Consider the following 55,543-nt stretch of genomic DNA (forward strand, 5'->3'; position numbering starts at 1 on the left):
TCTCGGGCTTTCCTCCGGGCTTTCGTTCTGTTCTTGCGTTTCCGACTCTATCAGACTCTTTCGTGTCCGATTCCCGGTCGAAGCGGGATTCGCTTTCCAGGTATTCGCTTTCGCGTTTTCCCTTCCGGCGATTCCGACTCTATCAGCGATTCCCTGTTCCCCTGACCGCTCTCCATCGCGTCAAAAGGCGCACGGAAATAAAGCCGAGTTCAAGATCGATACTGAAGAGGGGGTTCCCGTCCATGAGACGTTCGTGAGAAATTCACACGGTGCGTCCCGGCAGGAGTCACGACAGTACAGGTCCGCCGGTGCCCAGGCAAATCGATTCAGGCGTATGGTCTAGTCCACCGGTCTAGTCCACTAGTCTCCGTGCCGAAGGGCCAGCCCGGATCGGGACCAACATCGGGCGAACCCGAACATGTCGTGACTTATCCTTCTGCAAGAGTACGCCGTTCGCGACACGTAGTGACGGCGACACGAAGAAGCCCCACCCCTGGGAGGCCCCATGACCAGCGTGACGTCCCCACTTGCCGGGACCGCCATCGGACTCGCGGCAGTGCCCGATCCGGTGTTCTCCGGCGCCATGGTGGGACCGGGCACCGCCATCGACCCCGTGCGTGAGCCCTCGGAGGCGGTGTCCCCCGTAGACGGTGTGGTCGTCTCCCTGCACCCGCACGCGTACGTCGTCGTGGACGGTGAGGGCCACGGCGTCCTCACCCACCTCGGCATCGACACCGTCCAGCTCAACGGCGAGGGCTTCGAGCTCCTCGTCAACAAGGGCGACACGGTGACCCGCGGTCAGGCCGTCATCCGCTGGAACCCCGCCGCGGTCGAGGCCGCGGGCAAGTCCCCCGTGTGCCCCGTCGTCGCCCTCGAGGCGACCCCGGACGCGCTTTCGGACGTCGTCGACTCCGGCGACGTGAAGGCCAGCGACGTCCTCTTCAGCTGGCAGTGACGCACCCGCCTGAGGAGGCGGGTCGGACATCCACCGCGGCGGCCGAGCCCGCCGCCCTACCGGAGACGGGTGAAATGGAGACAACGCTGCGAGGCGTCGGCGTGAGCCACGGTGTGGCGATCGGCGAGGTTCGGCACATGGGTACGGCGGTTCTCGAACCGCCGGCCAAGCAGATCACCGCGGACGAGGCGGAGCGCGAACAGGGGCGCGCCCGTCAGGCCGTGGAGGCTGTATCGGCCGACCTGATCGCGCGCGGCCAGCTGGCCGGTGGCGAGGCCCAGCACGTGCTGGAGGCCCAGGCGATGATCGCGACGGACCCCGAGCTGATGGCGGACGTCGACCGGCGGATCGCCGTCGGCAGCACCGCCGAGCGCGGGATCTACGACGCGTTCGCCTCCTACCGCGACCTGCTCGCCGGAGCCGGCGAGTACATGGCCGGGCGGGTGGCCGACCTGGACGACGTACGGAACCGGATCGTCGCGCGCCTGCTGGGCGTGCCCATGCCGGGTGTCCCGGACAGTGACGAGCCGTACGTACTGATCGCGCGGGACCTGGCCCCCGCCGACACCGCGCTGCTCGACCCGGCCCTGGTGCTCGGGTTCGTGACCGAGGAGGGCGGGCCGACCAGCCACAGCGCCATCCTCGCGCGGGCGCTGGGCGTACCGGCGATCGTGGCGCTCCCGGGGGCCGGTGAACTCGCCGAGGGCACCCTCATCGCGGTCGACGGGAGCACGGGCGACGTGTTCGTGGACCCGACGCCGGAGAAGCGGGCCGAGCTGGAGGCCGCGGCCGCCGAGCGCAAGGCCGCCCTCTCCGCGTCGTCCGGTCCGGGCGCGACCTCGGACGGGCACAGGGTGCCGCTGCTGGCGAACGTCGGCGGTCCGGCGGACGTGCCGGCCGCGGTCGAGGCCGGGGCCGAGGGCGTGGGCCTGTTCCGCACCGAGTTCCTGTTCCTGGACGACAGCAAGAAGGCTCCGTCCGAGGAGAAGCAGATCGAGTCGTACCGAAAGGTGCTCGAGGCGTTTCCCGAGGGGCGCGTGGTGGTGCGGGTGCTGGATGCCGGCGCCGACAAGCCGCTGGACTTCCTCACGCCGGCGGACGAGCCGAACCCGGCCCTGGGCGTGCGCGGCCTGCGCTCGCTCCTGGACCACCCGGAGGTGCTGCGCACGCAGCTGACCGCGCTGGCCAAGGCGTCCCGGGGCCTGCCCGTCCACCTTGAGGTCATGGCCCCGATGGTGGCGGACCGGACCGACGCCAAGGCGTTCGCGGACGCGTGCCGCGAGGCAGGGCTGCAGGCGAAGTTCGGCGCGATGGTGGAGATCCCGTCCGCCGCGCTCCGGGCGCGCTCGATCCTGCGGGAGGTGGAGTTCCTGTCGCTGGGCACGAACGACCTCGCGCAGTACGCGTTCGCAGCCGACCGTCAGGTCGGCGCCGTCTCGCGGCTCCAGGACCCGTGGCAGCCGGCGCTGCTCGACCTGATCGCCATGTCGGCCGACGCCGCGAAGGCCGAGGGCAAGAGCTGCGGCGTCTGCGGCGAGGCGGCCGCCGACCCGCTGCTGGCCTGTGTGCTGACGGGCCTGGGTGTCACCTCCCTGTCGATGGGCGCCGCCTCGATCCCGTACGTACGGGCGACGCTCGCGAAGCACACGCTGGCGCAGTGCGAGAGGGCCGCCGCCGCGGCGCGGGCGTGCGACACCGCCGAGGAGGCCCGCATGGCCGCCCAGGCGGTGCTCTCCGGCGAGTAGCCGCCGGGAGGAGTGGGACGCGAGGGGCCTTCGCCGGTGGCGGGGGCCCCTCGGTCCGTTTCCGACCGCTCCCCCGGGCCCGGGGCCGGGCTCAGTGGTGCGGGGAGGGGAGGTCCACCTCGTAGCCGGGGCAGTACTCGACCCCTGGTTCTGGGGCGACGGGATCGCCGGTGTCGGCGTCGGTGCAGTAGGCGTTGAACACGGCCGCCGCAGAGAGGGCGGTCAGCCGGCCCCGGTCGAGGCGCCAGCCGTGGACCCGGTCGCCGCGGCCCTCGCGCGAGCTGCGCAGGACCAGTCCCCCGGGGCCGCCGAGGGCGAGTCCGGCCGCCAGGACCGTCATGAAGTCGAGGCCCTCGCGGCCCTCCATGCGGGGCGGGGCGTCCGCTTCGCCGGTCGTGTCGGCGTGCAGGACGGCGACGAGCTGTTCCGTCGCGGTGGGGACGCTGCAGACGAAGTGGTGGTGGCCGGGGCCGGCGCCGGCCAGGAGGCGTTTGAGGGCCTCGGCCGCGCGGTCGAAGGAGGCGTTGCCGATGTCCTCACCGCAGTCCGCGCAGCTGCCCACCCCGGCGAGGAGGGTGGTGGCGTACTCCCAGGTGGCCTGGCGGACGGCCTCGTCCACGAGGAGCGGGACCAGTTCGTCGATGGGCTGGCCGCGGTAGGGGAGGCCGGCGCCGCTGCCCGCGAGTTCCGCGGTGAAGCGGGTGCGGGCGTCGGCCGTGTCGGGGTCGAGGCCGTGCTCCTCGCAGTGCTCGGCGTACTCCTGGGGGTCGAAGAGGGCGACGGTCGTGTGGATGCCCTGGGCCGCGAGGGAGCGGAGCAGGTCGTCGACGTGGCGCAGGTAGTCGTGGTGGTCGTCGAAGGTGAAGCTGCGGTAGCCGCGCATGGCCGCGAAGTCCCCGGGGTCGGCGAGGAGGCCGACGGTGCTGGGGGCTTCGCGGCGCAGGGTGCGGCGCTTGCTGGTGCTGCGGGTCGTGCGGGCGGTGGCGGTCCGTCGGGTGCGGTGGCTCCCGGCGTCGTCCTTCGGTGGCATGGCTCCCCCTGAGTGGCACGGTCGATTGCTCACTCAGCGTAATCATGACCACTGACAGTGACGTCAGCCCTGGGTGCGGGTGCGGGCCAGCTCCTCGTAGAAGGGGAGGAGGTCGAGGTTGTCGACCGAGCCCGGGTTGACCGCCTTCGCCATGGGGGCGCCCTGGAGGAGCCGCTTGACCGGGACCTCGATGCGCTTGCCGGTCAGCGTGTGGGGGATGCCCGGAACCTCGATGATCTCGTCGGGCACGTGGCGCGGGGAGAGCTCCTCGCGGATCGTCGCCTTGATCCGGGCGCGCAGGTCGTCGTCGAGGAGGGCGCCGGGGGCCAGGTGGACGAAGAGCGGCATCCAGTAGCCGCCGTTCGGCTCCTCCAGACCGATGACGAGGGACTCCTTGATCTCGGGGAGGCGTTCGACGGCCTCGTAGATGTCGGCGGAGCCCATCCGCACGCCCTGGCGGTTGAGGGTGGAGTCGGAGCGGCCGTGGATCACCACCGAGCCGTGGTCGGTGAGGGTGATCCAGTCTCCGTGGCGCCAGGTGCCGGGGAACATCTCGAAGTAGCTGTCGCGGTAGCGGCTGCCGTCGGGGTCGTTCCAGAAGCGGATCGGCATGGACGGCATGGGGTTGGTGACGACGAGCTCGCCGACCTCGCCGATGACGGGCTTGCCGGAGGGGTCCCAGGCCTGGAGGTCCGTGCCGAGGCAGGCGGCCTGCAGCTCGCCGATGTGGACGGGGAGGGTGGGGACGGCGCCGGCGAAGCAGCTGCACACGTCGGTGCCGCCGCTGACGGAGGCGATCCAGAGGTCCTCGGCCACCTCGTCGTGGAGCCAGCGGAACCCGTCGGGCGGGAGCGGGGAGCCGGTGGTGGCGACGCACTTCACGGCGGAGAGGTCGAAGTCGCGGGAGGGGTGGACCTCCGCCTTGCGGCAGGCCATGACGTACGCGGCGGAGGTGCCGTACAGCGTCGCCCCGGTCCGCTCGGCGATGCGCCACTGGGCGCCGGTGTCGGGGTAGCCGGGGCTGCCGTCGTACAGGACGACGGTCGTGCCGGTGAGGAGGCCGGAGACGAGGAAGTTCCACATCATCCAGCCGGTGGAGGTGTACCAGAAGAACCGGTCCTCCGGGCCGAGGTCGCAGTGCAGGCCGAGCTGCTTGAGGTGTTCGAGGAGGATGCCGCCCTGGGACTGGACGATGGCCTTGGGGAGGCCGGTCGTACCGGAGGAGTACAGGACCCACAGGGGGTGGTCGAAGGGGACCGGTTCGAAGACGGGCGCGGTGTCGGCCGCGGTCAGGTCGGACCAGGCGAGGGCCCCTTCCGGGGCTTCGGTGCCCAGGACCGGGATGTGGACGACGGCGCGCAGGGAGGGGAGCTCGGCCCGGAGCTCTGCGACGGTCTCGCGGCGGTCGTGCTGCTTGCCGCCGTAGCGGTAGCCGTCCACGGCGAACAGGACGACGGGTTCGACCTGCTGGAAGCGGTCCAGGACGCTGCGTGCGCCGAAGTCGGGGGCGCAGGAGGTCCAGACGCCTCCGACGGCGGCGGTCGCGAGGAGGGCGACCACGGACTCGGCGATGTTCGGGAGGTAGCCGCTGACCCGGTCGCCGGGGCGTACGCCGAGGGCGCGCAGTTCGGCGGCGAGCGAGCCCACCTGCCGGCGGAGGTCGGTCCAGGTGACGGGGGCGGGCTCGTGGGTCTCGTCCACGCACAGCAGGGCGGCCTCCCCGGCGCGGGCCGGGTCCTCGGCGGCGCGCAGGGCGTGCTCGGCGTAGTTGAGGGTGGCGCCCGTGAACCAGCGTGCGCCGGGCATGGAGCGGTCGGCGAGGACGGACTCGTACGGTGTGGTGAAGCGGACGTCGAACCACTCGGCGACGGCCTGCCAGAAGGTGTCCAGCTCGTCGACGGACCAGCTGTGCAGAGCGGGGTAGCCGCCGTCCGCGGGGGCTCCGAACCGGTCGGCGGCCCAGGCCTGGAAGGCGGTGATCCGGGCCGCGGCGATCCGGTCGGGCCCCGGGGCCCAGAGGGGTTCCGGCTGCGTGGCTGAGGTCATGGGTCGGCTCCCGGTCAAGTCTGCGGCTCGCGCTTCGTGTGCGTACGGTGCCACCGCGCGGGGGGTGTGCGCGCGGCGGCTCACTGGGACGATGCCATGTGATCGACATCCGCACCAGAGGTGTCCCGTACGGTCGGCCGCGGGCGGCCGGGGGTGCCGCTGCCGGGTGAACGGCAGTTGAACGCGGTCTCCCGGGCCGGGGCCCGGTGGCAGGGTGATCCGCATGAACGGTCGCGATCTGGTGCGTGCGGTGAAGGACCTCGGTACGGAGCGCGGACGGCGCGCATGGCGCTCGGCCTGGCGCCACCGGCGTGCGGACGCGGTGGGGCTCCCGCGCCGGGGCGCGGAGCGGGCGCGCGTGCCGGGGCTGCTGACGGGTACGGAGCCGCGACCGGGCGGCGGTGTACTGCGCTTCGCGCGCTCGGAGCTGCTGGTGCGGGTGACCTCGGGCGGCGCCGTGTTCTGGGGCTGGGACGGGGCGGGGCCGACGCCGTCGTACGCGGTGGTCGGCGACGGCCCGGAGGCCGATCCGCGGGCCGTGCTGGAGCCGGACACCGAGGGCGGTTGGCGGGTGGTGTCGGAGCGGGTGACGGTCGCGGTGTCCCGGCACGGGTCGGTGGAGGTGCGCACGCCCGGCGGGACGGTACTGCGGCGGGACCTGCCACCGCGCTGGTGGGAGCCGGTGGACCCGGCGCGGGGCGGGGCCCGGTGGGCGCAGCGCAGCGCGGTGGGGGCGGACGCGCGGTTCTTCGGGCTGGGCGGGCGGGCGGCGGGGCCCCGGTTGCGGGACGGGACGTACCGGCTGTGGAACACGGATCCCCAGGGGAGCTTCGGGCCGGGCACCGATCCGCTGCACCTGTCCATGCCGGTGCAGCTGGTGGTCGCCGACGCGGGGACGCACCTGGTGTTCCACGACAACTCCTGGGACGGCCGGGTGGTGCTGCGCGAGGGCGAGGAGGGTGCGGGCTCGGCAGCGGATCGCCCGGGGTCGAGCGAGCTTCGCGTGGAGGGCGGGCCGCTGCGGTGCTGGGTCTTCGTGGGGACTCCGGCGCGGGTGCTGCAGGGCTGGTCGGGGCTGACGGGTCCCGCGGCGGTGCCGCCGGAGTGGGCGCTCGGCCACCAGCACGCGCGCTCGGGCTTCGGGAGCGCGCAGGAGGTGCGGCGGGTGGTGGACGGGCACGCGGAGCGCGGCATGGCGCTGTCGGCCGTGCACCTGGACATCGACCACTACGACGGGCACCGCGTCTTCACGGTGGACGAGGGGCGCTTCCCCGATCTGCCGGGGCTCGCACGGGAGTTGCGCACGCGGGGCGTGCGCCTGGTCTCGATCATCGGCCCCGCGGTGCGGGCGGGCGGCGCGGTGCACGCGTCGGGGCTCTCGGTGGGGACGGGCGGCGCCTTCGTGCGGGACGCGCGGGGCGCGGAGGTCCGCGGGGAGGTGTGGCCGGGCGCGTGCGCGTACCCGGACTTCACCGATCCTGCGGTGCGGGAGTGGTGGGGCGGGCTGTACGAGGAGCGGCTGGGCCGGGGCTTCGCCGGTTTCTGGCACGCCATGAACGAGCCGGTGTCCTTCGCCCCGTTCGGCGACAACACGCTCCCCCGCTCCGCGCGGCACGCGATGGACGGCGCGGGCGGTGACCACCGGTCCGGGCACAACGTGTACGGGCTCGGGATGGCGCGGGCCGGCTGGGAGGGCCTGGTCCGGCTGCGACCGGACGAGCGGCCGTTCCTCGTCTCCCGGTCCGGCTGGGCGGGGATGCAGAGGTACGGGGGGTCGTGGTCCGGCGACGCGGAGAGCAGCTGGGAGGGGCTGCGGGCCTCCTTGGCGCTGGTTCTGGGGCTCGGACTGTGCGGGGTGCCGTACTCGGGCCCGGACGTCGGCGGGTTCGGCGGCTCCCCCTCCCCCGAGTTGTACGTGCGGTGGCTGCAACTGGGCGCGTACCTGCCGCTGTTCCGCACGCACTCAGCCATGCGGGCGGGGCGTCGGGAGCCGTGGGCGTTCGGTGCGGAGGTGCAGGAGCAGGCCCGTGCGGTGATGGCGGAACGGGAGCGGCTGCGGCCGTACTTCGTGACGCTGGCCCACCTGGCCCGCCGGACCGGGGCCCCCTACGTGCGGCCGCTGTGGTGGGGGGCGCCGGAGGAGCGGTCGCTGCGGGACTGCGAGGACGCCTTCCTGCTGGGCGACGCCCTGCTGGTCGCCCCGGTGCTGGAGTGCGGGGCGGACCGGCGGGCGGTGCGGCTGCCGCGCGGCCGGTGGTACGACACCGCGTCGGGGGCTGAGTACGAGGGCCCGGGCCAGGTGCTGCTGGACGCCCCGCAGGGCCGGATCCCGGTGCTGGCCCGCGCGGGTGCGGTGCTCCCGGTCCGCGACCCGTCCGGTGGCGGCGGCGTGACCCTGGAGGCGTGGGCGCCGGCGCGGGGGCGGACGGGCGGCGGGCTGGTGGTGCGGGACCCGGGGCCGGGCTTCGCGGCGGGCGTGATCGAGCGGTACACCGTGCGGTGGGCGGGGGCCGCTGTGGTGGTGGAGGACGAGGCGGGCGAACGGGTGCCGGGCGTGACGGTGCGCGGGCTGTAGGCGGCGCGGCTGTCGGCGGACGGCCTGTTGGGGGCGGGCTGTTGGGGGCGGGCTGTTGCAGGCGCGGACTGTCGGAGGCATCCGTCGGGGCGAGCCCGCGTGAGCTGGAGGACGGGCGCCGGGGCCGGGGCCGGTGGAGGACGGACCCCGCGTCCGGTGAAGGACGGGGCCCGGGCCGGGCGGGGCAGCCGCGGCCAGCCGTCGTGGTCGCCGCCCGGACGTGGGCCGGCCGTCGCGGCCCGGGCATGGGCCGGCCGTCGCGTGGTCACGTATGCGGCCGCCCGGCACGGATCGGCGACCCGCGGGGTACGCCGACCCGCGGCGGTTCAGGGGGCCCGGGGCCGGATGGGGTCCGGCCGGCCCTGAGCGGGTGGAGGTTCAGGCGGACCGGGGTTCGGTGGGTTCAGGGAGCCCGGGGCAGATGGGTTCAGGCGGACCCGAGCCAGATGGGGCTCAGGCAGACCCGGGCGGGCCCGGAGGGGCTCGGGCAGACCCGGGCCCGGAAGGGCTCAGGCGGACCCGGGCAGATGGGTTCAGGCGAGCCCGGGCCCGAGGGGGCTCAGACAGACCCGGGCCCGAGGGGGCTCAGGCCGGCCCGGGCCAGGAGGGGCTCAGGCAGACCCGGGCCCGCAGGGGCTCAGGCAGACCCGGGCCCGCAGGGGCTCGGGCAGACCCAGGCCCGGTGGAGGTGCAGGCGGCCCCAGGCCCGGAGGGTTCAGAGAACCCGGGGCAGATGGGTTCAGGCCGACCCGCGCCCCGCGGGGCCCAGGCAGACCCAGGCCCGGAGGGGCTCAGGCGGACCCGGGCAGGTGGGCTCAGGCAGACCCCGCCCCGGAGGGGCCCGGGCCTGGAGGGACTCAGGCGGACCCGGGCAGATGGGCTCAGGCGGACCCGGGCAGGTGGGCTCAGGCGGGTCCGGGCGCGGTGGGGTTCAGGCGTAGCGGCCCGCGAACCACGAGGCCGCGGCACGGGTGTGCAGGGGGAAGGCCAGGTCCGACGGCCCCCGCAGGACGTGCCAGCCCGTGGTCTCGTCCGTGGCGACCGATGCGGGCAGGGACGCCACCGGACGGGGCGGGAGCAGGCCGAAGAGGAGCAGGTGGCCGGCCGGTGAGCTGAGGGCGTCGGCCAGGGCCACCTCCCGGGCGGGAGCCTCGATGCCGGTCTCCTCGCGGAGTTCGCGGACGACCGCGTCCCGCCAGTCCTCGCCGAAGTCGATGAAGCCGCCGGGGAGGGCGATGCCGCCGAGGGCCGGTTCGATGGTGCGGGTGATGACCACGAGGCCGGTGCCGTCCTCGTCCTCGACGGGGAGGAGCACCACGGCCACCGGGAGCGGGTTGCGGTAGGCGGTGGCGCCGCACGACGGGCAGGTGCGGGGCCAGCCGTCCGTGTCGAACGGTGTTCCGCAGGTGGAGCAGTGCGCGTCCCTCAGCTGTGCCGGCATCCCGCGATGGTATGCCAAGCGGTATGAGGGCGACGGCTGTTGCGATCGGTGCGGGACTCCTGGCGGTACTGGGTGCGCTGGGTGCGCTGGGTGCGCCGACGCTTGCGCCGGGTGCGCCGATGCCCGGGCCGGAACCCTCGGGACCTCCGGGAGCGCCGGCCGGCAGAGCGGCGCCCCCGGGGTTCGCGGCCCTGGCGCACGTGGATCCCACGGTCCGGCAGGACGTGCGGTACGCGACCGCACGCAACTTCACCGGCCGCCGGGTCGACGGGTACCGGGAACCGGTGTGCCTGCTCGCGCGCCCCGCCGCGGAGGCGTTGCGGCGCGCGCAGCGCGAGCTGCTGCCGCGCGGCCTCTCCCTGAAGGTCTACGACTGCTACCGGCCGCAGCGTGCCGTGGACCGGTTCGTCCGGTGGGCCGGGGACCCCGCCGACCAGGGGACCAAGGCCGAGTACTACCCGGACGTCGACAAGGACCGGCTGATTCCCGACGGATACATCGCCGAGCGGTCGGGCCACTCCCGCGGGAGCACCGTGGACGTCACGCTCGTCTCCACCGCGTCGGGTCGGGAGCTGGACATGGGCACCGCGTTCGACCACTTCGGGCCGTCGTCCCACACGGACGCTCCGGCCATCCCGCCCGCCGCCCGCGCGAACCGGCGGCTGCTGCTGGGCGTCCTGGGGGCGCGGGGCTTCGTCAACCTGCCGGAGGAGTGGTGGCACTTCACGCACCGGCCCGAGGCGTTCCCCGGCACGCATTTCGACTTCCCCGTCTCTGTCGCCGCCGTCCTGCCGTGACTACCGTGCCCCCATGACGTTCCGTTCGTACGAGGAGTTCTGGCCCTACTACGTCGCCATGCACGCGCGGGCCGCCACCCGCTGGGTACATCTCACCGGCACGCTCACCGGGCTCGCCCTCACCCTCTACGGGGCGGCCCGGGGGCGGAAGCGGTACCTGGCGGCCCTTCCCGTGATCGGGTACGGGGCCGCGTGGCCGGCGCACTTCCTGATCGAGAAGAACAACCCCGCGACCTTCGGGCACCCCGGATGGTCGCTCCGCGGGGACGCGCAGATGATCCGGATGATGCTCGCCGGGCGCGACGCGGAGCTGGCGGAGATCGCGCAGAAGTGGCTCGCCGAGAACCGGTGACCCGGAGGGCCTCCCGTGCCAGACTCCTGACGATGCGTCAGAAACACTGACACGGGAGGAATCTTGGCACGCACGCGCACCCCCGTCGTGAGCGGTTGGTTCACCGAGGACGCCCCGGGCCCCGAGCCCGGCGCCCCGGCCGGGGCCGGACCCGCGAGCGCCTTCCGGCTGCTCGGAACCCGGTGCTCCGCCTGCACCGCGGTGTTCTTCCCCCGCGAGGACGCTTTCTGCCGCAACCCGCGCTGCCCCGGCGACGGCGTCCTCGCCGAGGTGCCGTTGTCGCCGCGCGGCCGGGTCTGGTCGTACACCGACGGGCGCTACCGGCCGCCGGCGCCGTACGTGTCCGACCCCGCCGTGCCCTGGGAGCCGTACACCCTGATCGCGGTGGAGCTGGAGGCCGAGGGGATCGTCGTGCTCGGGCAGGCGGCGCCCGGGGTCGGGGTCGGCGATCTGGCGGTCGGCATGGAGGTCGAGGTGGTCGGCGGGGTGCTCGGCGAGGACGATGACACCACGTGGACGACCTGGCGGTTCAGGCCGCTGGGAGGAGCGTCGTGAGCGCCGCCGACATCGCCGTGCTGGGAGCCGGCATGCACCCCTGGGGCAAGTGGGGCCGCAGCTTCGTCGAGTACGGGCGGGCCGCCGCCCGGTCCGCGCTCGCCGACGCCGGCCTGGACTGGACGGACGTGCAGTCCGTCGTCGGAGCCGACACCGTCCGCTCCGGGTACCCGGGGTACGTGGCCGGCGCCACCTTCGCCCGCGCGCTGGGCTGGCAGGGCGCCCGGGTGACCAGCGTCTACGCCGCCTGTGCCTCGGGGGCGCAGGCCATCGGGGCGGCCCGGGCGCAGATCCTGGCCGGGCTGGCGGACGTGGTGCTCGTGGTGGGTGCCGACGCGGCGCCCAAGGGGTTCTTCGCACCGGCCGGGGGGGAACGGCCCGACGACCCCGACTGGCTGCGGTTCCGCGTGCTGGGCGCCACCAATCCGGCCTACTTCGCGCTGTACGCGCGCCGCCGCATGGCCGTCCACGGGGACACCCTGGAGGACTTCGCCCGGGTCAAGGTGAAGAACGCGGCGGCCGGGCTGCTGAACCCGAACGCCCGCTACCGCAGGGCCGTGACCACGGAGGAGGTGGCCGCCTCGGCGGTGGTCGCCGATCCGCTGCGGCTGCTCGACATCTGCGCCACGTCTGACGGCGGCGCCGCGCTCGTGCTGTCCAGCACGGACTTCGCGCGCTCGCGCGGTGTCACCGACCCGGTGCGCATCCGGGCCGTGTCGACGGTGACGCCCACCTATCCGCGTACGGTGCTGGACCTCCCGGACATCGCCACCGACTCGACGGCCGGGGTGGGGGTCGAGCCGGTGTCGGGCTCCTTCCGGGCCTCCCTCGCGCGGGCGGCGTACGAGGAGGCGGGGCTCGGCCCGGAGGACCTCTCGCTCGCCGAGGTGTACGACCTCTCCACCGCCCTGGAGCTGGAGTGGTACGAGGACATCGGGCTCTGCGGGGAGGGCGGGGGCGCCACGCTCCTGCGGAAGGGGGCGACGGCGCTGGGCGGGCGCGTCCCGGTCAACGCGAGCGGCGGGCTGGCCTCCTTCGGGGAGGCGGTGCCGGCCCAGGCCATCGCCCAGGTGTGTGAGCTGACGTGGCAGTTGCGCGGGACGGCCGGTGCGCGGCAGGTTCCGGGGGCGCGGGCCGGGATCACCGCGAACCAGGGTCTGTTCGGGCACGGTTCGGCGGTGATCGCGGTGCGCTGAGCGGCTTCCGGCGGGCCGTGGATCGGGCCTCGCAGGGGGGCCGACCAGCGGTTTCCCGCGAGTGTTGTGCGCGTACTTGACGGCCCCCCACGGCGGGTTCACACTCGCTCCACGGTCCCGCGCCGCGTTCCGGGCGCCGAATCCCCCACGAGAGCTGCGGCCCGTACCCCAGTCGGCGGGGGTACGGGCCGCGTCCGTGTCAGGCGCCGGCCGAGATGCTCCGGCGGCGGGCGCGGGCCAGCGACATCGCGTGTTCCACGACCCCCACGAGAACGTCCTTCACGGATTCCCGGTCGCGGGCGTCGCAGAGCAGAACCGGCACGCCCGGGTCGAGGTCGAGCGCCTCCCGCACGGTGACCACGGGGTGGTGGTCCGCCTCGTCGAAGCAGTTGACGGCGACGACGAACGGGATCTCGCGGCGCTCGAAGTAGTCGACGGCCGCGAAGCAGTCGGCGAGGCGGCGGGTGTCCGCGAGGACCACCGCGCCCAGCGACCCCTGGGCCAGTTCGTCCCACAGGAACCAGAACCGGTCCTGGCCCGGGGTGCCGAACAGGTACAGCACCAGGTCCTCGCGCAGCGTGATGCGCCCGAAGTCCATCGCCACGGTGGTCGTGCTCTTGCTCTCCACTCCCCGGGTGTCGTCGATGCCGATGCCCGGTTCCGAGAGTTGTTCCTCGGTCCGCAGCGGTCTGATCTCGCTTACCGCACTGACCAGGGTGGTTTTGCCCACCCCGAAGCCGCCCGCGACCAGGATCTTCAGGGTCAGCGGCTCGACCGGTGACACGGCGTGCATGGCACCGGTGCGGCTAGAGCGCCCGAAGGCCATCGATCACCTCACGCAGAATGGATTCGTCGGGTAGTTCGGCCGGAGGTACCGGCCTGGTCACGTGGACCAGTTCATCGTCGACGAGGTCGCCGATCAGGACCCGCACGACCCCGATCGCGAGGTCGAGGTCGGCCGCCAGTTCGGCGACCGACTGCGGGCGGTTCCGGCACAGCCCCAGGATGCGGGCGTGTTCCGGGGCCAGGGTCATGTCCCAGACCGGGTCGTCGGCCGCGGATTCGGCGACGACGAGCGCGATCAGGTCGAGGCGGTGCTGGCCCGCGTGGCTGGTCCGGCCGCGGGTCATCGCGTACGGGCGTACGACGGGACCCGCGTCGTCGTCGAACCAGTGCGGGTGGTCCGGGGCGGCGGGCCCCTCCGCGGAGGGGGTGCGGGCAGGGTGTCGGTCCTGGCCTGGATCGCTCATGCCGTACGTCTCACCCTCCGGCTGGCAGCCCGGTGCGCGGGGCGGTCGCCAGGTGGTCGCCCACTCGCTTGACCATGAGCGTCATCTCGTACGCGACCTGCCCGACGTCGGATTCGGCGTCGGCGAGGACGGCCAGGCAGCTGCCGTCGCCGGCCGCCATCACGAAGAGGAACGCCTCGTCCAGCTCGACGACGGTCTGGCGGACCCTGCCGGACTCGAAGTGCCGGCCGACGCCCTTGGCGAGGCTGTGGAATCCAGAGGCCACCGCCGCCAGGTGCTCGCTGTCCTCGCGGGTCAGGTCCCGGGAGGTGCCGGTCGGCAGGCCGTCGCCGGACAGGACGACCGCCTTGCGGATGGAGCCGACCTTGTCCACGAGCTCGTCGAGGAGCCAGTTGAGCGGGCCGGAGCCGCGGCTCCTGCTGTCGTTTCCGGTCTGCGGTGCGGTCATCGACCGTCCCCTTCGTTCTCGTTCGCGGGACCGGTGGCGGCGGAGGTGCCTGCCCCGGTCGCGGACTGCGTCCGTGCCTGCTGGTTGCGGCCCGCGGTCCAGCCGCGCTGGAGCGCGGACATGCGCGTGCGTACGTCCTCCGCGTCCCGGTCGTCCGCGGCGCCGTCGGCGGTGTCCGGGGCGGGGGCGGCGGCGCGGGAGTCCTTCAGCTGGGGGGCCAGGTTGGCCTGGCGTACCCGGCGGGGCAGCAGGCCGCTGCCGCCCGGCGGGGGTACGGGGGCGCCGGCGGCGGGGGCGGGCGGCGGGACCGCGGACACCGGGCGCGGCTCGACGCGGCGGCCGTGGTCCGCTACCAGCGTCGGGGCGGGCCGGCGGCGGGGCAGCGGCACCGTCCCCTGGCCGCCGCGGGGGCCGTCGGGGCGGGTGGCCTCCGGTCGGGCGCCGTCGGGCCGGGCGCTGTCGAGGCGGACCGGGCCCGTGGGGGCGAGCGGTCCGCGCTCCCCGTTGCGGGGGGCGCCGACCCGCTCGGCCGGACGGTCGGGGTGGCGGTCGGCGTGCCGCGGCTCGGGGTGCCGCGGCTCGGGGTGCCGGTCAGCGGACGGACGGTCGGCCGTGCGCAGGCCGAGCAGGCCGCTGCGCGGGAGTCCCTTCGGCGGGGTCTCGTCGTCCAGGGTGGCCATGGCGGGGCGGCCGCCGACGCCGGTGATCCCGGTGGTGGTGCCGTCCACGACGGCGGGGTCGTCGAGGCCGTCGAGGCCGAGCACGCCCAGCGGCGCCTCCAGCTCGACGGGCCCGCGCAGGTCCGCCGCGGGCAGGGCGCGCCCGGACGGGGCCCGCCCGACGGCGGGGGCGTTGCGCTCGGACGGGATCACGCCGGGCCTGCCCGGCTTGCCCGGCTTCCCGGCCATGCCGGCGCCGACGCCGGCGTTCAGCCGGATGCCGGTGCCGTTGGTGTCGGGGGCCTCGGTCAGCAGGGCGTCGGGGAGGAACACCACGGCGGTGGTGCCCCCGTACGGGCTGTGCTGGAGGACGACCTTGACGGCGTGGCGCTGCGCGAGGCGGCTGACGACGAACAGGCCGAGGCGGTCGGTGTCGGACAGCTCGAACTCGGGGGTCTCGGCGAGCCGGAGGTTCGCGTCGAGGAGCGCGTCCGGGTTCATTCCGAGGCCGCGGTCGTGGATCTCCAGGGTGAAGCCGTTGGCCACGCGCTCGCCGTGCACCTGGACCGCGGTGTGCGGCGGGGAGAACACCGTGGCGTTCTCCAGGAGTTCCGCGACGAGGTGGGTCACGTCCGCGACGGCGGGCCCGGCGATGCCCAGGCGCGGGAGCCGGCGCACCTCGATGCGCTCGTAGTCCTCCACCTCGGCGACGGCGGCCCGTACGACGTCCATCAGCTGGACGGGCTTGCGCCACTGGCGGGAGGGCGCGGCGCCGGAGAGGATCACCAGGCCCTCGGCGTGGCGGCGCATGCGGGTGGTCATGTGGTCGAGGCGGAAGAGGTCGGCGAGCTCCTCGGCGTCCTCGGTGCGGCGCTCCATGGTGTCGAGGAGGGTCAGCTGGCGGTGCAGGAGCACCTGGTTGCGGCGGGCGAGGTTCACGAACACCTCGGAGACGCCGCGGCGCAGCTCCGCCTGCTTGACGGCGGCCTCGACGGCGGCGCGCTGGAGGGTGTTGAGGGCCTGGCCGACCTGGCCGACCTCGTCCCTCTCGTACTCCAGCCGGGGTGCCTCGGTCTCCACGTCCACGTGCTCGCCGGCGGCGAGGCGGCGCATGACACCGGGCAGGCGGACGCCGGAGGCCTCGTGGGCCTCCTTGCGGAGCCGGGACAGGTCGCGGATCAGCTCGCGGCCGATGCGCACGGACAGGACCAGGGACACGATCAGCGCGATGAAGCCGAGGATGCCGGCGACGGCGGCCTGGACCAGGACGTCCATGGCGACGGGCTCGACGCGCTTCTGGTAGCGGTCCCCGGCCTCGGTGCCCATGACGGCGAGGTCGTCGAGGACCTTGGTGGCCGCGGCGTCCCACTGGGCGGCGGTGCTGCTGCGGGGGTTCTTGACCGCGCCGGCGCTGAGGAAGCGCTCCTCCGCGTCGCGCAGGACCTTGGTGTCGGTGCCGGCCCAGTAGCGCTCGAAGCGCTCGCGGTCTGCGGGCGGGAGGATCGCGAGGTTGAAGTCGTAGAGCAGGGTGCGGTTCGCGGCGAGGTCGGAGACGCGGCGGACGTCGGCGGCGCTGACGCTGCGGGCCGCGAAGGCGGAGGCCACGAGGGCGTCCTCGCGGGAGAGCGCCTCACGGGCCCGGGTGATGCCGACGAGGGCGCGGCCCTGCTTGTCCATCTCGACGTCCTCCAGCGCGTGGAGGTTCATCAGGAACTCGTAGCAGGGGTCGACGAGGCGGTTGTAGAACTCCAGGGCCTGGCCGGTGTCGAGGGTGTTCTGGTCGACGGAGCGGCGGATGCTCTCGATGCCGTGGAACGCGGCGAGGATCGAGCGGAGGCGCTGGCCGTTCTGGGCGCTCAGTTCGTCGGTGACCTCCGGGTCGCGGGCGCTCGCCCGGATCTCGGCGACCACGTCGTCGGTGGCGGCGCGGCGCTTGGCGAGCTCGGCCGTGGCGGTGGAGGCGCGGGGGTCGCCGATCACGACGAGGGTCTGGCGGCGCTCCTTCTGGACGGCGCGGGCGACGTCCTCGATGGGGTAGCCGACCTTGTCGATGACGTACGCGACGTCGAGCAACTGGACGGCCTGGCGGCCGGTGATAACCGTCGCGAAGCCCCAGAGCGCGGTCAGGGAGACGAGCGGCACAAGGAGCAACGCCACGATCTTCCGGCGGATGGATTTCCCGCGAAAGCGCATGGCCTCCCCAGCCTCCCCCAGCTCAACCCCGTTACGGGGAGTCGGTGTTCCGTCATTTAAACGGCGTGAGCCTACTACTGCCGAGCAACAGCTTCGAAGGCCTGTCCGGACGTTTTCGGCCTGACCTCTGGATGAAGATCACGAGTTGTCCGATACTTCCGGTCAAGAGTGGTGCGATATGCGGCAGATGACACCTGGTGGGGCGTGAGTCCCCGCAACCGGATGGATGGCTGGAATTGTTCGTTCCGCAATCACCGGGGTCGTGGGGTGTCCGCGATGCGGGAATCTCTCGATCGTGCCGTACGTCTTCTGTTCGAGCGGACGCGTGGGGGTAGACGTGGTGGAGCAGGCAGGGCGGACCGCGCGGTGGGGAGTGAGCGGACCATGAGCAGGTACGAGGACGGGGCCGTGGGCGGCGGCAGGGAGGGCGGCGGCAGGGAGGTGCCGGCGCGCGGACTGTGGGTGGAGGAGCCGGCCCGCAAGCCCCGGATGCCGGATCCGGTGCGGACGTCGGCGGTGCGGGCCGTGCTGATCGTGGCCGTGACGCTGACCCAGGCGACGGTCACGTTCCTCCTCACGCTGACGGGCTCCTGGCTGGCCTTCCCGCTGGCGCTGTGCGCGATCGCGGGGACCATCGTGGCCACGTGGGGCGTACTGGACGTGTGGATCACCCGGCAGATGTGGAACCAGCGGTACGGGGTCCTGTCGGAGCCGAGCAGCACGGCGCGGCGCCGCCGCCGGGAGGCCCGCAGGGCCGAGCGGGCAGCCGCGCGCGAGCCGGGCCCGGGTCGCGTGACCCGGGAGGACGGCCCCCTGACGGCGTTCAGCCGCCGCTAAGCCGCTGGGGTGTCCGGCGGCTCGGGCAGGCACCCGTCCCGGGAGCCCCGGCCCCCGCCGGACGGAGTCCGTCGGCGGGAGGCCCGGGGCTCAGCTGCGGCGGAACATGCGCGTGGCCGTGATCTCGCCGTGGATGGCCTCTCCGTCCGGCGACTGCTGCGGCAGGCCCGGCCGGAGGTGTTCCTCGACGCTGATGTACTTCAGGCCCGCCCGGAGGTCGGCGTCGTTGCGCAGTCGGATGACCAGCGGGAACTCGGCGAGGGCCGTGGTGTCGAACAGGCCGGTGGTGTACAGCAGCTGGACGCCGAGCGCGTCCGAGACGGCCCGCTGGAGCTCCAGCAGGTACGTGGCGTTCGCGCGCCCGATCGGGTTGTCGAGGAACAGCGTGCCCGCGTGGCGGTGCTTGTCCCGGCCGCGGTCGTTGCTGCGCAGCGCGGCCATCGTGCAGTACAGCGCGATCGCCGCGGTCAGGAGCTGGCCGCCGGAGAACACGTCGCCCATCTGGCCGACCGGGACCCGCTCGGCGCGCAGCACCGCGTCCGGCTTGAGGATCTCGACGGAGATCCCCTTGGGCTCCAGGGCCGCCTGCACGCCCCGCAGGAGCAGCGACATGCCGTCGCGGCGGCCCTCGCCGAAGGAGGCGGTGCTGTTCTTCTTCACGGCCGCGCGGGTGGCCTCGTCGATGACCTCGCCGAGCCGTTCGGTGAGGGTGGCCTGGTCGGGCTCCTCGAAGCGGATGCGCAGGAACTCCTGGCCCGACCACTCCCCCAGTCCCTCGGGGAGCTGGGAGAGCCGCTGGGCGGAGCGGAGGGTGGCCAGGGCCGACTCGACCAGGCCGCGCAGCCGGTCGACGATGCTGTCGCGGTTGCGCTCCAGCTGGGCGAGCTCGTCGGTGAGGACGCGCAGCCGGGGCGCGAACGCGGTGGCCCAGGAGGCCGCGTGTTCGGGCAGGGCGGAGGCGGGCAGTTCGCGGATCTGCTGGCGCGCGGGGGTGCGCACCTGTTCGTAGCGGGTGGCGTTGGCGTGGCGGACCAGGATGTCGCTCGCCTCCCGGACGGCGGACTCGGCCGCCGAGAGGTCGGCCGCGCAGCCGCGCAGGGAGCGGCGGGCCTCGGTCGCCGACTGGCGGGCCTCCTCCAGGGTGCCCCGGTGGGGGGCGGGTTCCGCGTCGTCGTCCGGGTGGGTGTGATCGCGCAGGAGGTCGCGCAGCAGGGCGGCCGTCTCGTCGAAGCCCCCGGCGCCGTCCTCGGCGGCGCGCTGGGAGCGCAGCAGGTCCGCGTGGGCGGAACGGGCTCCTTCCACGGCGCCGGTGTGGGCGGCGAGCTGGGCGGTGGCCGTGCGCAGCAGGGCCTGGGCCTGCTCGACGTCCACGGGGATCAGGTCCTCGGGCAGTTCGGTGTGGGCCTCCCCCTCGGCCGGGGCGTGCCGCTCGGCCTCGCCGCGCAGCCGGCCGAGCTGCTCGCTCGCGGTGGACGCGCGCGTCTCCAGCATCTGTACGAGGGATTCGGCGCGGGCGGCGGCGGCCTGGCGGGAGGGGCCGTCGGCGCCGTCGGTGCCTTCGAGGAGCTGGGCGGCGCGGGTGCGGACCTTGTTGGTGAGGCGGTCGAGTTCGGCGAGGGCGGCGCTCTCGTCGCTCTCGGCGCGGGCCTGCTCGGCGCGCAGGTCGGCGCCGACGCCGACCTTCTCGTAGAGCTGGGAGGCGGCCCGGTAGGCCTCGCGGAGGTCGGGCAGCGGCGCCTTGGGCGTGCCGTCGTCCTGAGGGAGGGGGTCCGGGGCGCCGGCGATCTCGGCGCGTTCGGCCCGCAGTGCGCGGGCGGTGCGGCGGGCGTCGTCGGCGGCGCGCTGGGTGGCCCGGCGGTCCTCGTCGGCGGCGCGGGCGCGGTCGAGGCAGGCTTCGGCGCGTGCCTCGGACTCGGCGGCCTCGTCGGTGAGTTCGCGGACCTTGGCCTGCCAGCCGACGCGTTCGCGCAGCCGGTACGCGAGTCCGGCCAGGGCGTCGGCGACGCGGCGGGCGCGCTGGGCGGTGTCCTGGCGCTCGTCCCGTACGCGGGTGGCGTCTGCGGCGGCCTCGTCGGCCTCGGCGCGTACGGTACGGGCCTCCGCGAGCTCGGCGTCGGCCTCCTCGGCGAACGCCCGGGCGGCCTCCGCCTGTCGGGCGAGTTCGGTGAGGCGGCCGGGCGGGCAGCCGGTGCGCCAGGAGTTCAGTCGGGCGGCGAGCTCGCGGTCCCCGGAGAGGCGGGCGGCGAGCTCGCGGATCTCGGTGTCGCGGGCGGTGGCACGGGTGCGCAGCGCCCGGCGCTCCTCGTCGGCGGCGTGTTCGTCGTGCATGGCCGGGTTCGGCGGGACGAGGAAGACGGCCGTGTCGGTGTCGCCGGCCGGGGGCACGGGGGCCAGCAGGGCGGCGGCCGTGCCGACGGCGACGGTGGAGCGGGGCAGCAGGGCCGCCTGGGACAGGACCTCGCGGGCGCGGCTGTGCGTGTCGGGGTCGGTGATGACGACGCCGTCGACGAGCTCGGGGCGGGCGGCGAGGACGGCGGCGTGGTCGGTGGGGTCCACGGACTGGGCGAGGTAGCGCCAGCCGGGGAGGGCGGGGATGCCGTGTTCGCCGAGGTATTCGACGGTGGCGAGGACGTCGGGGCCGGGGGGCAGCAGCCCGCCGTCGCCGAGGGCGCCGAGGATGCGGGAGTCGTCGGCGGCGGCGGTGCGCAGGTCGAACAGCTGGCGTTCGGCGGCGGCGACGGCTCCGGTCAGCAGTTCGCGCAGGTCGTCGGCGTTGCGGTCGAGGTCCTCGGCGGTGAGGCCGTCGGCCGCCGCCGTACGGGAGGGGGCGTCCGTGGTCCCGGGGTGCTCCCGGGCGTCGCGCGGGCCGGGCACCGCCGGGTCGCCGGCCGACGGGTCCGCGCCCGGGGGGAGGCCCAGGAGGTCGGCCAGGCGGGGGGCTTCGGCGAGGGCGGCGGCCGCGCGGTGCTCCGCGGCGTAGGCGCTTTCGGCGGCGTCGGCCGCGTCGGCGGCCCGGGCAGCGGTCAGTTCGGCGCGGGACTCGACGGCGGCGGCGTCGCGGGCGGCCTCGGAGGCGCTACGGGCGGCCTCGCGGGCCTCGTCCCAGGCGGCCACGGCGGACTTCTCGGCGTCCGTGGCGGCGAGGGCGGCGCGGGCCGGGTCGGCGTCGGGGGCGGTGTCGTCGAGCCAGCCGGCGCGTACGGCCTCGGCGGTCTCCTCCTGGACCTCGCCGAGGCGGGCCCGCAGGTGCTCGGCCTCGCTGCGGGCGCGCTGGGCGGCGGTGGCGGCGGCGGTGGCGTCGCGGTGGGCGGCCTCGCCGATGGCCTGGAGCTCGGCGGAGCGCTCCTCCTCCTCGTTGGCGAGGCTCTCGCCGTGCTCGGCGGCCGTGTGCAGGGCTCGTACGAGTTCACCGGCGGCGGTGGCCCGGGCGGCGAGCGCGGGGGCCGCGTCCCGCTCGGCCTCCAGGATCGCCGACGCGACGCGCGCGGAGCGGTCGGCGGCCGCGCGGTGGCGCAGGACGTTCTCGGCGGCCTGCCAGGCGGCGTGCAGGGTGCGGGCCTCGATGAGTTCGCGGCGCTGGGCGGCGGCGGCCTTGTCGGCGACGGTCAGCGCCAGCGAGGCGTGCCGGTAGGCGAGTTCCGCGGAGACGGCGGCGCTGCGGGCGCGGGCCGATTCGGCGGCGGTGACCTCGTGGGCGGCGCCGGCGACCCGCTGGGCGAGGTCGGCGGCGCGGCCGCGCTCCTCGGCGGCGCGGGCGGACAGCCGCCGGGCGAGGGTGCGCGTACGGCGTTCGGCGCCGGCGTGGACGTCGCGCAGCCGGGAGCGGGTCTCGGCGGCCTCGACGATGCGGGTGAGCAGGTCCACGGAGCCCGCGGTGAAGTCGCGTTCGGCCATGAGCTCGGCGCGGCGTCCCAGCTTGTTGCCGAAACCGTGGACGAGGTCGGCGAGGCCGTCCGTGTCGCGGGTGTCGGTGACGGCGCGCAGCAGCAGGTCGGTGAAGTCGGAGTCCTTCTTGACCGCGAAGAGGCCGGCGGCCTCGCCCTCGTCGGCGTTCATCTCGCGCTGGTAGCGGAAGAGTTCGGGGTCGAGGCCGAGGTCGGTGAGGTGCTCGTTCCAGCGGTCGTGGATCTCCTCGAAGCAGACTTCGAGGTGCGGGTAGGCCTTGCCGGCCTCGGTGAGGGCGTCGCGGAAGCCCTTCATGGTGCGCCGGCGGCCCTGTGCTCCGGAGACGCCTTCGACGGGCGGGCGCACGGAGGTGGCCTCGGCGACCGGGAGGTTGTCGAGGCTGAGGCCGGGGCCGGGGCGGAAGGAGTACCAGGCCTCGGCGAACTTGCGGGGGTCGTTGGAGACCTGGCGCCCGCGCCACTCGCTGACCTTGCCGACGACCACGCACTCGCCGGTCAGGGTGTGCTGCCACTCCAGGGCCACGTGCCCGCAGTCGTCGGCGAGGAGGAACTTGCGCAGGACGCCGGAGCTGGCGCCGCCGAGGGTGTTGCGGTGGCCGGGCAGCATCACCGAGAAGATCAGCTTCAGGAGGACGGACTTGCCGCCGCCGTTCTCCAGGAAGAGCACGCCGGCGGGCGCGGGGCGGCGCGGCGGGCCGGTGGGCTCCTCCTCGAAGAACTCCGCCTGGGCGGGTGCCGGGTGGGGCACCGGCTCGCCGACTCCGCGCAGGTCGAGCACGGTGTCGGCGTAGCGCGCGCCGGCGGGCCCGATGGAGTAGAGGCGGATCCGGGACAGCTCGTACATGGCGGCGGACTCTCGTGGTCTCTCGTGGGTCGTACGGAGGGCGGGGGGGTGCTCGGGCGGCTGCGCGGCTCAGGCGTGGAAGGGGAGTCCCGCGTCGGCGGCGAGTTCCAGGTCGTCGCCCTCGGGCGGCGGCAGGAGGGTGGCGGAGCCGTCGCTGACGGGGACCACGCCCAGTTCCAGGAGCTCGGCCATGGCCGCGCTGCCCGCCATGTCGCGGACCTGGAGCTGGTAGCGGGGGGTGGTGCGGTAGGTGCCTCCGGCCTCGTCGCCGGTGCGCTGGAGGAAGCCGGATTCGGTGAGGAAGGCGGCGGCCTTGCCGACGATGCCGGTGGTGGAGCCGGCGAGGCGGCGGGCGTCCTTGGTGGCGCCGGTGGAGCTGCGGCGGGCGTAGACGCGCCAGGCGGCCTCCAGGCCGGGGGCGTCGGTGGCCGGGTCGGTGTTCTCGCCGAGTTCCCCGGCGCGCTCCTCCAGACGGCGGCAGGTCTGCCGGACGAAGGCGTCGACGCCGTTGACGGTGACGCGGCCGATGTAGCCGTCGTCGGCGAGGTCCTCGGGGCGGGGGAAGGCGAGGGCGGCGACGGCGAGGTGGGCGAGCCCGTGCAGGAACCGGTCGGCGGAGTCGGCGGCGGTGCGGCGCGCGTAGTCGCCCATGCGGACGGCGAAGACGGAGTCCTCGTCGGCGGCGACGGCCATGCCGGCCCGCGGGGACACCTCCAGGACCACCAGGCCGAGGCCGGTGGCGACGGCGTCGGCCAGGCGCCCGAAGCCGGGGTCCTCGCGGTAGCGGCGGAGCAGTTCGGCGTACTCGGCGTCACGGGCGGGCAGCAGCTTGGGCTGCAGCCCGAAGGAGACGAGCCGGGCGGCGTCGGCCGCGTCGGCGGGGGTGACGCCGTGCGCGTGGGCGGGCGCGACGGGAGCCGACGGCGCGTCGGGCTCGCTCCACGCGGGGTGCTCGGCGTGGTGGTCGCTCACTGGTACGTCTCCTCGGCGGTGCGGTGGGCGGCGGAGCCGCCAGGGGCGGTACGGGTGCGGTGGGCGGCGAAGCCGGGGCGGGTGCCGGGGGCGGCGGGTGCGGCGGTGGGGGTGCCGGGTCCGGGCACGCGCCGGGGCGCCTCCTCGCGTGCCGAACGTGACGGGCCGTCGGAAGGGGGGGCGGAACGGTGGTCGGCACCTTGCGGGGAGCGCCCCGGCACGCACCCGGACCCGGCCGGCGGCCATGCCGGGGGTGTCACGCCGCCTCCGCGCGGTCGGCGGCCATGCCGGCGGCGTCGAGGAGGGCGGTGCCGACGATCAGGTCGGCGCCGCCGAACTCGGCGTCCTCCAGCTCCGTGCCGTCGTCCACCGCGAAGAGCATCCGCTCCTCGCCCTGGCGGTAGGCGGTGCCGACGGCCGGGCTCGCCGCGTGGACGGCCAGCAGGGCCACCAGGTACGGCAGGTCGGGGTCGCTGCGGCGGGCTTCGGCGAGCAGTCCGGACAGACGCCGGGGCGCGTCGTGCGGGAGGTCGAGGAGCCGCATCGCGGCGGCGAGCTGCTCCTCGCTGAAGCGGCTGTCGTCCGGGGTGGCGATGAGGTCGGGCTCGGGCATCTCCACGCCGAGGTGCTCGCGCTCCACGGGCGGGGTGAGCAGGATCTCGACCAGGTCCCCGACCCGGACGGAGACCGGGGTGCGCAGGCCCGCGCCGGACGCGAAGAAGGCGTCGGTGACCCGTCGGGCCTGCTCCAGCGGAAGGGGCAGCAGCGGGGCCACGAGCTGGCCGTACAGGTCGATGCCGGAGCGCGGCGCGGGCGCGGCGAACGCCTGGCGGTCCTGTTCGGCACGGAACAGCGGGCCGGCGTCCAGCAACCGCGACTGGAGCTGGGTGTGGCGGCGGATGCAGTCCTTGACGATGTCGACGAGCTCGGCGGCGCGGCGCTTGTTCTCCGGCTCCTCGGCCTCGTCGCGCGCCTTGCGGATGTTCGTGAGGATGGCGTTCTCGTGCCGGTACCGGTCGGCGACGTGGTCGAGGGCTTCCGCGATCATGTCGGGTACGGCCTGGAGCCAGTCCACGGCCCGGACGTTGCGCCGGGTGGCGTCCAGGGTCCGGCGCAGGGTCTCGGCGTACTGGACGGTCCGGTAGCGGGCCTGCTCGGCGGCGAGCTGGGCGTCCGCCAGCCGGCCGCGGCTGATCAGCACCTCCAGCTTGACCTCGGCGGCGATCTGGGCGCTGGTCACGTCCGTGTCGAGGGCGCCGACCAGGACGTTGACGGCCTCGTCGGTGGTGCGCAGGTAGACCGCGCCGCCGTGGCCGAGGACCTCTTCGATCAGCTTGAAGTCGTAGTCGCGGCGGACGTAGACGCCGTCGGGGCCGAAGGTGCCGTAGATCGCGCGGAAGCCGCGGTCCACGCTGCCGACGTTGATCAGGTTCTCCAGCACCCAGCGGACGACCCGCTCGTGCTCGGCCGCCGGGCGGGCGGGGGCCTGGGCGGCGACGCGCGGGAGCAGCCTGGTCACTATCTGCTCGTGGTCGGCTCCGGTGTCGAAGTCCATGTTCAGCGTGACCAGGTCGATCGCGGCGAGCGCGACCTCCGCCATCGCGTAGACCCCGTACTCGCCGGCCAGATTGGCCTTGCGTACGTCGAGGTCGTGCAGCGGGGCGGTGCAGGCGAGGGCGCGCAGCCGACGGGCCAGGCCCTCGTCGGCGGCAGGGCCCGGCGCCGGGGACGGAAGGGTCTTCGCCGGGGCGGGGAGAGTCACGCGCAAAGACTAGGCGCTGACCCTGACAACAACCCAAACGGCATGGTTCGGCCGGATCGTCCCCGCCGACCCGAACGGCGGCCGGAGCCGTGGACGGACCGCGGACGAACCCTGGTCGGTACGCGGCCGGCACGCGGCCGGGGCGGGTCTTCCCCCGGCGTTCTACGCTCAGCGCATGGCTTCCATGATCACACCTCCGGCGGCGATCGACCTCAACGCCGATCTCGGCGAGGGCTTCGGCCGCTGGACGCTGACCGACGACGAGGCGCTGCTGTCGGTCGTCACCAGTGCCAACGTGGCCTGCGGCTTCCACGCCGGGGATCCGTCCATCATGCGCCGGGTCTGCGAGCTGGCCGCTGAGCGCGGCGTACGGATCGGCGCCCAGGTCTCCTACCGCGATCTGGCCGGCTTCGGCCGGCGCTCCATGGACGTGCCGGCCGGTGAACTCGCGGACGAGGTGGCGTACCAGATCGGGGCCCTGGAGGTGTTCGCCCGCGCGGCCGGCTCCACGGTGTCGTACGTGAAACCGCACGGTGCGCTCTACAACCGCACCGTCCACGACGCGGACCAGGCCGCCGCGGTCGTCGCCGGCGTCCGCCTGGCGGCCGGAACCGGCCCGGGGGCCGGGCACGGAGGCCCGGCGGCGGGACTGCCGGTGCTCGGACTGCCCGGGTCGCTGCTGCTCGCGGCCGCCGCCGACGCCGGGCTGACCGCGGTGCCGGAGGCCTTCGCCGACCGCGCGTACACGGCGGCCGGAACGCTGGTGCCGCGCACCGAGCCGGGCGCCGTGCTGCACGACCCCGACGCCGTCGTGGCGCGGGCGGTGCGGATGGCCGCCGAGGGCGTGGTGGCGGCCGCCGACGGCTCCGCGGTCCCCGTCGCCGCGCGCTCGCTGTGCCTGCACGGGGACACGCCGGGGGCGGCCGGACTCGCCCGCCGGGTCCGCGACGCGCTGGCCGCGGCCGGGGTCGCGGTGGAGGCCTTCGCATGAGGACCTTGGTGGTCGGCACCGGGGCGCTGCTGGTGGAGGTGGATTCGGCCGCCGAGATGGCCGCGCTCCACGCGGAGCTGCTGCGGCGGCGGGACGCGGGCGAACTGGGCGCCGTACGGGACGTCGTGCCCGCGGCGCGGACGGTGCTGCTGGACGGCGTACGGGACCCGGCCGCGCTCGGGGCGCGCATCGAGCGCTGGGACGTGCCCCCGCTCGCGGAGGCCGGGGGGCCGCTGGTGACCGTCCCCGTGCGCTACGACGGGCCGGACCTGGCGGAGGTGGCCCGGCTGTGGGGCGTGGCCCCCGGGGACGTGCCGGGCATCGTGGGGGGCATCGGGTTCCGGGTGGCGTTCTGCGGGTTCGCGCCCGGCTTCGGCTACCTGACGGGACTCCCGGAGCGGCTGCGCCTGCCCCGCCGGGCCACGCCCCGTACGGCCGTCCCGGCGGGCTCGCTGGCGCTGGCGGGCGAGTACGCGGGGGTCTACCCTCGGTCCTCCCCCGGCGGCTGGCAGCTGGTGGGGACCACGGACGCGGTGCTGTGGGACCCGGAGCGGGAGCCGGCGGCGCTGTTCGCGCCCGGGGTGCGGGTCCGGTTCGAGGAGGCCGGCCGTGGCTGAGCTGGTGGTGGTGCGGCCGGGGGCCCTGACCACGGTGCAGGACGGCGGCCGCCCGGGCCACGCCCACCTGGGGGTCCCCCGTTCGGGGGCCCTGGACACGGCGGCGTACGCGTCGGCCAACCGGCTGGTCGGCAATCCGCCGGGCGCGGCCGTACTGGAGACCACCCTCGACGGGGTCGGGCTGCGGGCCCTGGCGCCGGTGACGGTGGCCGTCACGGGCGCGCCCTGTCCGGTACGGGTCTCCGGGCGCCCGGTGGCCTGGGGCGCGCCGGTCCGGGTGCCCGCCGGGGCGGAGCTGGAGGTCGGCCGGGCGGAGTCGGGGCTGCGCGGCTACGTGGCGGTGCGGGGCGGCCTGGCCGTGCCGCCGGTGCTCGGCAGCCGCTCGGCGGACCTGCTGTCGGGCCTGGGGCCGCCGGTCCTGTCGGCCGGGGCGCTGCTGCCGGTGGGCCCGGCCCGTCCGGCCCCGGCCGCGGGGGCGGAGGTCTGCCCGCTGCCCGGGGCGCCCGCCGAACTGGTGCTCCCGCTGCGGCCGGGGCCCCGGGCGGACTGGTTCACCGGCGCGTCCCTCGCCGGGCTGTGGCGTACGCGCTACCGGGTGTCGGCGGTGTCCAACCGCATCGGCCTGCGCACGGAGGCGGGCCCGCCGCTGGTCCGCGCCCGGCCCGGGGAGCTCCCGAGCGAGGGCATGGTGCTGGGCGCGGTCCAGGTTCCGCCGGACGGCCTGCCGGTGGTGTTCCTGGCGGACCACCCGGTGACGGGCGGCTACCCGGTGGTGGGCGTGGTCCCGCCGGGCCCGGCCCTCGACGCGGCGGCCCAGGCCCGGCCGGGGGTACCGGTGCGGTTCGTCCGGTCCCGATGAAACGTTCGAGGGGGCGTCGGTCACGTACGGGGTGAGGGGGCCGACCGGGTCCCCCGCGCAGCGGAGGAACCGGGTGCGCAGCCCAGGACACGAGACCGGACCGGACCGCCTGATCTCACCACGCCCGAGGGGTTCGGGGTGTTCCACGAGGAACACATCGCCGTACGGGGATGAGCCGCCCGCCGCCTGGCCGGCCCGCACCGGGCGGCGGACCGGACGGCCGACGTCCTCCCGGCCGCGATGGGCCCCGCCGGCGCGGTCGGGGGCGGCCGGAGGAGACAGGGGGTCAGCGCGGCCGGCCGGCGTGTGCGACGAGGCGGGCCACGATCAGGTGGTGGAAGGGCTCGATGGCCCGGAAGTACAGGCGGCCGGCGGGGCGGTTGAAGCGGACCGCCGTCGTGAGCACGCCCTCGGTGCCCGTCGGACCGGACGTGGGCCGCACGGCGAAGGACGCGCGGAAGTCCAGGTGCTCGTCGTCGTCCCCGCAGAGGACCTCGTCGTCGGCCACCGTCAGGACGCGCATCGGCCCGACCCTCAGGCCGGGTTCGAGGCGGACTTCCCGGTGCGGGCGGCCGCGTTCTTGTACGTGGAGCCCGAAGGGCGCGGCCAGGCGGTCGCGCAGGGCCGTCAACCGGCCGATCCAGCGCGGGCGTCCCGCGAGGACGAGCCGGGCGAAGTCCACCGCCGAGGTGCCGGGCGGCAGGTCCACCGCCACCGCGTCCACGTGGTCGACGGAGCCCAGAGCGGTGCGGGCCGCGTCCAGTACGGGTGGCGCGTGTCTGCGTACCTGACGGCCCATGTGTGACCCTTCGTCGGTGTGCGTCCGGGGCCCGCCCCCGCAGGGCCCCTGCCCGGAAGGTCCCGGGCTGCTACACGGCGGACTCCGGCGTGATCCGGCTCCGCACGGCGGACTGTACGTCCTCTTCCTCGGCGGGGTCGGCCGCCAGCCGGCGCAGCCGCGGGGCCACGCGCGCGTCGGCCGTTTCGGCGTGGTGGGCGGCCACCTCGCGGGTGGTCTCCTCGCAGTCCCAGAGGCACTCGACCGCGAAGCCCGCCGCGAAGCAGGGGTCGGTACTGGCGAGGGCGCGCGCGGTGCGGCCCCTCAGGTGGGACGAGGACGTCTCGCGGTAGATGTGGCGCAGCACCGGGGCGGCGCAGCCGATGGCGAGCCGGCCCGCCCCGTCGACCAGGGCGAACAGCCGCCGGTTGTCCGGGCCCGCGCCGCGGACCGTGGAGCGCAGGGCGCCCAGGACCAGGCCGGCGTCCTCGGGGCCGCCGCGGGTGGCGAGGGTGGCTCCGGCGGCCGCGCCGAGGGCGTCGGGCCGGTGGATCCAGCGCCGGGCCCGCTCGACGGCGGCGGGACCGCACATGCGCTCGTAGGCGGCCACGGCCGGCTCGTCGGCGGCGGCCTCGATGAGGTCCAGTACGGCCGGGTTGTCCGGCTCGGCCAGCACCAGGTGGTGCAGGGCGGTGGCCCGGGCGGCCTCGCCGGAGGCTCCGGCGGCGGCCGCGAGGACGGCGGGCCGGTCCTCGGGCTGCGCCACGGCGGCGAGGCAGCGGGCGGCGGGGACGTGCAGCGGGGTGCCGCGGCGCAGCCCGTCGGCGGCCCAGTCGAACACGGCCTGGACGCCCCAGCCGGGGCGGGGCCCGTTCGGGGTCAGCTGGCGCTGCCAGCGGTCGAAGGAGCCCTGCTGCCGGGCGGCGCGCAGGCGCTCCCCGTACAGCGGTGACTCCTCCCACAGGCTCCAGGGCCGGGGCTCGTACGCGTCGCGGACGGCGGCGGCCAGCCGCGCCTCGCCCTCCGCCGTGGCGGGGAAGCGGGCGAGCACGGGCGCGGCGAGGCCGCGCAGTCCCTCGTCGTCGTCGCGCAGGGCGAGCTCGTCGAGGGCCCAGGCCCAGTTCGTTCCGCAGGCGGCGTACCGGCGCAGCAGCATGAGCGCGTCGTCACGTCCGTACGAGGCCAGGTGGCCGAGCACGGACAGGGCGAGGCCCGTCCGGTGGTCCTCCTCGTCGACGAGGTCGTCGGCGCTGAAGAGGTGCGCCTCGACGGCGCCGAGCGGGCCGTCGAGGTCCAGGTACAGGCGGGCGTAGTACAGGGAGCGGTTCTCGACCTGCCAGTCCTGGCGCGGATCGCGGAGCACGCACTCGTTGAGGGCGTCCAGGGCCTCCGGCCTGGGCGCCGCGAGGGCGTGCAGGGTGCCGTCGCCGCGGCCCCGCTGGAGGAGCCCGAGCAGGGTACCGCTCGGCGCTATGACTGGTTCGAACATGGGAATGGCCTCAAATCAAGCTGGGGACGCAACCGGGAATCAAAATTCACAGGGCCGCGTAACAGCATGTGAGGACGTCCGCCGTCATGTTCCGCTCGATGTAGACCATTGCCTTCTCACTCTCGTCGGTGCTCCGGGAGCAGGGCGGCCGGGCCGGGCCCGGACACCCGACGTGTCCTGCCCGCTCCTGCCCGTCCGCCGTGTTCGCGAATCGAATCCGTCGCCATGATGACCCAGGCGGTTTGTGCACCGCGACCACATTTACGGCGGCCGTGACCAACCTGTGAGGTCCGCGACCGGTCGGGCCGGACCAGGGCGGGGCGAAAAACGGACTACTTGGCTCCGAAGAGTTCCAGCAGGTCGGCCTTGGCGAACATGCGCGCCGTGTCGACGGCGGACGGGGTTCCGGCGTTCGGGTCGGCACCGCCGGCGAGCAGCGCGCGGATGACGGCCTCCTCGCCCTTGAAGACGGCGCCGGCGAGCGGGGTCTGGCCCCGGTCGTTGGCGCGGTCCGCGTCGCCGCCGCGCGCGAGCAGGGCCGTGACGGCCTCGGCGTGGCCGTGGTAGGCGGCGAGCATGAGGAGGGTGTCGCCGCGGTCGTTGGTGAGGTTGGCCGGAACTCCGGCGTCGAGGTACGCGGCGAGCGTCTCGGTCTCCCCCTGGCGGGCGAGGTCGAAGATCTTGGTGGCCAGCTCGATGACGTCCTCGTCGGGGACGTCCTGGGAGCCGGAGCCGCCTTCGGTGTGCTCGCTCATCGCGCGTACCGCCTTTCGCTCGCTGCGTGGGTCGCCCGTCCGGGAACCGGGCCGCGGGCCGGGCGGGCAGGGGGGGTGCACGGCACTGCGTCCGTACGGGTGAAACGTCAGGGTAGCGCCCGGACCTGCACATGGAGGGCACGGGCCGAGGCAAAGATCACTCTTGCCCCCCTGTGTGCCGGACGCGCCAGCCGGGGTGGGCCGGTCAAGTGAAAAAGGGCTCTATTCACCCATATGCACCTTTTGTCGCATTGATACTTCCTGTGAGCCTGGAAGAACTGATGGTGACTGTCCCCACCCACCAGGAGAAACCTCATGGTCCTGTCGATCTCAGGTGTCGTCCTACTCGGCATCATCGCCTTCCTGTTCTTCAAGAAGGACGGGATGAAGCTGTCGCACGCGTTCGTCTGTGCGCTCTTCGGCTTCTTCCTCGCCGGCTCCGCCATCGCGCCGAGCATCACGGCGAGCACGGCGAGCCTCGCCAGTCTGCTCGGCGGGATCAAGCTCTAGGCCGGCCACCACGGCACAGGAACACCAGCCACACCCGAATCACCCGTCAGCACCACATCTCCAGGAGACGCCCGTGGCCCGGCGCCCACTTCCCCGCATCCTCAGCAGCGGCACGACGTCGCTGGCACGGGGCCGCGACCTCGCTCGCACGGCCGCCGACAGCGCCACGGACGTCCTCCATCCGCTCCTCACCATCGGGCGCGGCCTGCGCATCCTGGCTTCCGCCGGGCGGCGCACATGGTCGCAGACCCCCAAGGACAAGCGTGGTCCCGCGCTGTTCCTGGCGGCCGCCTGCGTCCTCGTGGTCGCGCTCGTCCCCTACGGTCCCCTCCTCGCCCTGATCACCCTCATGGCGGCGGCGGCCTGGAAGGGACGCGACCGCACCCCGGTGAAGACCGGACCCGGCGATGCCGAGGCCGAACGGCTCGGTTCCCTCTACGAAGCCCTCGTGCCGTACTTCTCCGTCCCGGAGGACCCCAGCCCGCTCTTCGCCCACGGCGGCGAGTGGGAGAAGGCCTTCAGCGGTTACGAGTTCGACGAGGCGGGCCGCATCACCCGGCTCCGCATCCGCTACCCGGCCTACTTCACGGACGGCGAGGCCGCCGCACGGGCCCGGATCGAGGCACTGCTGCACGCCAAATCCGGGCGCGGACGCGAATACCTCTTCGACTGGGACGAGGAGGGCAACCAGCTCGACCTGAGCGTGCTGGCGGCGCTGCCCACCGGCATCGCCGCCCAGCCGTTCGTGACCTCCCCCGGCGAGACCGTGCTCGGCTTCACCGACGCGGGCAGCGTGCAGCGCACCCTCCCCGTACGGGACGGGGGCGACGAGCCCCGCGACGTCCCGCCCGTGGTGTGGCGCACCGGGCCCCGCTCCACCGAGCCCCACCTGCTCGCCGTCGGCCAGCCCGGCGCGGGCACCTCCAGCCTGCTGCGCTCGATCGCCCTCCAGGCCCTGCGGCACGGCGGCGACGTACTGATCGTGGAGGGCGGCGGCAGCGGCGAGTACTCCTGCCTGTCCGGGCGGGCCGGCGTCCTCGCCGTCGAGTGCGGGCCGACCGGGGCCCTCGCCATTCTGGAGTGGGCCGCGCAGGAGACCGAGCGCCGGCTCATCGCCACCCACCGGGCCCGCGAGGCGGGCCGCCCGGTCCCGGAGGACACCCGGCGCCCGCTGTGGATCCTGCTCGACCGCCCCAGCGTGCTCGCGCACCTGGCCGCCGCCGACGGCCGCCCCGACCCGCTCGCCCCGCTCCAGGTGCCGCTGCGGCACGGCCGCGCCGCGCACATCACGGTGGTGGTCGCCGAGCAGTTCGACCACCTGGAGCTGCTGAACGATGCCGTCTGGCAGCACACCCGGGCCCGCGTCGTCCTCGGACCAGCCGCGATCCAGCAGATCACCGACGTGCTCGGACTCCCGCCGCACACCACGCCGACGGCCCACGTGCCCCCCGGCCGCGGATACGCCCGGCTCGGCACGGGTCCGGTGCACCGGCTCCAGGTTCCGGCCACTCCGGACCCGTACGACGACGCCACCCACCCGGCGCAGCGGCAGGCGGTGCTGGAGCTGCTCCCCGACCGCGGAGCTGCGGGCCCGGGCGGCGAGGTCGGCGGCGGGGACGGAGGGGGTCCCGCCACGATGACGAAGCCGCTCCCGGGGCAGCCCGAGGCCCCGGAGCCGGGGTCCTCGTTCGACGCCTCGGAGATCCCGGAGGTACCCGCCGAGGCCCCTTAGGGGGTGTCCTTCGGATCTGCCGTGCCCGCGCGGGGCAGCCGGGCCGCCCCGCGGCCTACCGCCCATACGCCCGGCTACGCCACGAACGTCCGGCTACGCGACGAACGTCCGCGGCGGTTCCGCACCGCTGCCGCCCGCGCCCGTGCCGACCAGCCGGGCCGCCGCCGCCAGCCGCGCGGCGGCCTCCTCGGCCACCGGGCCGCCCACGGTGAACGGCAGGCGGACGTAGCCCTCGAAGGCGCCGTCCACCCCGAAGCGGGGCCCCGACGGGACCCGTACGCCGACCCGCTCACCCACCTCCGCGAGCCGGGAGCCGGACAGCCCGCCCGCCCGCGCCCACAGGGTCAGCCCGCCCTGCGGGACCGTGAACTCCCAGTCCGGAAGCTCCCGGCGCACGGCGGCGACCAGGGCGTCCCGGTTGTCCCGGGCCTGGTCGCGGCGGATCCCGACGGCTTCCTGCCAGCCCCCGGTCCGCATCAGCCAGTTCACCGCGAGCTGTTCCAGCACCGGGGTGCCCAGGTCGGCATAGGCGCGCGCGGCGACCAGGCTCCGGATCACGTCGGGGGCCGCGCGGACCCAGCCGATCCGCATGCCCGCCCAGAAGGCCTTGCTGGCGGACCCGACGGTCACCACCGTGCTGCCGCCCGGGTCGAACGAGCAGACGGGGCGGGGCATCGCGAGGTCCGGGTCGAGCTGGAGCTCGATCATGGTCTCGTCGGCGATCAGGACGGTGCCGGCCGACCGGGCGGCCTCCACCATCGCGCGGCGCTGGTCGTCCGAGGCCAGCGCCCCGGTCGGGTTGTGGAAGTCGGCGACGACGTAGGCCAGCCGCGGGGCCGAGTCGCGCAGTACCTGGCGCCAGACGTCCATGTCCCATCCGGTGAGCCCGCCGGCCATCGCCACGGGAACGAGGCGGACCCCGGCGGCGCGCATGAGCTGGAGGATGTTGGCGTAGGAGGGGGACTCGACGGCGATCCGCTCCCCGCGCCCCGCGAAGAGGCTGCAGATCGCGTCGATGGCGCCCATCGCCCCGGTGGTGACCATGATCTGCTCGGGCATGGTGGGAATGCCCTGCTCGGTGTACCGGTCGGCGAGCATCCGGCGCAGCGCCGGGAGGCCCGCCGGGTAGTCGCCGTGGGTGTGGGCGTACGGCGGGAGTTCTTCGAGCGCGCCCTGCACGGCCTTGGTCAGCCACGGCTCGGGGGCCGGCAGCGCGGCGCAGCCGAGGTCGATCATCGACCCGAGGGACTCGGGCGGCAGGGGCTCCAGGCCGCGGGCGGGCAGCGGGTTCCCGGCGGGTACGGACGTCCAGCTGCCGGAGCCGCGCCGGGACTCCAGGAACCCCTCCCCGCGCAGGGCCTCGTACGCGGCGGCGACGGTGGTGCGGCTCAGGGAGAGGGCGCCGGCCAGCTCGCGCTCGGCGGGCAGCCGGGCCGCGACCGGGACCCGGCCCTCCAGGACGAGCACCCGGATCCCGTCGGCCAGGGTGCGGTACGCGGGCGGCTTGCGGGTGCCGGGGACGGCGGTCCGCTCCTGCTGGGAGGTGATGAGGCGGGCCAGCTGGGCGGCGCCCACCGCCGAGGTCCATTCGGCCATTGCGTCCGGTCCACCTTCGTCGGATTGGCCTGGGCCATGGCGCCGCGGGCCGGGATTGGATTGCTGCCTGCCGCCCCAGGGTGCCACGCGCCGGTCCACCCGTGCCAGAGCGGGCCGCGCGGCGCCTCCCCGGGGGCCGCCGGGCCGGCGCGGCTGGGGCCCGCCGGCCCGTCCCGTCCCGTCCCACGCCCCCCTTCCCGTCCCGTCCCGCGGCCCGGCCGCTCCCGCCGTGCGGGCGGGAGCGGGCATACTGCCGCCGTGACGCACGTACGCCTTCGGCACCCGTATCTGGACCACCCCGCTCCGATTCCCTTCGCGCACCGGGGAGGGGCCGCCGACGGGCTGGAGAACACCGCCGCCGCCTTCCGCCGGGCCGCCGCCGCCGGCTACCGGTACTTCGAGACCGACGTGCACGCCACGGCCGACGGGAAGCTCGTCGCCTTCCACGACTCCACGCTGGACCGGGTGACCGACCGCCGGGGGCGGATCGCCGAGCTGCCCTGGGGCCGTGTCCGCGAGGCCCGGGTAGCCGGCACCGAGCCGCTGCCGCTGTTCGAGGAGCTGCTGGAGGAGTTCCCGGACGCCCGGTGGAACATCGACGTCAAGGCCGAGTCGGCGCTGATCCCGTTGGTGGACCTGATCGCGCGGGCCGGGCTCTGGGACCGGGTCTGCGTGGGGTCCTTCTCCGAGGGCCGGGTGGCCCGGGCGCAGCGGATCGCCGGTCCCCGGCTGGCCACCTCGTACGGCGTCCGCGGGATCGTCGGCCTGCGCCTGCGCTCGTACGCGATCCCGGCGGCGCTGCGCGTCGGCGCGGTGGCGGCGCAGGTTCCGGAGATCCAGGCGGGCGTCCGCGTCGTCGACCGGCGCTTCGTGCGCACCGCGCACGAGCGGGGGCTCCAGGTGCACGTGTGGACCGTGAACGAACCGCAACGCATGGAGGCGCTCCTGGACCTGGGCGTCGATGGCATCATGACCGACCGGATCGACATCTTGCGCACGGTGCTGGACCGGCGCGGGGCCTGGGCCTGAGCGCCTTCCGGCCGCGCGCGGGGCCCCGGCGGGCCGCAGCGGTACGGGATCAGCGAGGGGGCACCAGATGAGTGCGCGGACGAAGGACACGACGGAGCCCGGGCCGGAGGACGGCGGGGCGGTGTCGGCCGACGCCGCCGCCCGCAAGCGCGAACAGCACGGCTGGTACTTCTACGACTTCGCCTGCTCGGTCTACTCGACGAGCGTGCTCACGGTGTTCCTCGGCCCGTACCTGACGGCGGTCACCAAAGCCGCGGCGGACGCCGAGGGATACGTCCACCCGCTCGGGATCCCGGTCCGGGCCGGGTCCTTCTTCGCGTACTCCGTGTCCCTCTCGGTGATCGTGGCCGTTCTCGTCATGCCCGTGGCGGGGGCGATCGCGGACCGCACCGGCCGCAAGAAGCCGTTGCTGGCGGTCGCGGCGTACACCGGGGCGGCCGCGACCGCGGGCATGTTCTTCCTCGACGGCGACCGCTACCTGCTGGGCGGGCTGCTGCTGATCGTCGCGAACGCCTCGCTGGCCGTGTCGATGGTGCTGTACAACGCGTTCCTGCCGCAGATCGCCACGCCCGACGAACGGGACACCGTCTCCTCCCGCGGGTGGGCCTTCGGGTACACCTCCGGCGCGCTCGTGCTCGTACTGAACCTGGTGCTCTACCAGGGCCACGCGTCCTTCGGCCTCTCCGAGGGCACGGCGGTACGGATCTGCCTGGCCTCGGCGGGAGTGTGGTGGGGGGCCTTCGCGCTCATCCCGCTGCGCCGGCTGCGGGACCGGGCCGTGGTCCGCGAGGCGGGTGCGGGCCCGGCGGTCAGCGGCTGGAAGCAGCTCGTCGCGACCCTGAAGGACATGCGGCGCTATCCGCTGACCCTGTCGTTCCTGCTCGCGTACCTGATCTACAACGACGGGGTGCAGACGGTCATCTCGCAGGCCTCCGTCTACGGCTCCGAGGAGCTGGAGCTGGAGCAGTCGACGCTGATCGTGGCGGTCCTGCTGGTGCAGGTCCTGGCGGTGGCCGGCGCGCTGGGCATGGGCCGGCTGGCCCGCGTCTACGGCGCCAAACGGACGATCATGGGCTCTCTGGTCGCGTGGGCGGTGACCCTGGCGGCCGGTTACTTCCTTCCGGCCCGCACGCCGGTGTGGTTCTTCGCCCTCGCCGCGATGATCGGGCTGGTCCTGGGCGGCAGCCAGGCGCTGTCCCGCTCGCTGTTCTCCCACCTGGTGCCGGCGGGCAAGGAGGCCGAGTACTTCTCCGCGTACGAGGTGAGTGACCGCGGGGTGAGCTGGGTGGGACCGCTGGTGTTCGGCCTCACGTACCAGGTGACGGGCAGCTACCGGGACGCGATCATCTCGTTGGTGGTCTTCTTCGCACTGGGTTTCGTGCTCCTGGCGCGAGTGCCGGTGCGGCGCGCGGTCGAGGCGGCAGGCAATCCTGTACCCGCACGCATCTGAGAACGCCCCGCGGGCGCTGCCGTCCGGATCCACGAACGAATTCCGAACGAATTTAGACGTTGAAGCAAAGGGCCGGTAGTGTACGCCTTTGGCCTGCCAGGCGGACCGTTACTGCGCGCTCGGTAAGAGACGACGTTGGGTGACATCTGCTGCCAGATGTGACAAAACGGGCACTGGTGGGTACAACAAGGGGCGGTACGACGGGCGACGCATCACCCGGAGCGGGAATCTATACCGCCGGCCGGACGTTGACCGGATGACGACGACAGCGACACCTGTCCTGTGGGCGACAAGCCCGGGAGGCACGATTCATGAGTGAGCGAGCTCTCCGCGGTACGCGCCTCGTGGTTACCAGCTACGAGACGGACCGCGGCATCGATCTGGCCCCGCGCCAGGCGGTGGAGTACGCATGCCAGAACGGACATCGATTTGAGATGCCGTTCTCGGTTGAGGCAGACATTCCGCCGGAGTGGGAGTGCAAGGCGTGCGGCGCCATGGCACTCCTGGTGGACGGGGACGGGCCCGAAGAGAAGAAGGGCAAGCCTGCGCGAACGCACTGGGACATGCTCATGGAGCGACGCACCCGCGAGGAGCTGGAGGAAGTGCTTGCCGAAAGGCTTGCGGTCCTCCGTTCCGGCGCCATGAACATTGCCGTGCATCCGCGGGACAGCCGCAAGTCCGCCTGACAGCCGGACGACAGCACGACACAAGCCGAGGGGCCCCGCCACACAGTGTGGCGGGGCCCCTCGGCTTGTCGGCGCGGGTGGACGGCCCGGCCCTCTGGATACCTCCGGATTTCGCCCGGGGCCCGGCGGGAAACCGGAAGTGGCCCGGCGCTCCGCGCGCGGGCCACCCGGTCGTGCGCGTGTCCTACGGGGTGAGCGGCGGGCGGTACGAGGTGTCGGGGCCCTGGTGGCCCGGGCCTCGGGGGTCCGGGGCCGGCCGGTCCTCGCGGACGACCTCGCCCTGGACGATCTTGCCGTCCGGCTGGTGGATGCGGGCCTGCTGGAAGGCGCCGCCGAAGCTGCCCGCCGGTGCTGAGGCCATCTTGCGCTCCAGCGAACGGGCCGCGCGCCGGCCGATCCACGCCCGGACGGGCGGGAGCAGCAGGACTAGGCCCGCAGCGTCGGAGATCAGGCCCGGCATCATCAGCATCAGGCCGGCCAGCATGGTGAGCCCGTTGCCCTGGCCGGGGCGCTGCGCGGTGGGCTGTACGCCCTGCTGAGCCTGCTGGAAGGTGTCCGCCAGGTTCTTGAAGGCACGCCGTCCGGCCCGCTTGATGACCACCGCGCCCAGAACCATTCCGCCCGCGAGCAGCGCGGCGACGGTCAGCCCGCCGGCCGCGCCCGCGACCAGGGTGAGCAGCCAGATCTCCAGGATCAGCCAGGCCGCGATGGCAAGGGGAACGAAGGTACGGGCGGGCGAGCGCCGCCGGGGGGCCGTCGAAGTGGGAACGCCGGTCGTCATACCACCAGTGTGCCTGGGCCGGAGTAAAAGCGGCCTCAGCCGGAGGTACCGGACACCCCCTAGGGGACCCTCGGCGTCTCCGGCGCGGGGGCCGGTCAGGGCCTGGCCGGCGCCGGGGCCGGTCAGGCCCCGCCGGCGCCCGTGCCGGACGTCCCGTCGGCGTCCGGGCCGGAGACCGTGTCCGCCCCGGCACCCGAGCCGGACGGCGTGCCCGAACCGGACGGGGCGTCGGCGGCCGGCGCCGGTCCCGTGGCGGGGCGCCGCGTCGCCGTCGGGACCCCGGCCGTGACCGGGGCCTGCGGCCTGCCCGGCAGGAGCCTGGCCGCCTGGGCCTTGATTCCCCACTGGGTGACCCGCCACAGGGCCTCGACCAGGATGTCCTTGCTCATCTTGCTGTCGCCGAACTCGCGCTCGACGAACGTGATGGGAACCTCCACCACGCGGAAGCCCTTCTGCACGGCCCGGCGCGCCAGGTCGACCTGGAAGCAGTAGCCGGCGGACGCCACCTGGTCCAGGCCCAGCCCCTCCAGGGTCTCCCGGCGGAAGGCCCGGTAACCGCCGGTCACGTCGCGCATCGGGAGGTTCAGCATCAGCCGCGAGTACGTCGAACCGCCGCGCGAGAGGAACTCCCGGCTCTTGGGCCAGTTCACGACCCGCCCGCCCGGCACCCAGCGGGAGCCCAGGACCAGGTCGGCGCCGGCCAGCGCGGTCAGCAGGCGGGGCAGCTCCTCGGGCTGGTGGGAGCCGTCGGCGTCCATCTCGACGATCACCCCGTAGCCCTGCTCCAGGGCCCAGAGGAAGCCCGCCAGGTAGGCGGCGCCCAGCCCCTCCTTGCCCTTGCGGTGCAGCACGTGGACGTGGTCGTCGCCCGCCACCAGTTCGTCGGCGAGCTTGCCGGTGCCGTCCGGGCTGTTGTCGTCCGCGACGAGGATGTGCGCCTCGGGCACGGCCGCGCGCACGCGCCCGACGATCAGCCCGATGTTCTCCGCCTCGTTGTAGGTCGGAATGATCACCAAGGCCGTACCGAGCGGCCCGTGGGTCCGCTGTCCGCCGTCGCTCACTGAGTCCCCTTTTGTGCTGTTGCACGTCCTGTACGTCGTGTCGCAGAGGATGACTTTAGAACAGTGGTCGGGGCCCGCGGTCCTTCGGGCCGGTCAGACTCCCGCTGGCTGCGGGCCGCCGTGACCGTTGTCTACTGGACCGCCGGGCCCCGACCCGGGGCCACCCGCCGCCCGGCGAAACCTTCCCTCGCCCCCGAGGCGCGGGCGCGCTGCGCAGACGGATCCGTCCGGCACGGACGTCCTGTGGTGGACCCGGCCGAACCTATCCGGGTCGGGCCGCCCGTACCGAACCGAGGCCGACCGGATCACCCCTGTGGGCGTACGAATGCCTCCCGCCCGCCGACCACGGTGGCGAGGCACACCGGCAGCGCGGCGCCGGGACTCAGGTCGGGCAGCCCCGGGGTGCCCGAACGCGGGTCGGTGGACCAGCGCGCGACCCGGTCGTCGGGGGCCTGGACGACCAGTTCCGCGGTCTCCCAGACCGCGTAGTCGGCCGGTGCCCCCGGGACGAGGACGCCCGCGTCGTCGCGGCCGAGCGCCCGCCAGCCGCCCCGGGTGTGGGCGGTGAAGGCCGCCCGTACGGAAATCCGGTGCTCGGGCGTCCGGTGGAAGGCGGCCGCGCGGACCGTCCCCCAGGGGTCGAGCGGGGTCACGGGCGCGTCCGAGCCGAACGCCAGCAGGACGCCCGCCTTGAGCATGGCCGCGTACGGGTTGAGGGTGCGGGCCCGGTCGGCCCCCAGCCGATCGGCGTACATGCCGTCCGCGCCGCCCCAGGCCGCGTCGAATGCGGGCTGCACGGAGGCGGTGAGCCCGAGCTCCGCGAAGGCGGCGATGGTGGCCGGGGTCATCATCTCGGCGTGCTCGACCCGGTGCCTGGCGGCCCGTACGCGGGCCAGGCCGACCGTCTCGGCGGCCGCTCGGACGCCCTCGACCACAGCAGTGAGGGCGGCGTCGCCGATGGCGTGGAAACCGGCCTGGAGGCCCGCTTCGGTGCAGGCGGCCACGTGCTCGGCCACGGCGCGCGCGTCCAGGTAGCCGGTGCCGGTGTGGGGGGCGTCGGCGTACGGGGCGTGAAGGCAGGCCGTGTGCGAGCCGAGGGCGCCGTCCACGAAGAGGTCCCCGGCGGCTCCGACGGCCCCGAGCTCCTTCGCCCGGCCGAGATCCCGGTCGGCCCAGTACCCGAAGACCCGGGGCCCGGGTCGCCCGGCGGCCAGGGCCAGCAGCCCGGTGAAGTCCTCGGCGGAGGAGATGTCGGGGCCGCCGCACTCGTGCACGGAGCCGATCCCGAGGGAGGCCGCGCGGTCCAGGGCGGCCCGCTGCGCCTCCGCGCGCTGGGCGGGGGTGACGGCGGCCAGGGCGGCCGCGCGGACGGCGTGGTGGGCGTCCCGGGTCAGCGGCTCGTCCCCGCGGGCGGCGACGCCGGGCACCAGGTCGAGCAGGGCCGTGGTGACCACGGCGGAGTGCACGTCGATGCGGCTGAGGTACAGCGGGCGGCCGCCCGCGGCTTCGTCGAGCTCGGCGCGCCGGGGCGCCCGCCGCTCGGGCCAGCGGGCCGCGTCCCAGCCGTGCCCGAGGAGCACCCGGTCGGCGGGGCGGCTCGCGGCGTACGCCCGTACGAGCTCCAGCGCGGCGGGCAGCGAGCGGGCCGCGGTCAGGTCCAGCCCAGTCAGGGCCAGGCCGGCGGAGGTGGTGTGGACGTGGGCGTCGGTGAAGGCGGGCGTGACGAGCGCCCCGCCGAGGTCGACGACCTCGTCCACACCCTGCGCGAAGGCGTCGGCCGCGCCCTCGGAGCCGACCCAGGCGACGTGGCCGCGCTCGACCACCATCGCGGTGGCGAACGGATCGGCGGGGCTGTGTACCTCGCCCCCGCGCAGCAGGACGGTCCTTGTCGGTGCTCCGGCGGCGGTGTCGGCGGAGTGGGCGGTGCGGTCAGTCATGGGGACCAGTCTCCCGCGCCCCAGGCCCCGCCCCGACCGCCGGGTACCCCGGCGGGCCCGGGGCGGTCCGGACGCGGGAGGGGCCGGGCACGGGACCGGCCGGAACGCGGGGCGGGCGCGGGCGGGCCAGGCCGTGTCGTTCGGATCATGGCGGGCCCGGGGTGTCCGGCACCGCGCCTCGCGGCGTTCTCGTCGGTCGCCGACACACCACGTCGGCTCCCTCCCCGGCCTTGCGACGCACGGCACCGGACACCCCGGGCCGATCCGCCCTGTCCGGACAACACGGGCTAGACGCGGGGCGGGCGGGCCTCGTACGGGGTCGAGAGGACCACCGTCGTGCGGGTCGAGACGTGCGCGAGGGCGCGCAGCCGGCCCAGCAGGTCCTCCAGCTCCAGGGGGGTCGCCACCCGCACCTTGAGGATGTAGTTCTCGTCGCCCGCCACGCTGTGGCAGGCCTCGATCTCGGGTACCCCGGCCAGCCGGTCGGCGATGTCGTCCGGCGCGCTGGGGTCGAACGGTTTGACCGAGATGAACGCCGTCAGGGGCAGGCCGACGGCCTCGGGGTCGACGACGGCGGCGTAGCCGCGGATCACCCCGCGCTGCTCCAGTCGGCGTACTCGCTGGTGGACCGCCGACGTGGACAGTCCGGTGGCCTTGCCCAGATCCGTATAGCTCATCCGCCCGTCCCGCACGAGCAGATCAACGATCTGGCGGTCCAGCTCCTCCATTGCGCTCATAGCCGCTCAACTTAAGGCCCAGGAGTGCTCCGGGCACAGTGCTGTCCGCCCACTGGAGGCATCTGCGGCGGGCATGTGACCAAGGCCACAAGCCGATGTGCGCGTACGGCGGACGGATGTGGTTACTCGTGCCGCGCGGCGGGAAGTGCTTGCTGTGGCCGCGGCCGTAGAACCTGCCCGCCCGGCCCACCCAAGGGGGAGTACATCCATGCTGAACACCAAGCGCGCCGGTCGCACCGCACCGGAGCCCCTGGAGCTTCTCGGTTCCGGGGACGACCCGTACCCGGAATGCGCGGAGGACGGCGAGGGCTTCGACGTCCACCACGCGACCTGCCCCGACTGCGGACAGCCGATCGCCCTCTTCGCCGGCGAGGAGCACCTGCCGCAGCACGCGCTGTGCCTGACCCCGTGGAACCCGTTCGGGCTCACGGTGTGCGCCGGGACCGGGCGGCCCGCCTCCGACGCGCTGCCGGCCGTGGGCGTACTGCGTCCGGACGACGTCCCGGAGCTGGAGCCGATCGTGCACCTGACCCTGCCCCAGGGACTTGACTGGCGGACCCAGCCGTTCTCCCACGTCGGCGGGCCGGGCTCGCGTCCGGTGCGAGCGGTGAGCCCCGTAGTGCCGCAGACCCGGCAGCAGCACGCGCAGGCGGCCTGACGCCGGCGCCGGGAACTCCGGCACCGGCCGGTCCGCGGGCCTGCCGGCTGACCGGCTGACCGGCTGACCGGCTGCGGGATCCTGCCTGTCCCTGGCTCCTGCCCGGCTCCTGGGCCTACCAATACGTGCCCCGGACCATGGCGTCCAGGCCGGCGCGGTGGAGGATCAGGCCGTCAGGGTCGGCCGGGATCTCGACCTCGCCGAAGTGCGCCTGCCGGTAGGCGATGCGCAGCATGACGATGCCGTGCCGCAGGGCCGCGTAGAGCGTGTGGAACTCCATGTTCCGCGGGGTGTGCCCGGTGAGTTCGGCGTATCGGCGCTCGATGTCGTCGCGGCGCAGGAAGTCGGGCAGGCCCGGCTGCCCGAAGCCGACCGTGAGGTCCTGGAAGAACCGGTGGAGGTACACCGTCCAGCCGAGGTCGACCTCGCGCGGGGCGTACGCCGCCATTTCCCAGTCGAGGACGGCCACCGGGGTGAAGCCGTCGTACACGACGTTCCCGATGCGGGCGTCGCCCCAGTTGAGGACGGCGGGACCCTCGTCCGCGGGCCACAGCTCCTCCAGGCGCGCGAACGCCCTCTCGATGAGAGGCGACGGGGCCAGTCCGCCCACCACCCAGGCGTAATAGGCACGTTGGGCGTCGACGTGTCGGCGCAGCGGGGTCCCTTCGCCCTCGGGGAGAAGGAACTCGGCCTCCGCGGCCGGGAACTGGTCGTGCAGGCGTGCGAGCAGCGCGACGCTCGCCTCCTGGAGTCCGGCGCGTTCGGCGTCGGTGGCGGCGTGCAGCCAGTTCCCCTCGTACGTGTAGGGCATCACGTCGGGCGGGACCCGGCCCTCCGCGCGGGCCATGACGAAGAACGGCGCCCCGAGGGGCCCCGGGTCCTCCTCCAGCCACTGCACGCGGGGTACGGGCAGATCGGTGTGCTCGGCGACCAGGCTCATCACGCGGTGCTGGCGCGGCATGTCGTACACGGGGAAGACGGTGTAGGCCGCCGGATCGGCGGCGAGCCGCAGCGCGCAGGCGCGGAGCGGGGTGTCGGGGTGCTCGATGTCGAAGAGCAGGGTCTCGCTGGACATGCCGTTCGACCCGGGAACGGACGGGTTGGTGACCCGCGCGCCCGGGAGCCGGGTGTCCAGCCAGGCGGCGAGGCGCCGGCCGAGCTCCTCGGGTTCCCGGGTGGAGGTGCGCGGACGTGGTGCGTCGGCCATGGGTACCCCTTTCTTCCTTCTTCCGGTTCGGCGGGGGCGGGGGCGTTGTGCGGCTACGGGGCCACGGGGCTAGGGGGCTACGGGGCCACGGAGGAGTAGTCGGTGAAACCGCTCGGGTCGTGGCGGCCGAAGCTGCCGTGCTCGAAGATGCCGTGGCCCACCTGGCCGTCGAGGGTGAAGCGGGCCGAGTGGTCGGTGACCCCGAACGCGGCCATGGGGTGCGCCGCGGGGTCGGAGAGGTCGTAGCGGCGGCGGTCCGTCCAGCCCCGGCCCTGCCAGGTGCCGTGCTGCCAGTCGGCGGCGGGCGGGTAGCCGGCGCCGACGGCGAGCGGGGAGGAGTTCAGGATCTCCACGCCGAGTTCGAGGGGCTTGCGGGAGGGGTCGGCGAGGTGGACGACCGCGCTCACCGGGTGCCGGCTGCCGGAGCGGTAGCGGATCTCGGTGTGCGGCCAGCCGAGTTGGACGTCGTGCCGGTCGCTGCCTTCGGGGAAGACCTGTACGGCCTCGTTGAGGGTGCGGTGGCCGTCGGCGTCCTCCTGGGCGATGACCATGAGGAAGCGGTCTTCGAAGCGGACGGGTATCCAGAGCCAGTGGAACCCCTCGGGACGGTGCTCCTCGGCCGCCCGGCCGCCGTCCTCGCCGGGGATGGGCCGTACGCCCCAACTCCGGTCGCGGGTGCCGGTCCACTCCCCCGGCGCGAGGACCAGTTCCTCCCCGTTCGCGCGAACGGTGCCGGTGACGCCTCCGGCCTGGACGAACCGGCGGCCTTCGAGCATGAGGCGGTCGCCGCGCCGCTGGACGTGGTGGGGCTCCCACACCGCGGGGAACTCGGCGGACCAGGTGACGTCGTACGAGAGCCCCAGGGGGTCGTCCGGGTCGGCGGCGCACCGGAGGGTGAGCCGCTTGAGCGGTACGTCGACGGTGATGGACAGCGGGCCGACGGAGAGGTTCATCCGGTCGTCGGTGAGCGCGTCGGAGGCGCGGACGGCGAGGAGTCCGTCGCCGACGCGCAGGGTGGCGTAGGCGTCGATGACGCCGGCGTTGGGGTAGACGCCGAGGCCGAGGATCAGGACGGCGCGGCCGGCGTGGTCGAAGACGTGGAAGATGCACCGGTCGTAGGCGTTGCGGTCGCCGTTGACGAGGTGCTTCATCGACAGGGGTGCCTGGTGGATGGGGTATTCGTCGAGGGCGATGGGCCGGTCGGCGGGCATGGCGGACCTCCTGGACACGGTGACGGCGGCGCGCGCGTCGGGCCGACATGACGGTACGTCAGAAACTGTGTGAGGTACCAGAGTTCTGGCACGAAGTGGCGGGGCGGCACGGTGTGGCGGGGACCGGGGTAGGGCGGGGCGGGCGGTGTGGCGGGGACTGGGGCCGGGGTAGGGGTAGGGCGGGCCGGGGCACACGCTCGGCGGCGCTGTCGGGTGAGGCGGGGGTGCGGGGCGGTACTCGTGCCGGTCCGGGGCGCGGTGCGGCCCCGGCCGGGGGGTGGCTCAGTCGGCCTGGTTGTCCGTCTGCTCGGGCAGGCAGAACATCAGGGCCCACATCAGGGCGAGGAGGCTGCCGACCCACCACAGCACGGTGGTGAACGCGTCGCGGTTGAGTCCGGCGTCGGGTGAACCGTCGGTGGTGGCGAAGAACACGAGGGCGGTCAGCGCGGTACCGAGGCCGATGCCCAGGTGCATGGCGGTGTTGAACAGGCCCGAGGCGGCCCCGGCGTCCTCGTGCGGGACCCCGGCGAGGGACAGGTCGGCGAGCGGGCCGCCGACCATGCCGAGGCCGAAGCCGATCAGTACCACCGGAGCGGTCATGGCCAGCAGGGTCAGGTCTGCCTGCCCCGCGTCGGCCTGGAGTCCGTAGGCGGCCACGGCAGCGATCGTGATGAGGGCTCCGGCCTGGGGAAGGCGGCGGGCGAGGCGCCCGCCGCTCTTCGCCGCGATCGTCGCACCGGCCAGCTCTCCCAGGGAGAGCAGCACGAAGGCCAGGGCCGCGTGGAAGGGGCTCATGCCCAGTCCGCGCTGGAGGTAGAGGGTCCAGGTCATGAAGAACAGCCCGCACAGAAGGCCGTGCATCAGCTGCGCGGCCGTGCCTCCGGAAAACTGCCTGCCCCGGAACAACGACAGGGGCACGAGGGGCGCATCGTCCTGCTTGCCCTTCTGATGGCGCAGGAAGAGGCCCGACACCAGAATCCCCGCACCGGGCAGGGCGAAGGACCACAGCGGCCAGTGGTGCAGGTGTCCTTCGGCGAGCGGGAAGATGATCAGGACGATGGCCAGGGCGGACAACGCCATGCCGGTCAGGTCGGGCCGGTCGGCCTTCTGGACGGTCGACTCGGGGATGAACCGACGCCCCAGGAGGAGCACGGCGAGGCCGACGGGCACGTTGATCAGGAAGATCGGCCGCCAGGACAGCCCGTACAGGTCGGCCTCGGTGAGCAGGCCGCCCATGACCGGGCCCACGACGTTGGCGAGGGAGAGGACGGCCCCGTACAGGCCGAACGCCTTGCTGCGGTTCTTCCCTTCGAAGCTGACGTGGAGGGTGGCGAGGACTTGCGGGATCATCAGGGCCACTCCCACGCCCTGGAGCACGCGGGCGCCGATCAGCACGCCCGGCCCGGCGGCAAGGCCGCACAGCAGCGAGGCCGCGGTGAACACGACGGTGCCGATGAGGAGGATCCTGCGTCGGCCGTAGAGGTCGCCGAGGCGCCCGCCGGTGATCAGCCCGATGGCGACGGGCAGCGAATAGCCGGTGGTCAGCCACTGCGATGCGGCCGGTCCGGCGCCGGTCGATTCCTGGATCGCGGGCAGGGCGGTCAGGACGACCGACTGGTCGAGGATGTCCATGAGCTCGGCGGTCAGCAGCACCAGGAGGGCGATCCGGGCCGCCCAGGCCATTTTCGGCTGGTGAGGTGCGGGCCGGTGTGGGGGCTGGGCGGTGTGCTGCGGCTCGTTGTCGAGTGCGGAGGAAGACACAACGGGAAACTCCTGATCCAGGGATCGGGGAGCCCTGCCGACAGCCGCACCGGGGCCGGAAAGCACGAAACCCGGGGCAGGCGGCAGAGCTGCACCCGGGAAGGACGGAAAACGCGGGAGGGTGACGCAACTCAGGCCAGCGCGACGTCCGCCCCCGGACACGTGCGACAACTCAGCACGTGGGGAACGCGGACGACTACATGGCCTGGTTGATAGGACGTCACCTCAAGATCGACACAGAAGGAACGGGAGTCCGGTCACTGCCACCGACACTCGGCACAGGAACCCGGCCACCCTACGACACTCCTCGGAATCGGCCCGGCACGGGTACCGCCTCCCGCACCCCGCCCCACCCGACAGACCCCCGGCACCGGCCCCTCCCCCGGCTACGCCTCGAACGGATCCTCGGGGTGTGGGGGCGGTGACCCGGGGCTCGCGTGCCGCGTTGCCCGGGCATGACCATGGTTGAGACACCCGCGCCACGGACGGGACGGCGTCGGCGAGCGACACCGCCCGGCTACGAAGAATCGGTTCAGCAGGGGCAGGGGCAGGGGCAGGGGCAGGGGCAGGGGCAGGGGCAGGGGCAGGGGTTCCGGCCCCGGCCTCCCGATCCGCCCATCTACAGCGCCATGATCGCCCGCTGGGCCGCCGACGGCCGGACCGTGCCCGGTCGGCGGGACGCCGAGTGGGCACGGGTCATGTCCGCGCCGATCTGGCCGAGCGGACCCCTCTTCGGGGGCTGACCCGCGCGCAACGGACCCGCCCGGAGCAGCGCGGAGCGGCCCCGCCCAGCACGGCCCCGCCCCGCTCCCCCGCCCTAGCGGGTTTCCGGGCCCGCCAGGTGGCGGGCGATGACCATGCGCTGGATCTGGTTGGTGCCCTCGACGATCTGGAGCACCTTCGCCTCCCGCATCAGCCGCTCCACCGGGAAGTCCGCGGTGTAGCCGTAGCCGCCGAGGACCTGCACGGCGTCCGTGGTGACGGACATGGCCGAGTCGGTGCAGAACAGCTTGGCCATCGCCGCCTGACGGGAGAACGGCTTGCCCGCGTCGCGCAGCCGCGCCGCCGCGAGGTACAGCGCACGGCCCGCCTCGATCTTGGTGGCCATGTCGGCCAGCATGAAGCGCAGCCCCTGGAAGTCCGCGATGGGGTGCCCGAACTGCTTGCGGTCCAGCGCGTAGGCCAGGGCCTCGTCCAGCGCCGCCTGGGCGACGCCGATGGCGCAGGCCGCGATGCCCAGGCGACCCGCGTCCAGCGCGGCCAGGGCGATGGTGAACCCCTGGCCCTCTTCGCCGATGCGGCGCGCGTCCGGCACCCGTACGCCGTCGAAGTGCAGCTGGGCGGTGGGCGAACCCTTCATGCCCATCTTCTTCTCGGGCACGGCCGCGCCGAGGCCCTCCGCGTCCCCGGGGACCAGGAAGGCCGTGATGCCCTTGGGGCCCGGGGCGCCGGTGCGGGCGAGGACGGTGTAGAAGTCGGCCACTCCGCCGTGGGTGATCCAGGCCTTGGTGCCGGTGATGATCCAGTCGTCACCGTCGCGTACGGCCTTGGTGGACAGGGAGGCGGCGTCCGAGCCGGCGGCCGGCTCGGAGAGGCAGTAGGCGCCGAGCAGCCCGCCGCCGAGCATCGGGGGCAGGTGGGCGGCCTGCTGTTCCTTGCTGCCGTATCCGGCGAGGCCGTGGCAGGCCAGGGAGTGCACGCTGACGCCGAGGCCGACGGTCAGGCGGGCCGCGGCCAGCTCCTCCAGGACCTGGAGGTAGACCTCGTACGGCTGCTCGCCGCCGCCGAATTCCCCGGCGTACGGGAGGCCGAGCAGGCCCGCCTCGGAGAGCAGCGTGAAGACCTCGCGCGGGAACCGCCCGGAGTCCTCCTCCTCGGCGGCCCGGGGGCGGATCTCACGCTGGGCGATCTCGCGTACGAGCGCGAGGAGGTCCCGGGACTCCTCGGTGGGCAGCTGACGGTCCACCGGCTGCGGGGCGCGGTCGGTCATGGCGGCGCTCTCCTCCCTCGTCGGGCACGGCGGCGACGCGTGAGGTGTGTGACGCGGCGCCGGGTCTCGGTTCGCTACAGCCGATGCTGCCCCTCCCGGATCGCGGAAGGGGCTGTTCAGAGGCTGCGGCGGGTTGAGTATGCCCGATCAGTGGCTTCCCGTCACCGGTGCAAGATCGACTCGGTGGGCGGCCGAGCCCTCGGGAACGGGCGGAGCGGGGCACTCCGGGACGAATTCCTCGATCACCGTGAGCGTGGCCCGCAGCTGACGGACGAGGAGGGCGCCCAGTTCCGCGCGGCCGGGCTGTCCCGCGACCGGTGCGGCGCCGGACCCGCCGCCCGGGGTGCCGGCGCCGCTCGGCCCGCCGGGGCCGCCGATCCACTCCAAGGTGATCCCCTCGACCCCCGAGAGCCAGCCCACGAGGGCGAGCCGGGCGATCGGCGGGAGCGCGCGGTGTCCGTAGGCGCCCTCGGCAATGGTCGCGACCAGCTCCTCGCGGACCGCGTCGCGGATCGCCAGGACCTCGGCGTCGGAGCCGACGCCGCCGGTGACGATGGTGCGGTAGGCGGCGTGGTGGTGCTCGGCGTAGTGCAGGTAGCCGTCGATGGTCCGGCGGACCCGCTCCGCATTGGGGAGGTCGGTCTCGCCGCCGGCGCGGGCCACGAGCTCGGCGACCGAGTCCTCGACGATGGCGAGGTAGTAACCGCGCTTGCTCTTGAAGTAGTAGTAGATCAACCCCTTGGCGACGCCCGCATGTTTGGCGATGTCGTCCATGGAGAGCGCGTCGTACGAGGTGTCCGCGAACAACTTGCGGCCGGTTGCTATGAGTTCGGCCCTGCGGACCTGCGAACGTCCGGTCGTTCCGCGCTGTTGACTATTATTCAAATTCAGCCCTAGCCTCGAACTGCCACAGGATGCCCGCAGTATGGCAGACCTGTGTGCCGAGCCAGCTCCGCACTTCCCTGCGCACCTGACGACGTACGGGAGGAACATCATGAGTACCGGCAAGAGCACGCAGCGGCCCCCCGAGGGCCGGGTCGACTGGAAGAGGACGGCCGCCGTCGCGCTGCCCGCGGTCTTCGCGGTGGGGGCGCTGGCCATGGTCATGGCACAGGGCGCGCTCGCCGCGTCCTTCGCCGTGTCGGGGACCAATTTCCAGGTCTCCTCCTCGAAACTGAGCAGCAAGGGCCTGGCCTCCTACGTGCAGACGGACCGCTCCGTCGACGGCAAGGGACATCCGGTGGCCCTGCTGGGCCTCGGCGAGGCCACCCTCAGCGACATCTGCCAGTCCGCCGAAGCGCGCACTCCGCTGGGGACGGTGGTCTTCAAGCTGACGGCCGGCGGCCCCGCCGGGGAGGTCACGGCCGGGAACCTGGTGATCGACGGTGAGGACCTCGTCGGCGACGCCGTCTTCGGTACGGCCGAGATCGGCCGGGACGCCTCGACCCTCGACCGGGTCGACGGGGTCCGGGGCGAACCGGGCACGTTCGGCCTCCAGGCCGGGAACATCGAGGTGCTGGGCGTGAGGTCGCACGCCTGGTCCGCGACCGGCGGCAACTTCAGGCTCAAGGGCATGAAGCTGAGCGTCAGCCTGGACGGTACGAAGTGCTTCTAGGCGTACGCGGCGCACGCACCCGGAGCGCCCGCGTCCGGAGTGCCCCGGACGGCCCGCGCACCCTCCGCGGCAGGCGGCCGGCGTGCCGGCTGCCGCACCCCGAACAGCGGCGGCGGCTGCGCGTCTGGCGGCGGACCCGGCCGTTCTGGGGCGGCCTGCTGGTGCTGCTGGGCGGGATCGAGCTGCTGCTGGTCCCGCTCTCCCCGCTGACGGTGCTGGTCAGTCTCGGTCCGGGCGGGATCGCGGCCATCGGGATCGGCGCCGCACTGGTCCTGGCCGGGCTGTTCCTGTGGTTCCTCCCGCAGGCCCGGGCGTACGTCTCCCTGCACGCCCTGCTGCTGTCGGTGCTGTCGTTCGTCGCCACCAACCTGGGCGGCTTCCTGGTCGGCATGCTGCTCGGGATCGCGGGGAGCGCGCTGGCCTTCGGCTGGACCCCGCGGCCCGCCCCGGAGGGCGCCGGAGAGGGGGACGGGGACGGGGAGGGGGATCCGGGCGGCGGTCGGCCGTACGTACCGCGTCCGGACCGCAGTGGTCCGCGGACGCCGGCCGCCGCGCTGCCCGTGGTGCTGCTCGCCGCCCTGGTGGCGGGCGCCCCGCCGGCGAGGGCCGCGCCGGCCGCCGGACCGCCGACGGCCGCACGGACCCCGCCGACGGTCACCACCTCGCTCTTCGCCCCCGAGGGCTTCGCGCTGGCGGGCGTCACCCGGGTGCCCACGGTGGACGGACCACTGAGGGTGCTGGTGCTGAAGATGCGGGCGGCCTCGTTGCGCGACTACCGGCTGCGCACGCGGGACGGGAGCCGGGAATACGGCCTCTCGGCCGCCTCCCTCGAACTGCGGGGCGACGTCACCCTCTACCTCACCAGGTTCAGCGGCTGCATCGAGGGCCTGCTGTGCGTGACCTTCAGCCCCGAAGGGCTGCCCGCGCCCCCGGTCATCCCCCCGTTCGTCTTCATGACCCGCGTCAGCGCCGAGCAGGCCCTGGTCACCTCCGACGTGATCGTCACGGACGGCCTGCGGCTGGAGGCCTCGTGATCCCGGTGGCGGGCCGGGCGGCCGGGCGGCAGACGGGATCCCCGGGGGCCGGTCAGCGGGCGGTGACCCGGATCTTCGACTGGCCGTGGCCGAGCTGCTCCCAGTCGTCCATGAAGCGGGCGGTGAGCCCGTGCCGGGCCGCGAGGTCCACCAGGGTCCGGGTGCGGTAGTAGAAGTCCTCGCGCAGCACCTGGTGTTCGGCGCCCTCGGTGCGGTCGAACGTGAAGTCGAACCACCCGCCCGGTGCCAGGACGCGCTCCACGTGCGCCAGGCACTCGTCGATGATCTCGATCGGCGAGTGGGAGAAGACGCTGTGCGCGTGGACCACGTCGAAGTGGCGGTCGGGGAGGAAGTCCAGGGTGAGGTCCTGGGTGATGGTCAGGTGCGGCAGCTTGTCCTGGAGACCGCGCGTCGTGAGGGTCTGCTTCGCCGCGATGAGGATGTCGGGCGAGATGTCGATGCCGTAGTAGTGGCCGGCGTCGAGGTGTTCGATGAAGCGCCAGCCGGCGCGCAGGTTGCCGCACCCTATGTCGAGCATGCGGTGGCCGGGCGTGAGGCCGTGCTCCCTCAGGTAGTCGAACTGCATCTTGCCCAGTGCCAGCCAGCGTTCGTGGGTCTGGCTGCCGACGGCCGCCTCCGGGTTGCGGCCGGTGTCGGAGGCCATCACCGCGCGGTAGTAGCCGACGTGGTCGGGGTGCTTGTGGCGCAGCCAGGTGTCGCGCGCGGCGCGCTTGACGTACGGGGCGATGCGGGTCGGGTTGCTCAGCGCGTAGCGGACCTTGTGGGCGACGCTGGCCCGGTCGGCCTGGAGGTTCTTCTTGGTTGCCATGAGGGATCCCCCCGGTGGGTGGTGTGCGGTGGTCGGTCAGACGCCTGCGGTCGTGGTGGCGGCGGCAGGGGTGGTGCGGTCGGTGGAGCGGGCGGCGGCTCCCGCGGGACGGCGCAGGACGAACAGGATCAGCGCGATCAGGGCCGCCGCCGCGCCGAGGTAGAGGACGGTCTCGATCCACTGGAACACCCAGAAGTCGCTGCTGGGATGGACCTTGTGGTAGCGGGCGACGAAGCCGTGTTCGGCCATGCACCGCTTGAGCGGTTCGCCGGAGGTCTGGCAGTAGTCGTCGATGGAGTGCTCGCGGCCGTCGGGGGTGAGGTACCCGTACCCCCTGGACCAGGCGCTGCCGATCAGTTCCCTGGGGGTCGTGCCGGGGGTGACCCGCGTCTCGGGCTCGACCCAGCTGCGCCGGAAGTACGTGGTGAAGACGAATACCGTGCCGAGCGCGACGGCCGTCACCGCCATGGCGGGCAGGACCCGGCGCACGAGCAGCCCCGCCGCGGTGCCGGTGGTCAGGCCGAGCAGGGCGCAGGCCACAGAGGCGGGGCCGGTCGCGTTGTAGATGGCGACGTCGTGCCAGTAGAGGCCGTAGAGGGTGTTGGAGATGGGCGCCCACCACCAGGCGACGAGGACCGCGACGGCGCCGGCGGCGGTCACGGTGCACAGGGCGGCGAGGCCGAAGCGGGCGGCGAACCAGCTGCGGGCGCCGATGCCCTGGGTGAGGACGAGCTTGTCGGTGCCGCTCTCGATCTCGCGGCCGAGGAGCGGCGCGCCCCAGAACACGCCGATGAGGGCGGGGAGCGCGAAGCCGAGGAGGCCCAGGGTCCTGATGGACCCGGTGCTGCCGTCGAGGATGAGGTAGGTGCCGAGGTTTCCGCAGTCGCCGTTCCAGCCCTTGCAGGGGACGAAGCCGTAGGCGTCGATCAGCGTCATCATCTCGGAGCGCATGTGCACGACCCAGGCGGTGACGGCCAGGAGCAGCACCGCGCCGATGGCGATCTGGAGTCGCTGCTGGCGCCAGGCCAGCCAGAGGGCGCCGGTCATGCGGCTGCCTCCGTACGGTCGGGGCGCGGGGCGCGCAGGTGGGCGAGGAGTACGGCTTCCAGGGAGGGCGTTTCGCCGATCCAGCGGGGGTCGCCGGCCGGGGTTCCGGAGCCGGGCGGGGTGCGGACGAGAGCGGTGACCTGGCGTCCGGTGGTGACGGTGTGGACGACGGTCGAGCGGTCGAAGGCGCGGGGCAGGCCGTCGGTCTCGATCGGGTCGGCCCGGCCGGTGAGCAGGGTGTGCGCCTCGCGGATCCCGTCGGTGTCGCCGGCGAGCCGGACGGCCCCGTCCTTGAGGAGCAGGACGTGGTCGCAGACGTCCTCCAGTTCGGCCAGGACGTGGGACGACATCACGATGCCGACGCCGTGTTCGGCGGCCTGGTACATGAGGAGGCCGGTGATCTCGTGGCGGGCGACCGGGTCGAGGTCGGCCAGCGGCTCGTCCAGCAGGAGGAGTTCGGCGCGCTTGCCGAGGGCGACGGCGAGGGCGACGCGGGTGCGGTTGCCTCCCGAGAGGCTGCCGACGCGTGCGGTGAGCGGGATGCCGCCCGCCCTGACGAGGTCCTCGGCCAGGTCCTGGTCCCAGCGGCGGTTGAGCTTGCGGCCCAGGCGCAGGGTGTCGGCGACGGTGAACCGGGGGTGCAGCGGCTTCTCCTGGGCGAGGAAGGCGGTGGTGTGGCGGGCCTCGGGAGTGCCGGGGGTGCGGCCGTGGACGCGTATCCGTCCGGCGGTGGGGCGCAGCAGTCCGGCGGCCAGCTGGAGCAGGGTGCTCTTGCCGGCGCCGTTGGGGCCGACGAGCGCGGTGACGCGGCCGGCGGGGAGGTCGATCTCGCAGTCGCGCAGGGCCCAGCGCCCCCGGAACTCCCTTCCGAGTCGCGTTGCCTGGAGCGCCGGGGCGACGGTCGGGTCACTCACGCGGGTTCCTCTCTGCTGGGGGCCCGGATGCGGCTCCGGGTCCGGTGAAGCCGGCGTCCACGACGGCGGCGATGAGCGCGGTGACGTCCTCGCGCTCCAGTCCCGCCGCGCGGGCCCGGGCCACCCAGGCCGCCAGGTCGAGGCCCAGGGGCGAGTCGGCCGCGGCCTCGGGCCGGGACAGTGAGCGGCGTACGAAGGTGCCCGCGCCGGGACGCGGTTCGACGAGCCCTTCGCGCTCCAGCTCCCGGTAGGCCTTCAGCACGGTGTTCGGGTTGATCGCGGTGGCCGCGACGACTTCCCGGGCCGTGGGCAGCTGGTCGCCGGGTTCCAGGACGCCGAGCCGCAGCGCCTGTTCGACCTGGTGAACGAGCTGCAGATAGGTGGCGACGCCGCTGCGCCGGTCGACGCGGAACTCCATGCCCTCCACCTCATTCCACTAACTGGTTAGTGGAATAGTGCAGACTTGATCTCCGGCCGTCAAACGGGGCTCCGAGCCCGGGGCATGCCGAAGCGCCGGCCGCGCGATCGCGGGTCGGCCTGTCGGGGCGGGGAGGGAATGGGTGCGTACGGGGCCTACGGGCCCGGGGAGTTGCGGTGGTACGGGGGGGTAGCGCCGAGATCCGGGCCGGCTCATCGCGAGTCGGGGTGTACACGCTGTCGGATAGTCAGTTGATCCAACCCGAGGGCGACAAGGTAAAAAGGGGGTC

Annotated in this window: 47 protein-coding genes; 19 read left to right on the forward strand and 28 right to left on the reverse strand. The window is 74.3% G+C overall.

Annotation, left to right across the window (positions count from 1 at the left end):
• Positions 1–505 precede the first annotated feature (505 nt).
• Positions 506–955: a PTS glucose transporter subunit IIA gene (locus ACFWW8_RS23235; RefSeq protein WP_386530859.1), complete on the forward strand. Its 450-nt coding sequence runs from the start codon at positions 506–508 to the stop codon at positions 953–955.
• A 74-nt stretch (positions 956–1,029) separates the two neighbouring features.
• A complete protein-coding gene (gene ptsP, locus ACFWW8_RS23240) occupies positions 1,030–2,700 on the forward strand; it encodes a phosphoenolpyruvate--protein phosphotransferase (RefSeq protein WP_386530860.1) in 1,671 nt (556 codons plus the stop codon).
• Between the two features lie 91 nt (positions 2,701–2,791).
• Here ptsP and ACFWW8_RS23245 read toward each other — a convergent pair whose 3' ends face one another.
• Both ACFWW8_RS23245 and ACFWW8_RS23250 read right to left on the reverse strand, forming a co-directional pair.
• Positions 2,792–3,730, reverse strand: coding sequence for a hypothetical protein (locus tag ACFWW8_RS23245; RefSeq protein ID WP_386530861.1), 939 nt, complete (start codon positions 3,728–3,730; stop codon positions 2,792–2,794).
• 63 nt (positions 3,731–3,793) lie between these two features.
• Complete coding sequence (locus ACFWW8_RS23250) at positions 3,794–5,776, reverse strand: acetoacetate--CoA ligase (RefSeq protein ID WP_386530862.1); 1,983 nt, start codon at positions 5,774–5,776, stop codon at positions 3,794–3,796.
• 223 nt (positions 5,777–5,999) lie between these two features.
• On the opposite strand from ACFWW8_RS23250, the gene ACFWW8_RS23255 reads away from it, so the two are divergent.
• Complete coding sequence (locus tag ACFWW8_RS23255) at positions 6,000–8,351, forward strand: glycoside hydrolase family 31 protein (protein ID WP_386530863.1); 2,352 nt, start codon at positions 6,000–6,002, stop codon at positions 8,349–8,351.
• Between the two features lie 931 nt (positions 8,352–9,282).
• On the opposite strand, the gene ACFWW8_RS23260 is transcribed toward ACFWW8_RS23255, so the two are convergent.
• Positions 9,283–9,792: an NUDIX domain-containing protein gene (locus ACFWW8_RS23260; protein WP_386530864.1), complete on the reverse strand. Its 510-nt coding sequence runs from the start codon at positions 9,790–9,792 to the stop codon at positions 9,283–9,285.
• A gap of 11 nt (positions 9,793–9,803) precedes the next feature.
• Between ACFWW8_RS23260 and ACFWW8_RS23265 the strand changes: the two genes are divergently transcribed.
• From ACFWW8_RS23265 to ACFWW8_RS23280, 4 genes are all read left to right on the forward strand, one after another.
• Positions 9,804–10,589, forward strand: a complete 786-nt coding sequence (locus tag ACFWW8_RS23265) for a M15 family metallopeptidase (protein WP_386530865.1) — start codon at positions 9,804–9,806, stop codon at positions 10,587–10,589.
• 13 nt (positions 10,590–10,602) lie between these two features.
• Entirely contained in the window at positions 10,603–10,941 is a 339-nt protein-coding gene (locus tag ACFWW8_RS23270) for an Mpo1-like protein (RefSeq protein ID WP_386530867.1), read from the forward strand.
• A gap of 63 nt (positions 10,942–11,004) precedes the next feature.
• Positions 11,005–11,496: a Zn-ribbon domain-containing OB-fold protein gene (locus tag ACFWW8_RS23275; RefSeq protein ID WP_386530868.1), complete on the forward strand. Its 492-nt coding sequence runs from the start codon at positions 11,005–11,007 to the stop codon at positions 11,494–11,496.
• Entirely contained in the window at positions 11,493–12,692 is a 1,200-nt protein-coding gene (locus tag ACFWW8_RS23280) for a lipid-transfer protein (protein WP_386530870.1), read from the forward strand. The genes ACFWW8_RS23275 and ACFWW8_RS23280 overlap by 4 nt, the downstream gene beginning before the upstream one ends.
• 199 nt (positions 12,693–12,891) lie before the next feature.
• On the opposite strand, the gene ACFWW8_RS23285 is transcribed toward ACFWW8_RS23280, so the two are convergent.
• The 4 genes from ACFWW8_RS23285 to ACFWW8_RS23300 are packed head-to-tail and all read right to left on the reverse strand — an operon-like array spanning position 12,892 to position 17,242.
• The gene (locus ACFWW8_RS23285) at positions 12,892–13,518 is read right to left on the reverse strand and encodes an ATP/GTP-binding protein (RefSeq protein ID WP_386530872.1); all 627 of its coding nucleotides are present in this window, start codon (positions 13,516–13,518) and stop codon (positions 12,892–12,894) included.
• Positions 13,499–13,942 carry a DUF742 domain-containing protein gene (locus ACFWW8_RS23290; RefSeq protein WP_386530874.1) on the reverse strand — a complete coding sequence of 148 codons (444 nt, stop codon included), beginning with the start codon at positions 13,940–13,942 and terminating at the stop codon, positions 13,499–13,501. Before ACFWW8_RS23290 ends, ACFWW8_RS23285 begins: the two co-directional genes overlap by 20 nt.
• Positions 13,943–13,952: 10 nt before the next feature.
• A complete protein-coding gene (locus tag ACFWW8_RS23295; protein WP_267722980.1) occupies positions 13,953–14,390 on the reverse strand; it encodes a roadblock/LC7 domain-containing protein in 438 nt (145 codons plus the stop codon).
• Positions 14,387–17,242, reverse strand: a complete 2,856-nt coding sequence (locus ACFWW8_RS23300) for a nitrate- and nitrite sensing domain-containing protein (protein ID WP_386530876.1) — start codon at positions 17,240–17,242, stop codon at positions 14,387–14,389. Before ACFWW8_RS23300 ends, ACFWW8_RS23295 begins: the two co-directional genes overlap by 4 nt.
• 384 nt (positions 17,243–17,626) lie before the next feature.
• Between ACFWW8_RS23300 and ACFWW8_RS23305 the strand changes: the two genes are divergently transcribed.
• Positions 17,627–18,079 (forward strand): hypothetical protein, encoded by a 453-nt coding sequence (locus ACFWW8_RS23305; RefSeq protein ID WP_386530878.1) that lies wholly within the window; start codon positions 17,627–17,629, stop codon positions 18,077–18,079.
• Between the two features lie 90 nt (positions 18,080–18,169).
• Here the strand turns inward: ACFWW8_RS23305 and ACFWW8_RS23310 are convergent, their stop codons facing one another.
• The 4 genes from ACFWW8_RS23310 to ACFWW8_RS23325 all read right to left on the reverse strand — a co-directional run bounded on the left by ACFWW8_RS23310 (position 18,170) and on the right by ACFWW8_RS23325 (position 25,562).
• Positions 18,170–22,828, reverse strand: a complete 4,659-nt coding sequence (locus ACFWW8_RS23310; protein WP_386530880.1) for a hypothetical protein — start codon at positions 22,826–22,828, stop codon at positions 18,170–18,172.
• Positions 22,829–22,897: 69 nt separating this feature from the next.
• Complete coding sequence (locus ACFWW8_RS23315; protein WP_386530882.1) at positions 22,898–23,800, reverse strand: hypothetical protein; 903 nt, start codon at positions 23,798–23,800, stop codon at positions 22,898–22,900.
• Positions 23,797–23,928: a hypothetical protein gene (locus ACFWW8_RS23320; protein ID WP_386530884.1), complete on the reverse strand. Its 132-nt coding sequence runs from the start codon at positions 23,926–23,928 to the stop codon at positions 23,797–23,799. Before ACFWW8_RS23320 ends, ACFWW8_RS23315 begins: the two co-directional genes overlap by 4 nt.
• Positions 23,929–24,056: 128 nt before the next feature.
• On the reverse strand, positions 24,057–25,562 hold the full coding sequence (locus ACFWW8_RS23325; RefSeq protein WP_386530886.1) for a hypothetical protein: 1,506 nt from the start codon (positions 25,560–25,562) through the stop codon (positions 24,057–24,059).
• Between the two features lie 184 nt (positions 25,563–25,746).
• Between ACFWW8_RS23325 and ACFWW8_RS23330 the strand changes: the two genes are divergently transcribed.
• Genes ACFWW8_RS23330 through ACFWW8_RS23340 form a run of 3 tightly spaced genes read left to right on the forward strand, consistent with a single transcriptional unit; the run spans position 25,747 to position 28,029 of the window.
• Positions 25,747–26,553: a LamB/YcsF family protein gene (locus ACFWW8_RS23330; RefSeq protein WP_386531026.1), complete on the forward strand. Its 807-nt coding sequence runs from the start codon at positions 25,747–25,749 to the stop codon at positions 26,551–26,553.
• The gene (locus ACFWW8_RS23335; RefSeq protein WP_386530888.1) at positions 26,550–27,170 is read left to right on the forward strand and encodes an allophanate hydrolase subunit 1; all 621 of its coding nucleotides are present in this window, start codon (positions 26,550–26,552) and stop codon (positions 27,168–27,170) included. The genes ACFWW8_RS23330 and ACFWW8_RS23335 overlap by 4 nt, the downstream gene beginning before the upstream one ends.
• Positions 27,163–28,029 carry a biotin-dependent carboxyltransferase family protein gene (locus ACFWW8_RS23340; RefSeq protein WP_386530890.1) on the forward strand — a complete coding sequence of 289 codons (867 nt, stop codon included), beginning with the start codon at positions 27,163–27,165 and terminating at the stop codon, positions 28,027–28,029. Before ACFWW8_RS23335 ends, ACFWW8_RS23340 begins: the two co-directional genes overlap by 8 nt.
• Positions 28,030–28,315: 286 nt before the next feature.
• Here ACFWW8_RS23340 and ACFWW8_RS23345 read toward each other — a convergent pair whose 3' ends face one another.
• From ACFWW8_RS23345 to ACFWW8_RS23355, 3 genes are all read right to left on the reverse strand, one after another.
• Positions 28,316–28,828: a DUF2867 domain-containing protein gene (locus ACFWW8_RS23345; RefSeq protein ID WP_386530891.1), complete on the reverse strand. Its 513-nt coding sequence runs from the start codon at positions 28,826–28,828 to the stop codon at positions 28,316–28,318.
• A gap of 70 nt (positions 28,829–28,898) precedes the next feature.
• On the reverse strand, positions 28,899–30,296 hold the full coding sequence (locus tag ACFWW8_RS23350) for a HEAT repeat domain-containing protein (RefSeq protein WP_386530893.1): 1,398 nt from the start codon (positions 30,294–30,296) through the stop codon (positions 28,899–28,901).
• A 332-nt stretch (positions 30,297–30,628) separates the two neighbouring features.
• The gene (locus ACFWW8_RS23355; RefSeq protein ID WP_386530895.1) at positions 30,629–31,051 is read right to left on the reverse strand and encodes an ankyrin repeat domain-containing protein; all 423 of its coding nucleotides are present in this window, start codon (positions 31,049–31,051) and stop codon (positions 30,629–30,631) included.
• Between the two features lie 315 nt (positions 31,052–31,366).
• On the opposite strand from ACFWW8_RS23355, the gene ACFWW8_RS23360 reads away from it, so the two are divergent.
• Positions 31,367–31,561 carry a hypothetical protein gene (locus tag ACFWW8_RS23360; protein WP_365627890.1) on the forward strand — a complete coding sequence of 65 codons (195 nt, stop codon included), beginning with the start codon at positions 31,367–31,369 and terminating at the stop codon, positions 31,559–31,561.
• Between the two features lie 73 nt (positions 31,562–31,634).
• On the forward strand, positions 31,635–33,293 hold the full coding sequence (locus tag ACFWW8_RS23365) for a hypothetical protein (RefSeq protein WP_386530897.1): 1,659 nt from the start codon (positions 31,635–31,637) through the stop codon (positions 33,291–33,293).
• A gap of 93 nt (positions 33,294–33,386) precedes the next feature.
• On the opposite strand, the gene ACFWW8_RS23370 is transcribed toward ACFWW8_RS23365, so the two are convergent.
• The gene (locus ACFWW8_RS23370) at positions 33,387–34,889 is read right to left on the reverse strand and encodes a PLP-dependent aminotransferase family protein (RefSeq protein ID WP_386530899.1); all 1,503 of its coding nucleotides are present in this window, start codon (positions 34,887–34,889) and stop codon (positions 33,387–33,389) included.
• Positions 34,890–35,147: 258 nt separating this feature from the next.
• Between ACFWW8_RS23370 and ACFWW8_RS23375 the strand changes: the two genes are divergently transcribed.
• The 3 genes from ACFWW8_RS23375 (at position 35,148) to ACFWW8_RS23385 (ending at position 38,054) form a co-directional block, all read left to right on the forward strand.
• Positions 35,148–35,918: a glycerophosphodiester phosphodiesterase family protein gene (locus ACFWW8_RS23375; protein WP_386530901.1), complete on the forward strand. Its 771-nt coding sequence runs from the start codon at positions 35,148–35,150 to the stop codon at positions 35,916–35,918.
• A 67-nt stretch (positions 35,919–35,985) separates the two neighbouring features.
• Entirely contained in the window at positions 35,986–37,368 is a 1,383-nt protein-coding gene (locus ACFWW8_RS23380) for an MFS transporter (protein WP_386530903.1), read from the forward strand.
• Positions 37,369–37,679: 311 nt separating this feature from the next.
• The gene (locus ACFWW8_RS23385; RefSeq protein WP_031146696.1) at positions 37,680–38,054 is read left to right on the forward strand and encodes an RNA polymerase-binding protein RbpA; all 375 of its coding nucleotides are present in this window, start codon (positions 37,680–37,682) and stop codon (positions 38,052–38,054) included.
• A 184-nt stretch (positions 38,055–38,238) separates the two neighbouring features.
• Here ACFWW8_RS23385 and fxsA read toward each other — a convergent pair whose 3' ends face one another.
• From fxsA to ACFWW8_RS23405, 4 genes are all read right to left on the reverse strand, one after another.
• Positions 38,239–38,835, reverse strand: a complete 597-nt coding sequence (gene fxsA / locus ACFWW8_RS23390) for an FxsA family membrane protein (protein ID WP_386530904.1) — start codon at positions 38,833–38,835, stop codon at positions 38,239–38,241.
• Between the two features lie 122 nt (positions 38,836–38,957).
• Positions 38,958–39,896: a polyprenol monophosphomannose synthase gene (locus tag ACFWW8_RS23395; protein WP_386530905.1), complete on the reverse strand. Its 939-nt coding sequence runs from the start codon at positions 39,894–39,896 to the stop codon at positions 38,958–38,960.
• Positions 39,897–40,201: 305 nt separating this feature from the next.
• The gene (locus tag ACFWW8_RS23400) at positions 40,202–41,833 is read right to left on the reverse strand and encodes an amidohydrolase (protein ID WP_386530907.1); all 1,632 of its coding nucleotides are present in this window, start codon (positions 41,831–41,833) and stop codon (positions 40,202–40,204) included.
• A gap of 287 nt (positions 41,834–42,120) precedes the next feature.
• Positions 42,121–42,561 carry an Lrp/AsnC family transcriptional regulator gene (locus tag ACFWW8_RS23405; RefSeq protein ID WP_030011705.1) on the reverse strand — a complete coding sequence of 147 codons (441 nt, stop codon included), beginning with the start codon at positions 42,559–42,561 and terminating at the stop codon, positions 42,121–42,123.
• A gap of 217 nt (positions 42,562–42,778) precedes the next feature.
• Here ACFWW8_RS23405 and ACFWW8_RS23410 point away from each other — a divergent pair, with 217 nt between their 5' ends.
• The gene (locus ACFWW8_RS23410; RefSeq protein WP_386530909.1) at positions 42,779–43,228 is read left to right on the forward strand and encodes a hypothetical protein; all 450 of its coding nucleotides are present in this window, start codon (positions 42,779–42,781) and stop codon (positions 43,226–43,228) included.
• 115 nt (positions 43,229–43,343) lie between these two features.
• On the opposite strand, the gene ACFWW8_RS23415 is transcribed toward ACFWW8_RS23410, so the two are convergent.
• From ACFWW8_RS23415 to ACFWW8_RS23435, 5 genes are all read right to left on the reverse strand, one after another.
• A complete protein-coding gene (locus ACFWW8_RS23415) occupies positions 43,344–44,435 on the reverse strand; it encodes a phosphotransferase family protein (RefSeq protein ID WP_386530910.1) in 1,092 nt (363 codons plus the stop codon).
• Between the two features lie 77 nt (positions 44,436–44,512).
• Positions 44,513–45,646, reverse strand: coding sequence for a hypothetical protein (locus ACFWW8_RS23420; RefSeq protein WP_386530912.1), 1,134 nt, complete (start codon positions 45,644–45,646; stop codon positions 44,513–44,515).
• 282 nt (positions 45,647–45,928) lie between these two features.
• The gene (locus ACFWW8_RS23425) at positions 45,929–47,407 is read right to left on the reverse strand and encodes an MFS transporter (RefSeq protein ID WP_386530914.1); all 1,479 of its coding nucleotides are present in this window, start codon (positions 47,405–47,407) and stop codon (positions 45,929–45,931) included.
• A gap of 817 nt (positions 47,408–48,224) precedes the next feature.
• Entirely contained in the window at positions 48,225–49,397 is a 1,173-nt protein-coding gene (locus ACFWW8_RS23430; RefSeq protein WP_386530916.1) for an acyl-CoA dehydrogenase family protein, read from the reverse strand.
• Positions 49,398–49,544: 147 nt separating this feature from the next.
• Entirely contained in the window at positions 49,545–50,282 is a 738-nt protein-coding gene (locus ACFWW8_RS23435; RefSeq protein ID WP_386530917.1) for a TetR/AcrR family transcriptional regulator, read from the reverse strand.
• Between the two features lie 109 nt (positions 50,283–50,391).
• On the opposite strand from ACFWW8_RS23435, the gene ACFWW8_RS23440 reads away from it, so the two are divergent.
• On the forward strand, positions 50,392–51,012 hold the full coding sequence (locus tag ACFWW8_RS23440; RefSeq protein WP_386530919.1) for a DUF6230 family protein: 621 nt from the start codon (positions 50,392–50,394) through the stop codon (positions 51,010–51,012).
• Entirely contained in the window at positions 51,003–52,046 is a 1,044-nt protein-coding gene (locus ACFWW8_RS23445; protein WP_386530920.1) for a DUF6114 domain-containing protein, read from the forward strand. The genes ACFWW8_RS23440 and ACFWW8_RS23445 overlap by 10 nt, the downstream gene beginning before the upstream one ends.
• Before the next feature lie 52 nt (positions 52,047–52,098).
• Here the strand turns inward: ACFWW8_RS23445 and ACFWW8_RS23450 are convergent, their stop codons facing one another.
• The 4 genes from ACFWW8_RS23450 to ACFWW8_RS23465 are packed head-to-tail and all read right to left on the reverse strand — an operon-like array spanning position 52,099 to position 55,254.
• A complete protein-coding gene (locus ACFWW8_RS23450; RefSeq protein WP_386530922.1) occupies positions 52,099–52,875 on the reverse strand; it encodes a class I SAM-dependent DNA methyltransferase in 777 nt (258 codons plus the stop codon).
• Between the two features lie 36 nt (positions 52,876–52,911).
• Positions 52,912–53,922 carry a transporter gene (locus ACFWW8_RS23455; RefSeq protein ID WP_386530924.1) on the reverse strand — a complete coding sequence of 337 codons (1,011 nt, stop codon included), beginning with the start codon at positions 53,920–53,922 and terminating at the stop codon, positions 52,912–52,914.
• The gene (locus ACFWW8_RS23460; RefSeq protein WP_386530926.1) at positions 53,919–54,836 is read right to left on the reverse strand and encodes an ABC transporter ATP-binding protein; all 918 of its coding nucleotides are present in this window, start codon (positions 54,834–54,836) and stop codon (positions 53,919–53,921) included. Before ACFWW8_RS23460 ends, ACFWW8_RS23455 begins: the two co-directional genes overlap by 4 nt.
• Positions 54,829–55,254 (reverse strand): GntR family transcriptional regulator, encoded by a 426-nt coding sequence (locus ACFWW8_RS23465; RefSeq protein ID WP_386530928.1) that lies wholly within the window; start codon positions 55,252–55,254, stop codon positions 54,829–54,831. The genes ACFWW8_RS23460 and ACFWW8_RS23465 overlap by 8 nt, the downstream gene beginning before the upstream one ends.
• Positions 55,255–55,543: the final 289 nt, after the last annotated feature.

Source organism: Streptomyces sp. NPDC058701 (assembly GCF_042715295.1).
Lineage (GTDB): Bacteria > Actinomycetota > Actinomycetes > Streptomycetales > Streptomycetaceae > Streptomyces.

Excerpts from the sequence above, each read along its gene's own strand:
- ACFWW8_RS23235 (WP_386530859.1), top strand. The coding sequence starts at position 506 with ATGACCAGCGTGACGTCCCCACTTGCCGGGACCGCCATCGGACTCGCG.
- ptsP (WP_386530860.1), top strand. The coding sequence starts at position 1,030 with ATGGAGACAACGCTGCGAGGCGTCGGCGTGAGCCACGGTGTGGCGATC.
- ACFWW8_RS23245 (WP_386530861.1), bottom strand. The coding sequence starts at position 3,730 with ATGCCACCGAAGGACGACGCCGGGAGCCACCGCACCCGACGGACCGCC.
- ACFWW8_RS23250 (WP_386530862.1), bottom strand. The coding sequence starts at position 5,776 with ATGACCTCAGCCACGCAGCCGGAACCCCTCTGGGCCCCGGGGCCCGAC.
- ACFWW8_RS23255 (WP_386530863.1), top strand. The coding sequence starts at position 6,000 with ATGAACGGTCGCGATCTGGTGCGTGCGGTGAAGGACCTCGGTACGGAG.
- ACFWW8_RS23260 (WP_386530864.1), bottom strand. The coding sequence starts at position 9,792 with ATGCCGGCACAGCTGAGGGACGCGCACTGCTCCACCTGCGGAACACCG.
- ACFWW8_RS23265 (WP_386530865.1), top strand. The coding sequence starts at position 9,804 with ATGCCAAGCGGTATGAGGGCGACGGCTGTTGCGATCGGTGCGGGACTC.
- ACFWW8_RS23270 (WP_386530867.1), top strand. The coding sequence starts at position 10,603 with ATGACGTTCCGTTCGTACGAGGAGTTCTGGCCCTACTACGTCGCCATG.
- ACFWW8_RS23285 (WP_386530872.1), bottom strand. The coding sequence starts at position 13,518 with ATGGCCTTCGGGCGCTCTAGCCGCACCGGTGCCATGCACGCCGTGTCA.
- ACFWW8_RS23290 (WP_386530874.1), bottom strand. The coding sequence starts at position 13,942 with ATGAGCGATCCAGGCCAGGACCGACACCCTGCCCGCACCCCCTCCGCG.
- ACFWW8_RS23295 (WP_267722980.1), bottom strand. The coding sequence starts at position 14,390 with ATGACCGCACCGCAGACCGGAAACGACAGCAGGAGCCGCGGCTCCGGC.
- ACFWW8_RS23300 (WP_386530876.1), bottom strand. The coding sequence starts at position 17,242 with ATGCGCTTTCGCGGGAAATCCATCCGCCGGAAGATCGTGGCGTTGCTC.
- ACFWW8_RS23305 (WP_386530878.1), top strand. The coding sequence starts at position 17,627 with ATGAGCAGGTACGAGGACGGGGCCGTGGGCGGCGGCAGGGAGGGCGGC.
- ACFWW8_RS23310 (WP_386530880.1), bottom strand. The coding sequence starts at position 22,828 with ATGTACGAGCTGTCCCGGATCCGCCTCTACTCCATCGGGCCCGCCGGC.
- ACFWW8_RS23330 (WP_386531026.1), top strand. The coding sequence starts at position 25,747 with ATGATCACACCTCCGGCGGCGATCGACCTCAACGCCGATCTCGGCGAG.
- ACFWW8_RS23335 (WP_386530888.1), top strand. The coding sequence starts at position 26,550 with ATGAGGACCTTGGTGGTCGGCACCGGGGCGCTGCTGGTGGAGGTGGAT.
- ACFWW8_RS23345 (WP_386530891.1), bottom strand. The coding sequence starts at position 28,828 with ATGGGCCGTCAGGTACGCAGACACGCGCCACCCGTACTGGACGCGGCC.
- ACFWW8_RS23350 (WP_386530893.1), bottom strand. The coding sequence starts at position 30,296 with ATGTTCGAACCAGTCATAGCGCCGAGCGGTACCCTGCTCGGGCTCCTC.
- ACFWW8_RS23355 (WP_386530895.1), bottom strand. The coding sequence starts at position 31,051 with ATGAGCGAGCACACCGAAGGCGGCTCCGGCTCCCAGGACGTCCCCGAC.
- ACFWW8_RS23360 (WP_365627890.1), top strand. The coding sequence starts at position 31,367 with ATGGTCCTGTCGATCTCAGGTGTCGTCCTACTCGGCATCATCGCCTTC.
- ACFWW8_RS23370 (WP_386530899.1), bottom strand. The coding sequence starts at position 34,889 with ATGGCCGAATGGACCTCGGCGGTGGGCGCCGCCCAGCTGGCCCGCCTC.
- ACFWW8_RS23380 (WP_386530903.1), top strand. The coding sequence starts at position 35,986 with ATGAGTGCGCGGACGAAGGACACGACGGAGCCCGGGCCGGAGGACGGC.
- ACFWW8_RS23385 (WP_031146696.1), top strand. The coding sequence starts at position 37,680 with ATGAGTGAGCGAGCTCTCCGCGGTACGCGCCTCGTGGTTACCAGCTAC.
- fxsA (WP_386530904.1), bottom strand. The coding sequence starts at position 38,835 with ATGACGACCGGCGTTCCCACTTCGACGGCCCCCCGGCGGCGCTCGCCC.
- ACFWW8_RS23400 (WP_386530907.1), bottom strand. The coding sequence starts at position 41,833 with ATGACTGACCGCACCGCCCACTCCGCCGACACCGCCGCCGGAGCACCG.
- ACFWW8_RS23405 (WP_030011705.1), bottom strand. The coding sequence starts at position 42,561 with ATGGAGGAGCTGGACCGCCAGATCGTTGATCTGCTCGTGCGGGACGGG.
- ACFWW8_RS23410 (WP_386530909.1), top strand. The coding sequence starts at position 42,779 with ATGCTGAACACCAAGCGCGCCGGTCGCACCGCACCGGAGCCCCTGGAG.
- ACFWW8_RS23415 (WP_386530910.1), bottom strand. The coding sequence starts at position 44,435 with ATGGCCGACGCACCACGTCCGCGCACCTCCACCCGGGAACCCGAGGAG.
- ACFWW8_RS23420 (WP_386530912.1), bottom strand. The coding sequence starts at position 45,646 with ATGCCCGCCGACCGGCCCATCGCCCTCGACGAATACCCCATCCACCAG.
- ACFWW8_RS23430 (WP_386530916.1), bottom strand. The coding sequence starts at position 49,397 with ATGACCGACCGCGCCCCGCAGCCGGTGGACCGTCAGCTGCCCACCGAG.
- ACFWW8_RS23440 (WP_386530919.1), top strand. The coding sequence starts at position 50,392 with ATGAGTACCGGCAAGAGCACGCAGCGGCCCCCCGAGGGCCGGGTCGAC.
- ACFWW8_RS23450 (WP_386530922.1), bottom strand. The coding sequence starts at position 52,875 with ATGGCAACCAAGAAGAACCTCCAGGCCGACCGGGCCAGCGTCGCCCAC.
- ACFWW8_RS23455 (WP_386530924.1), bottom strand. The coding sequence starts at position 53,922 with ATGACCGGCGCCCTCTGGCTGGCCTGGCGCCAGCAGCGACTCCAGATC.
- ACFWW8_RS23465 (WP_386530928.1), bottom strand. The coding sequence starts at position 55,254 with ATGGAGTTCCGCGTCGACCGGCGCAGCGGCGTCGCCACCTATCTGCAG.